We start from the raw sequence: 56625 nt of genomic DNA on the forward strand, positions 1-56625 counted from the left end.
ACCAACCCCGGCCCCTTGCCTGCACCTCCCGCGCGGGTGAGGGGCCGTTTCCACGTTCGGACGCCGCGAGCACGGCTGGGGCTGCGCGCCGCTTCTTCCCACTTCCCGCGGTTCCTGCTGCCGGTGCGCCCGGTTCCGCGCCCGGCTTCAGCCGCGCGTACCCGTTTTCCACGTGAGGTAGGACGTGAGGCCGGGCAGCAAGCGGCCGGACAGTTCGAACGCCTTGAGCTGCCACGGGAACAGGTGCTCGGCGCGTTCCTTCTCCACGGCGTTGACGATCGCCGTGGCGACCCGGTCGGGCGTGACCGTCGGGATCAGCCTGGCGATCGCCGGAATCCGCTCCTCCGCGCCGGGGTTGTTGGCGAAGTACTCGCTGGAGACCTTGCCCGGCACGACCTCGCTCACGCCGACGCCGGTTCCGCGCAGGTCGAGCCGCAGGGACGCGGTCAGGCCGCGCAGCGCCCAGCGCGCCGACTGGTAGCCGGCCGCGCCGGGGATCGGCAGCCGCGACACCGGCGAGTTCACGTTGACGATCCAGCCGGAGCCGCGCGACCGCATGGCGCCGAGGAACTCCCTGGTGAGCAGCATGGCGGCCATGAACGGCACGGCGGTCATCGTGGCCAGGTCGTCCTGCGAGCACTCGTCGAGGAACAACCAGCGCCCGACACCCGCGTTGTTGACCAGCACGTCCGGCGTCTCCACGGCCTCGGCGAGCGCGTGGATCTGCGCAGCGTCGGCGAGGTCGGCCGGATGGGCGGTCGCGGAACCGCCGAGCTCGGTGATCCGCTCGACCTGCCGATCGAGCAGCTCGGCGCTGCGGGCCACCAGGTGGACGTGCGCACCGCGTGCCGCGAACCGGAACGCGGTCTCCGCGCCGATGCCCTGGGACGCGCCCGTGACCAGTACCCGCTTGCCCGACAGTCGCATCAGTCCACCGATCGCACTCGACTCATCAACACTCCCGCCACCGCCGTCGCCAGCGCCGACGCCGCGAACAGACCGCGGTACCCGCCAAGGTTGGCCAAGATCACCGCGGTCAGCAAGGGCGCGATGACCTGCGGCAACGCGTTGGCCACGTTCAGCACGCCGAGGTCCTTGGCCCGGTCGGACGCCGCCGGCAGCACCTGGGTGAGCAGCGCGATGGCCACGGCCCAGTACGTGCCGAAGCCGACGCCCAGCAGCGGTGCGGCGACCAGCGCGGCGGTCCAGGTCGGCCAGGCGACGAGCAGCAGAGCGGCGAGCGCCATCACGACCGCGGCGAGGTAGACGTACGGCTTCCGGCGCCCGGAACGATCACTTCGTGCGCCGAACAGCACCGCTCCTGCGGCGAGCGCCACCCCGTAGAGCGCCATCAGCACGAGCAGTCCGTCCTCCGGCGACTCGTGGTGGACCACGTCGCCGAGGAAGTAGAGGAGGTAGAGCGTGCCGAACGCGTTGCCGAGGTTGATCAGGAGGTGCCCGGCCCACGCCCAGGCGAAGTCGGGGTGCTCCCGGGGTGAGATCCAGAACGTCGGCCGCACCGGCTTGGTGACGAGCTGCGTGTCGGGCGTGCGCAGGACGAAGAAGACGGCACCGACGAGCACGATGGCCGCGCACGCCAAATAACCGGCTTGCAGTCCGCTGACCAGCAACGTCACCACGACCGCGCCCAGCACCGTGCCGAGCATCTGGCTGATGCCGATCAACCCGCCGACCTGCGCCCGTTGGGCGATGGGCACCTGGTCGGGCACCACGGCGGTGAGCGCGGCGAGCATGCCGCCGATCCCGGCCTGCACCAGGCACCAGCCGGCGGTCATGACCGCGACGGACGGCGCGGTGGCGAGCACCGCCAGGCCGATCGCGCCGACGACCGCCCCGATCAGCGTCCACGGGTGGCGCCGGCCGAACCGCGAGGTCGTGCGGTCGGACAGGTACCCGATGAGCGGCACCACCAGCAGCGACACGGCGGCGCCGACGCCGGTGACGACGCCGAACACGAACTCCTTGTCCGCCACGTCGAGCAGCTCGGCCTGCTGCGGCAGCAGGACCTGGATCGGCGCGTAGACCGCCAGCCACAGCCCGAGGTTCGCGGCGAACAGCCAGGCCATCCAGCCCCGCCGGACCGGGACGACCGGTTCGGCCAGCGCCTCACTCACCGCTGATCACCCTGCGGTACCAGTGGAACGAGTCGCGCGGCGTGCGGCGCTGGGTCTCGAAGTCGACGTGCACCAGGCCGAACCGCTGCGAGTAGCCGGCCTCCCACTCGAAGTTGTCGAGCAGCGACCACACGAAGTACCCGTCGACACCGGCGTCGAGCGCTGCCTTGAGGTGTCCGTCGAGGTAGGCGATCCGGTCGGCGTCCTCGACCTCGTGCGGGAAGCTGCAGCCGCTCTCGGTGACGTGCACCGGCGGCAGGTCCGGGTGCCGTTCGCGCAGGGTGGCGATCATCTCGGTGAGCCCGGACGGCACGACCGGCCAGCCGAACCCGGTGCGCGGGTACTCGTCGACCTCGACCAGCTCGAACGGCAGCGGGTTGCCCTCCGACGGCAGCGTCAGCCAGGTCGGGTTGTAGTAGTTGACGCCGTAGAAGTCGAGCGGCTGGTGGATGGTCGCGAGGTCGCCGTCCCGGACGGGCATGAGCTCGGCGACCGAGTCCGGATAGCGGCCGGCCAGCACCGGATCGGCGTACAGCCAGTTGTGGACGTCGCTGTACGCGTCGGCCGCGGGCTGGTCGGCGGCGGTGGCCGGCCACGCGGGCGTGTGGTTGTTCGCGGTACCGACCGAGCGGGCGTTGTGGCCGCGCAGAACTTCCACCGCACGGCCGTGAGCGAGGTTCAGGTGGTGGGCGGTCGGCAACGCGTCGAAGAGCAGCGTCTTGCCCGGTGCGTGCTCACCGATCGCATAGCCCTGCAACGTGACCATGGCCGGTTCGTTGATCGGAATCCACATGTGGACCCGGTCGGCCAGCCGTTGCGCGACGAGTGCGGTGTAGTCGGCGAACCGGTCGGCGATGTCGCGGCCGAGCCAGCCGCCCTCGGCTTCGAGCTGCAGCGGCGTGTCCCAGTGGTAGAGCGTGGCCACGGGCGCGATGCCGGCCTCGACGAGCGCGTCGACGAGCCGGTCGTAGAAGTCGAGGCCCTCGGCGTTGGCCGGGCCCTTGCCGCTGGGCTGGATGCGCGGCCACGCGATGGAGAACCGGTAGGCGTTGACCCCCAGCTGGGTCATGAGTGCCACGTCCTCGCGCCACCGGTAGTAGTGATCGCACGCAACGCGGGCGCTGTCGTCGTCGTGCACCGGAGCGAAGTCGTCCCACACCGAGGGGCCTCGGCCGCCCGCGTCGAACGCGCCTTCGATCTGGAACGCGGACGTCGACACTCCCCAGAGGAAGTCGCTCATCGATCCTCCAAATGTGAAACTTGTTCGGATCGTAGGCGTGTTGACAGGTTCAGGGAAGTGAAGACGCCGCGCAGAAGGCAAGATGGAAGAACCCGAACTACTGGGAGTCGCCGTGACGAGCACCACCCCGCTCCGCCGTCAGCCCGTCCAGCAGCGCAGCGCCAAGAGGGTCGAGCGCATGCTCGAAGCCTGCGCGACCCTCATCGACGAGGTGGGCTACGACGGCGTCACCACCACGTTGATCGCGGAGAGAGCGGGCGTGGCGGTCGGCTCGCTGTACCAGTTCTTCCCGGACAAGCGGGCCGTCGTGCAGGCGCTGACCCTGCGCAACGTCGACCGGTTCTCCCAGGGCATCACCGACCGCCTCGAACAGGCCACCCTGGAGCACTGGTGGGACGCCGTGGACACGGTGTTCGACGTCTACGTGACGATGCACCGCGAGATCCCGGCGTTCGGCAAGCTGCACTTCGGCGACGTCGTGGACATGCGGCTGCTCGACGACCGGCGGGACAACAACGCCGTCATCTCCGACAAGATCTCCGAGCTGATCTCGGGCAACTTCGGCATCCCGATGAACGAGGTGCAGCTGCCGATCGCGATCGCCGTCGAGGCCGCGGACGCCGTGCTGAAGATGGCGTTCCGCAACAACCCGACCGGCGACCAGGCGATCCTCGTGGAGGCGAAGGCGCTGGTCAGGGGCTACCTGTCGTCGCGGCTGCCGGCCTAGCCGAAGTTGCGGCGCTCACCGCGGTAGGTGGGCACCGTGCGTTCGACGCGGTCGCCGCGCACCAGGTGCACCTCGTCGAACCGCTCGAACAGCTCGCCCGCCTTGGCGTGCCGCATCCAGACGCGGTCGCCGATGCGCAGCTGTTCGGCGGCCTTGCCGGTGACCGGGGTCTGCACCTCGCCCGCGCCTTCGAGGCCGAGCGTCTTCAGGCCCTCCGGCAGGTACGGCGAGGGCTGGCGGTCCGGGGTCGGGGTACCGGAGGCGATGTAGCCGCCGGCGAACAGGGTGGCGACGCGCTTGGTCGGCTTGCGGACCACGGACAGCGCGAAGAGCGCCGCCGGGTGGGGCTTGAAGGCCTGGTAGCCGTCGAAGAGGGTGGGGCCGAAGAGCCCGCTGCCCGCTGCCAGCTCCGTGACCGAGGGGTCGGTGCCGGTGAGCTCCAGGCTGCCGGTGCCGCCGCCGTTGACGAACTGCAGGTCGGTGACCTGGCGGACCGCGGTGATCACGGCGGTGCGCCGTTCGATCAGCTCCGGGCCGGACCTGGCCTGGATGAGCCGGATGCCGATCGCGCGCAGCGGCTGACCGGGCGGGTTGTCGCCCAGGCCCGCGATCTGGCCCTCGTAGGCCATGACGCCGACGAGGGTGAACCCGGTGCGGCGGACGATCTTGGCGGCGAGCGACGCGGCCTGCGCCGGGGTGTGCACCGGCGAGCGGCGTGGTCCGATGTGGACGCCGGGCAGCGGGCGCCAGGAGACGTCGAGCTCCAGGCAGACCCTGATGTCGGCGTGCGGGCCGATGGCGGCGTCGACGAAGTCGAGGTGCTCGACCGAGTCGACCATGATGGTGATGCGCTGGCGGGCGGTCTCGTTCGCAGCGAGCTTCTGCAGCGCGGCGCGGTCGGCCGTGGGGTAGGCGACCAGCAGGTCCTCGCTGACGTTCTGCTCGGAGAGCCAGAGCGCCTCGGCGAGCGAGTAGCACATGACCCCGGCGTAACCGGGTCGTTCGAGGGCCCGGCTCACCAGGTCGCGCACGCGGATCGACTTGCTCGCCACCCGGATGGGATGACCGGCAGCGCGGCGGGCGAGGTCCGCCGCGTTGTGGTCGAAGGCGTCCAGGTCGACGATCGCGAACGGAGGATCGAGGTCCTTCGTCGCGGTGTCGAGTCGAGTTCGGCGCATGCTCCGACGGTACGTCCTCAACCCTTGAAACGTGAAGAGCTTTCACTTACGTTACTCGCAGGTCACACTCCGTGGAGGTACCCGTGTGGACGAACTGGGCTCGCACCGCGACTTGTGCGCCGACGCGCGTCGTCCACCCGGCGAGCACTGACGAGATCGCCGCGACCGTCGTCTCCGGCGGCCGGGTGCGGGCGCGCGGCAGCGGTCACTCGTTCAACGACATCGCCGTCGCCCCCGAGGTGGCGCTCGACCTCGACCGGTGGACCGGCATCGTCCGCGCCGACGTGGAGACGGGCCTGGTCACCGTCCGCTCCGGCACGCCGCTGCACGTCCTGAACGCCGACCTGCACCGACTCGGCCTCGCCATGCCGAACCTCGGCGACATCGACGCGCAGACCGTGGCCGGTGCCGTGTCGACCTCCACCCACGGCACCGGCGCGAAGCTCGGCGTCCTGGCCACCGCCATCGCCGCGCTGGAGCTGGTGCTCGCCGACGGTTCGGTGGTCACCTGCTCGCGCTCCGAGCGACCGGACCTGTTCAACGCCGCCCGCGTCGGCCTCGGCGCGCTGGGCGTGATCAGCACCGTCACGCTGCAGTGCGTGCCGTCGTTCGTGCTGCAGGCCTCGGAGGCACCGGGCCGGCTCGACGCGGTGCTGGAGCAGTTCGACGACCTGTGCGCGGTCGAGGACCACGTCGAGTTCCACTGGTTCACGCACTCGGACCGGGTGATCCTCAAGCGCAACAACCGGGTTCCCGAGCCCGCGCAGCCGCTGTCGCGGTTCCGGCAGGCCTGGGAGTACGAGGTCATGGAGAACGCCGCGTTCGGCGCGGTGTGCAAGGTGGCCAAGACCTTCCCGCGCTACACCAGGAAGCTCAACGAGGTCTGCGGCTCGCTGATCAGCGAGCGGTCCTATTCGGACTACTCGCACAACGTCTTCGTGACCCCGCGCCGGGTCCGGTTCGTGGAGACCGAGTTCTCCATCCCTCGCGAGACGCTGATGGACGTCATCGGCGAGCTGCGCGCCGTCGCCAACCGCCTGGGCGACCGCGACGCGTTGATCGTGCCGTGCGAGGTGCGGGTGGCGCAGGCCGACGACATCTGGCTGTCGACCGCCTCCGGCCGTGACACCGCCTACATCTCCATGCACCAGGCGCTCGGCATGCCCTACAAGGCGTTCTTCGACGCGTACGCGTCCATCGCCGCGTCGGTCGGCGGTCGCCCGCACTGGGGCAAGATGCACGACCTCACCGCTGCCGAGCTGCGCCCGCTGTACCCGCACTTCGATGACTTCCTGCGCGTCCGCGACGAGGTGGACCCGACCCGCACCTTCACCAACGCCTACCTGACCCGCGTCCTCGGCTAGATGTCACGCGGGAGTCCCACGTTCCCCTGAGGGGCACGCGGGGCCCCCGCGTGCGCCAGGAGAGTACGAAAGCTCCCCGCGTGCACTCAGAGGAGGGCGCGGACGGCGTCGGGGATGGGCGTGGAGCCGTTCGTCAGTTCGAGCGTTTTGCGGACGGTCTGGGGTGCGGTCAAGAGCTCCGCGAGCACGGCGGCGACGTCGGCGCGGGTCACCGGGGAGCGCGGCAGCACCGGGGCGGCCAGGGTGACGAGACCGGTCGGGGCGTCGTTCGTCAGCGGGCCGGGACGCAGGATCGTCCAGTCGAGTGAACGCGATTTCAGGTCGTCCTCCGCCGCCTTCTTCGCTTTGAGGTACACCGCGAACTCGGAGTCCACCGACGGCGAGTCCGCTGACTCGATGCCGACCGTGGAGACCTGGAGGAACCGCCGCACGCCCGCCTCGGCCGCTGCCGTGGCGAACAGGGCGGCGGCCCCGAAGTCCACTGTGTCCTTGCGGGCGGCTCCCGAGCCTGCCCCTGCGCCGGCGGCGAAGACCGCGGCGTCCGCGCCGTTCATGTATTCGGCGACCGAGTCCACTGTGGCGGACTCCAGGTCGCACAGCACCGGAACGGCTCCGGCTTCCTGCACGTCAGCGAAGTGATCGGGGTTGCGGACCAGTGCTGTTGCCGCGTCTCCACGGGTGGCCAGCTGCTGCTGGAGAAGCAGCGCGATCTGCCCGTGTCCGCCGGCGATGACTACTCGCATGCCCCGACCGTAGATCAGGAAGCGGTGGCGAGCACCTGCTCGTAGACCAGCTCGTTGACCCAACGGGTGATGGCGGTGTCCTCGACGGGCACGCACTCGTTGCGGCCGGACACGTCCACGGACAGGTCCTTCTCCTCGTCGGCCAGCAGGACCGAGACGCCGTAGCGGCGCACGCGCGGCAGGCAGTTCGTCAGGTAGTCGTTGGTGAACGCGACCGAGTCCGGGAGGACGGCGGCGGCGTTGCCGTAGCGGGCGAAGGGAACCGCGGAGGCCAGCGCGGTGCGCCAGTGGCGTGCGACGGCCAAGACGCCGACGATGCGCACGGCGGCCGGCGGGACGCGGCCTTCCATCTCCGGCCACACCCAGGTGGAGACGGTGGTCTTGTCGACCTCGGGACCCGCACCCACGCACACGCGCTCGGCGTGGGCGTCGGCCAGGAGCTCGGCCACGACGACGACCTTGCGGCCCATGAGGACCATCTCCGGGAGGACCACGCCGTGCCAGCCGAGGCGGATCGCCGCTGCGGCTGCCAGCTCCTCGACGGACGCGGGCAGTTCCGGAACCGGGACCGCGGTCGTCGACAGTCCCTGCGCGCTGCCGGGCGCCGCGATCCTTGCTGGGGTGCTGCTCACGCCAGTGCCTCCTCGCCACCACGCGGCGGGCGATCCGCCACGTTTCGACTCGTGCTCTGGATAAGGCGTACCAGGAAGCGCGCGGCCCGCCCCCAGGTCACCGGACCCCCTGCGATCGACGGCGCCGACCGGTCGGTGACCGGTCGAGGAGCGGCGCGGGGAGTTCGGTCCTACGGTGCTGCCGTCTGGGTGACGTTAATCCGGTTGGACGCACCAAAAGACCTGCTCACAGTGGGTGCTCCAGGCGTGGTGGCGAAAAGGCGGCGAACGGTGCCGGCCACCGGCCGCCGACCGCTCACCGCGCCAGAACGACCACCTACATGATGATCACGGTTTTGCCAGGCCCGTGACCTGCGAAAACATCGGTGGCTTCGCGCAACGGCACACGGCGGGAAATCGGCACCGAGAGATCGCCGTCGAGCACCATGGACGCCAGGCGGACAAGCGTCTCCGGTGAGCCCTTCATGCCGAAGTTCTGCGCGCTGTCGCTCGACGCGTAGTTGGTGTTGAACGCCAACGGCGCATAGCGCGCGTTCGCCTCGAACGACGAGCGGTCGGCGCTCACGAGGTCGATGAGCGCGTCGGCCTCCACGAGCGAGTCGCCCCGGCCGATCGGGACCACGTGCTTGCCCGCCGCCCGCGCGATCTGGACGGCGAACGAGCCGACGCCGCCGTTCGGACCGACGACCAGCACGGATTTCGCGTCACCGAGCGCTTCCACCAACTGCAGCGCCGTCATGCCTGCGGTCGGCAATGCCGCGGCGACCGCGGGGTCGAGGCCGTCCGGCAACGGCGCCAACGCGTTCCCGGCCGGAACCACGGCGTACTCGGCGTAAGTCCCCCGTCCGACGGGGCGGTGGAAGAAGGTCCCGAAAATCCGCTCGCCGGAACCGACGACCTCACCGGCACCGTCGGTTCCGGGAACCATCGGAAACCGGTGCTCTGCGGAACTCCGAAGCATCCCGTCGACGACTTTGCGGTCGAAGGGGTTCACGCTCGCGGCGAGCATCCGCACCTTGAGCTCTTCCGGACCCGCCTGCGGCTCCGGCAGCTTCACCAGCTCGAGCTCCGCACCGAAGTCCGCCGCCGCTATCGCCCACATGTCGCCCTCCGAACGAGTGACAGACATCACCTGTTGGATCACGGAATCCGATACTGCCGGTCAACGAAAGAACCCCCCTCGCGATTCCGCGAGGGGGGTTCGATCTGTCTTTCTCTGTGGGCAAGGGGGGAGTTGAACCCCCACGTCCTTTCGGACACACGGACCTGAACCGTGCGCGTCTGCCATTCCGCCACTTGCCCCTGGAGACGTTGGAAACACTAGCACGCGTCCAAACCAGGTTCCTAATCGCCCCCTGTAGGCCTGGTCGCACCCGGATACGATCGGTGCAGAAGACCGTCCAGGCGGAAGGAGCTGACATGGGCCTGCAACGCTTCGAGCGCAAGCTCGAAGGTCTGGTCGGCAACACCTTCGCGCGCGTGTTCGGAGGCAACGTCGTGCCCCAAGAGGTGGCACAGGCGCTGCAACGGGAGGGTGACAGCAACATCCGCGAGCTCGCGGGTGGCAGACTGCTAGCCCCCAACCACTACACAGTGCTGCTCGGCCCTCAGGACCACGATCGACTTGCCGGGGACGAGCAGGATGAACTACGCATCACCCAGCTTCTCGCGGAGGGCCTGCGAGAGCACCTGGAAGAGTCCGGATGGGATACCTACGGTGACGTCGTAGTCTCCCTGGAGCGCTCCGAGGCGCTGCACACCGGACAGTTCCGAACCAGCTCGTCCGTCGACCCCGACGTGAAAGCGGCCAGCCGACGGTCAGCACCACCTCGCACCGCAGGAGACCGAGTCATGAGCCAGCCACCCGGCTACGGACAAGGACAGGGCCAGCCCGGCCACGACCCTTATGGTCAGCAGGGCGGCTACGACCAGGGTTACGGCCAGCAGCAGGGCTACGGCCAGCAGCAGGGCTACGACCAGGGCTACGGCCAACAGCAGCAGCAAGGCGGGTACGACCAGGGCTACGGCCAGCAGGGCGGCGGCTACGGCGGCGGCCAGCAGGGCTATGACCAGGGGTACGGCCAGCAGCAGGGCTACGACCAGGGTTATGGCGGCCAGCAGCAGGGCTACGGCCAGCAGGGTTACGACCAGGGCTACGGCGGCGGCCAGCAGGGCGGCGGCTACGACCAGGGTTACGGCCAGCAGCAGGGCTACGGCCAGCAGGGCTACGACCAGGGCTACGGCGGCGGCCAGCCGGCCGGCGGCTACGACCAGGGTTACGGCCAGCCCGCCGGTGGGTACGACCAGGGCTACAACCAGGGCGGATACGCCCCGCCGGCAGTGCAGGGCGGCAACCGCCAGCTCAACGCCACGCTGCACCTCGACGACGGGTCGAACCGGACGTACAACCTCAAGCAGGGTGGAAACGTCGTAGGACGTGGGCAGGAAGCCGACTTCCGCCTCCCCGACACGGGTGTGTCCAGGCGCCACCTGGAGATCACCTGGGACGGGCACAGTGCGATGCTCGCTGATCTCGGTTCGACCAACGGCACCACGGTGAACGGCACGCCAGTGCAGACTTGGCAGCTCGCGGAGGGCGACGTCGTCCGCATCGGCCACTCGTCACTGGTCTTCCGCACCGCGGGCTAGAGGTCGACACGGGCGTCGGTAAGCAACTCAAGGCAGGAGCGGTTACAACCGGTGCCAGAGCTGGTGATGCAGCTGACCAGAGCGGGCTTTCTCGTGCTCCTCTGGCTCTTTGTGCTGGCCGCCCTACGTGTGGTCCGCTCTGATCTCTACGCGGCCTCAGGGCTCCGGGCGTCAGGTCTGCCCGGTTTCCGGAGGTCCGACAAGTCGGCGAGGGGTAGCAAGGCGCCGAGGACGCTCGTGGTCACCCACGGCGCGCTCACCGGCACCCGCATCTCACTCGACGGCCGGCCGATCCTGATCGGCCGCGCGGACGACTCGACTCTCGTGCTGGACGACGACTTCGCGTCGACCAGGCACGCGAGGCTGTCGATGCGCGGCACCGACTGGTACGTGGAAGACCTCGGCTCCACGAACGGCACCTACCTAGACCGAGCCAAGGTCACCGCACCACTGCGCGTACCTCTCGGCACCCCGATCCGCATTGGCAAAACGGTGATCGAGCTGCGCTCATGACCTTGGTTCTTCGATACGCGGCCCGAAGCGACCGGGGCCTGGTCCGTTCCAACAACCAGGACTCCGTGTACGCGGGCCCCCGCCTGCTCGCAGTCGCCGACGGCATGGGTGGCCACGCCGCCGGCGAAGTCGCGAGCAAGGTGGTCATCGCCTCGCTGGCCCACGTCGACGACGACGAGCCCGGCGACGACCTCCTCGGCAAGCTCCGCGACGCGGTCGCGGCCGGCAACGGCGCCATCTCCGAGCTGGTCGCGAGCGACCCGGACCTGGAGGGCATGGGCACCACGCTGACCGCGGTGCTCTTCGCGGGCAACCGCCTCGGCCTGGTGCACATCGGCGACTCGCGCGCCTACCTGCTCAGAGAGGGCGGGTTCGCGCAGATCACGCACGACGACACGTTCGTCCAGTCGTTGATCGACGAGGGCCGGATCACGCCGGACGAGGCGGCCACGCACCCGCAGCGCTCGTTGCTGCTGCGCGCCCTCACCGGGCACGACTTCGAGCCCAGCCTCACGGTGCGCGAGGCACGGGCCGGTGACCGGTTCCTGCTGTGCTCGGACGGCCTGTCCGGTGTCGTCTCGATGGAGACGCTGGACGAGGCGATCCGCATCCCGGACCCGCAGGCCTGCGCGGACCGGATGATCGAGCTCGCGCTCAAGGGCGGCGGCCCCGACAACGTCACGGTGATCGTGGCGGACGTCGAGGACGTCGACTTCGGCGACGACTACCCGATCGTCGGCGGTGCGGCCGGTGACGGCAGCGAGGAGCACAACACCCCGCCGGACTCCGCGGCGTCACGGGCGAGCGCGCTCACGCAGCAGCGCCAGCCGATGCCGCAGCGGATGGAGGCACCGCCGCCACCGCCGCAGGACCCGAAGCGCAAGAAGCGCAACGCCCTCAAGGCGTTCGCGATCGTCTTCCTGCTGCTCGTCGTGGTCGGCGCGGCCGGGGTCGGCGGCAAGCTGTGGCTGAACACCCAGTTCTACGTGGGCGCGACCGAGGACGGCCAGGTCGCGATCTTCCGCGGGCTCAACGGCAGCGTGCTCGGGTTCAAGCTCTCGTCGAAGGTCGAGGACTCGTGCCCGCCCGGCTCGTCGGGCTGCACGCCGATCGCGGTGAAGGACCTGCAGGAGGCCGGGCGCAAGACGATCACCGAGGGCATCCGCAGCGACAACGGCATCGACGGCGCGCGCGCCGCGGTCCGCATGCTGCGCACGGCGCACATGCTGCCGTTGTGCAAGGACACCTCGGCCTCGTCCACCCCGACGTCGCCGACCACGACGACCCCGCCCACGACGACGACCCAGCCCGCGAACGGGACGCCCTCGTCGACCACGGCCCCCGCGGGTGGCGAGACCACCCAACCCTCGCTCACCTCGTCCGCGCAGAAGCCGGGCGTGGAATGCCGGGAGGGTCCGTAGTTGAAGGGCTCACCCGCCCCGTCCGGGGACGGCTCACCAGTCGCGTCGCTGGCGACCAGCACGTCGCCGGGGCTGCGGGCGCCGACGCGGCGCGGCACCGAACTGGTGATGCTCTCGTTCGCGGCCGGGCTCGTCACGCTGGCTCTGATCCTGGTGGAGCTCAACCAGGAGCGCTCGCTCAGCCTGCGCATCCTGTACCTGGGACTCGCCTACCTCGGCCTGTTCGCCTGCGCGCACCTCGCCGTGCGCCGCTGGGCGCCCTACGCCGACCCGGTGATCCTGCCGTGCGTCGCGCTGCTCAACGGGCTCGGCCTGGTGGTCATCCACCGGATCGACCTCGCCATGGAGGGCACCGTCTTCGCGGACGGCTCGACGTGGGACCCGATGGCGTTCAAGCAGGTCATCTGGACCGCGATCGGACTGCTGCTGTTCGCGGCCACGCTGAAGTTCCTCACCGACCACCGCACCCTGGCGCGCTTCGGCTACACGTTCGGCCTGGCCGGGCTGGTCGCCCTGCTGCTGCCCGGTGTGCTGCCGGGCTTCATCGCGCCGACGATCAACGGCGCGAAGATCTGGCTGCGGATCGGCCCGTTCTCCATCCAGCCGGGTGAGTTCGCCAAGATCCTGCTGATGGTCTTCTTCGCCGCGTTCCTGGTGTCGAAGCGGGACCTCTTCACCACCGCGGGCCGCCGGTTCCTCGGCATGGACCTGCCGCGCGCCCGCGACCTCGGCCCGCTGTTCGCGGCGTGGGGCGTGGCGGTCGCGGTCATGGTCCTGCAGAAGGACCTCGGCTCGTCGCTGCTGTTCTTCGGCATCGTGCTGGTGCTGCTCTACGTCGCCACCGAACGCGCGGCCTGGGTGGTGCTCGGCCTCGGTCTGTTCGCCGGCGGCGCGGTCATCGCGTGGAAGCTCTTCACGCACGTCCAGCAGCGCGTGGCGAACTGGTCGGACCCGATCGCCACCTACAACGACGACGGCGGCGGCTACCAGATCGCGCAGTCGCTCTTCGGTCTCGCGACCGGTGGCATCGGCGGTGCCGGGCTCGGTGCCGGGCGGCCGGAGATGATCCCGGAGTCCAACACCGACTTCATCACCGCGGTGATCGGCGAGGAGCTCGGGTTCGTCGGCTTCGCCGCGCTGCTGCTGGTCTACATGGTCGTCGCGATGCGCGGCCTGCGCGGTGCCATCTCGGTGCGCGACAGCTTCGGCAAGCTGCTCGGCGGCGGCCTGGCGTTCGCGATGTGCTTCCAGGTGTTCATCGTCGTCGGCGGTGTCACGAAGCTGATCCCGATGACGGGCATCACCGCCCCGTTCCTGTCCAAGGGCGGTTCGTCGCTGCTGGCGAACTACGTCCTGATCGCGTTGCTGCTGCGGATCTCCGCGGCCGCGCGGGCGCCGCAGCGTGCTCCGAAGCCGAAGCCGCAGCAGCCGGCCATCGCCGACCAGCACACAGTCATGGTGGAGCGTCCGAAATGAACACACCGCTCCGCCGGGTCGGCTTCGCCATGATGGTGATGATCCTGCTGCTGCTGGGCAACGCCACGTGGGTGCAGGTCATCAACGCCGACGAGTGGCGCAAGAACCCGAACAACCGCCGGGTGCTGCTCGACGAGTACGCCCGCAAGCGCGGTCTGATCATGGCCGCCGACGGCATGGTGATCGCGGACGTCAAGGAGACGACGGACCGGCTCCGGTACCTGCGCACCTACGCCGCGCCGCAGGCGTACGCCCCGGTGACCGGGTACCTCTCGGTCACCTACGGCACCGCCGGCATCGAGCGCGCCGAGAACGACCTGCTCAACGGCTCGGACGACCGGCTGTTCGCGCGCCGCGTCTCGGCGTTGATCACCGGTCGCGACCCGGTGGGCGGCAACGTGCAGCTCACGCTGGTGCCGCGGGTCCAGCAGATCGCCTACGACCAGCTGGCGGCGAAGGGCTTCCGCGGCTCGGTCGTCGCGATGAAGCCGGACACCGGCGAGATCCTCGCGATGGTCAGCACGCCGTCCTACGACCCGAACCTGCTGGCGAGCCACGACCCGACCGCGCAGCAGACCGCGTGGAAGCAGCTCACCACCGACGGCAACGGCGACCCGTTGATCAACCGCGCGATCCAGGGCATCTACCCGCCCGGCTCGACGTACAAGGTCGTCGTGGCCGCGGCCGCGCTCGCCAACGGTGACACCAAGGAGTCGCAGTACACGGCGGCGGGCTCGATCCCGTTGCCGGGCACGAACAACTTCCCGTTCCCGAACTACAACGGCCAGCCCTGCGGCAGCGGGCAGACCGCGTCGATGGAGCTCGCGCTCGCCAAGTCGTGCAACACGGCGTTCGGCGAGATGGCGGCGAAGGTCGGCAAGGCCAAGCTGCAGGCCCAGTCGGACAAGTTCGGCTTCAACGACGACGACCTCAGGGTGCCGATGGCGGTCGAGAACTCGACCATGGGCCCGGTCCCCGACGAGCCCGCGCTCTACCAGAGCGGCATCGGCCAGCGCGACGTCCGCGTGACCCCGCTGCAGAACGCGATGATCGCGGCGACGATCGCCAACGGCGGCAAGCGCATGCAGCCGTACCTGGTGTCGAAGATCCTCGGCCCCGACCTGAAGACGGTCGAGGACACCGAGCCCGACGAGATCAACACCGCGATGAGCTCGGCCAACGCGGCCGCGCTGCGCGACATGATGGTCCAGTCGGAGGCGAACACCGGCGGCGAGGGCAGGATCGCGAACGTCCAGGTGGCGTCGAAGACCGGTACCGCGGAGGTCGGCGGCAGCCGGGAGCAGACCGTGGCACCGCACGCCTGGTACATCGCGTTCGCGCCGGCGCAGAAGCCGGAGATCGCGATCGCGGTGATCGTGGAGAACGGTGGCGACCGCGGCCTCGGCGCGACCGGCGGCAAGGTGGCGGCGCCCATCGGCCGCGCCGTGATGAACGCGTATCTGGCGGGTCGCTGATGCTGACCACGGGCCAGCTCCTCGCCGACCGCTACCGCCTCACCAGGCGGATCGCGGTCGGTGGCATGGGCGAGGTCTGGGAGGCGGCCGACGACCGGCTCGACCGCCGAGTCGCCGTGAAGGTGCTGAAGGCGGAGCTGTCCGGCGACGCCGAGTTCCTGCACCGCTTCCGCGTCGAGGCGCGGATGACCGCGTCGCTCAACCACCCCGGCATCGCGTCGGTGCACGACTACGGCGAGACCGCGTCGGTCGCGGACGGGCCGGAGGACACGGCGTACCTGGTGATGGAGCTCGTCGAGGGCGAACCGCTCGCGACGATCATCTCGCGGGGCCGGCTCACCGCCGAGGTGACGCTGGACCTGCTGGAGCAGACCGGGAACGCGCTGCAGGCCGCGCACGAACGCGGGCTGGTGCACCGGGACGTCAAACCGGGCAACATCATGGTGACGCCGTCGGGCAAGGTGAAGATCACCGACTTCGGTATCGCGAAGGCCGTCGACGCCGCTCCCGTGACACGATCCGGCATGGTCATGGGCACCGCGCACTACATCGCTCCCGAGCAGGCGCTCGGCGGCGAGGCCGAACCGGCGAGCGACGTCTACTCGCTGGCCGTGTGCGGCTACGAATGCCTTGCGGGACATCGGCCGTTCCTGTCGGACAACGCGGTGACGGTGGCGATGATGCACATCCGCGACATCGCGCCGCCGTTGCCGCCGGACGTGCCGCCGGGTGCGCGGGCGTTGATCGAGGCGACACTGGTGAAGGACCCGCGGCAGCGCTACCGCACCGGTGGCGAGTTCGCCGCGGCGGTCAGCGCGGTGCGGGTGGGCCAGCCGCTGCCGACGCCGTCGGGTTTCACGATGCCGCCGATCCCGCAGCAGGTGCAGCAGCAGCACCAGGTCGCCCAGCAGATGGCACCGCAACAGCAGCTGGCGCCCCAGCAGCTGGCCCAACAGCAGCTGACGCCTCCGCAGGTGCCGCAGCAGGTCGCCCCGCAGCAGCCCCAGGTGTCCCAGCCGTTGCAGGTACCACCGCCGATGCCGCACCACTCCGGTGGTCAGCCTCGCGCCGGTACCCATCCGGGCATGCAACCGGTACAACAGCAACCGGTGCCGCACACCGGGACGTTCGCCCCGATGCCACCGCCACCCGGGAGGAACCGGGTGACCGTGTGGGTTATGGTCGCTCTTCTGGTGACTGCTCTGCTGGTGATCGGCGGAGTCGTCGCCTGGAAGCTGACCATCGGGAAGACCGCTGCCGGCGAGCAGGGCGGCTTGCCGCAGAACACGAGCACGAGCAGCCCGAACGCACCGGCGAACGGTCAGGCGAAGCCCGACTCCGCCGACCGGATACCGGGCACCTCGACGACACGGCTCGACGAGGACGACTACCTCGGCCGGACCGGCGACGAGGTCAGCACGCAGCTGAGCGACCACGGCCTGGAGCCGACCGTGCTGAGCCCGCAGGGCACGGCACCGGGAGACCTGAGGAAGTGCCGCGTCACCGCCATCGCGCCGACCGGCGACGTGTCGGCCGGGACGCGGGTGAAGGTGACGTGCCGGGCATGAGCAGAACCAGAACCGAGATGGGAACACCGTCGATGAGGAGCGGGACGAAGCACCGATGAGCACTCCGCGACTGCTCTCAAACCGCTACGAACTGGGTGAGACCCTCGGGTACGGCGGCATGTCCGAGGTCCACAAGGGGCGGGACGTCCGGCTCGGCAGAGACGTGGCGATCAAGGTGCTGCGCGCTGACCTCGCCCGCGACGCCCAGTTCCAGGAGCGGTTCCGGCGCGAGGCGCAGAACTCGGCTGCTCTGAACCACCCGGCGATCGTCGCGGTCTACGACACCGGCGAGACGCAGACCGAGTACGGCCCGCTGCCCTACATCGTGATGGAGTTCGTCGACGGGCGGACGCTGCGCGACATCGTGAAGACGCAGGGACCGCTGTCGGGCAAGCGCGCGATGGAGGTCATGGCCGACGTCTCGGCCGCGCTCGACTTCAGCCACCGCCACGGGATCGTCCACCGCGACGTGAAGCCGGCGAACGTGATGATCACGAAGTCCGGCGCCGTGAAGGTGATGGACTTCGGCATCGCCCGCGCGCTGCACGACGGCCAGGCCGCGGTCACGCAGACCGCCGCGGTGATCGGCACGGCCCAGTACCTGTCGCCGGAGCAGGCCCGCGGCGAGTCCGTGGACGCGCGGTCCGACGTCTACGCGGCCGGCTGCGTGCTGTTCGAGCTGCTGACCGGGGAGCCGCCGTTCACCGGTGACTCGCCCGTCGCGGTCGCGTACCAGCACGTGCGGGAGGACCCGAAGGCGCCGTCGTCGCTGAACCCGAAGGTGTCGCCGCAGCTCGACGCGATCGTGCTGAAGGCGATGGCGAAGGGCCCGGCCAACCGCTACCAGTCCGCCGCGGAGATGCGCGCGGACCTGGTGCGCGTGCTGTCCGGCCAGCGCCCGTCCGCGCCCGCCGTCATGACGGCCGAGGATCGCACGGCCGTGATGAACGAGCAGTCGGCCTCGCGTTCCGCGCGCACCCAGGTCGTGAACGGCGGCCGGCACCGTCCGGCGGCGTTGAAGTCGGAGCCGGACGACGACTACGACCCGATCGCCGACGAGGAAGAGGAGCGGCGCGCCAAGCGCAAGAAGACCATCATGATCGCTTTGGTGGTTTTCCTGTGCATCGCCGTGCTCGGCCTCGCCGCGTGGATCACCACGAGTCTGATGAAGCCGGGCGACAGCGACACCCCGGAGAAGGTGCCGGTGCCCGCCGTCGTCGGCATGGAGCCGTTGACGGCCAACGACAAGCTGACCCAGTCCGGGCTGAAGCCGAAGCAGGAGCTGGTGCCCTGCGAGCCGGGTGCGAACGGGGCCGCGGCGCCGTGCACGTCCGAGCAGATCGGCAAGGTCATCGGCACGAACCCGCCGGAGGGCACCTCGCTGCTGAAGGGTGCCGAGGTCGTCGTGCGCGTCGGTTCGCCGCCGGGCGAGGGTGCCGTGCCGGACCTGAAGGGCAAGACTCCGAACGAGGCCCAGCAGATCCTGGACAAGGACCCGAACGGCTTCAAGGTGCAGCAGAGCACCGACACGGTCGAGACCGACGACCCCAACAAGGTCGGCAAGATCGTGCAGCAGAATCCCGAGTTCGGCCTGAAGCTGAAGAAGGGCGGCACGATCACCATCAGCCTGGGCAGGGCGCCGGACAAGCAGAACGTGCCCGGTGTGGTGGGCCAGGACCTGGAGACCGCGCGCCAGACGCTGGAGGGTTCCGGCTTCAAGGTCAACGTGGCGCAGGCGGACAGCCAGAAGCCGCAGAACGAGGTCATCTCGCAGACCCCGCAGGCCAACAGCAAGGCCGTCAAGGACGCCACGGTCACGCTGACGGTCTCGAAGGGCAACCTGATGGAGATGCCCGACCTGACCGGCCTGTCGCAGAAGGACGCGGAGACCAAGCTGCGGGCGCTCGGCTGGAACGGCAACTTCAACGTCGACGAGCAGCAGGTCCAGCCCGGTTCGCCGCAGAAGGACAAGATCATCTCGCAGCAGCCGGCGAAGGGCTCGCCCATCGGCAAGGGCGCCGCGGTCACGGTGGTCATCGGCCGGACCGGGCTCCTCCCGACCAACTGATCGGCTCATACGAGAAGAGGCCCCCTCCCGGCGTCGGGAGGGGGCCTCTTCTCGTATGAGCTACTGGCGGGCCGCGGCGGCGAGCGTGCGCATGCCGTTCTCCAGCTGCGCGACCGTGGCCTCCGGCACCTCGTACCCGCAGACCTTCAACCAGTTGGCGAGCATCCGGTGGCCGCCGTCGGTGAGCACCGACTCGGGGTGGAACTGCACACCCTCGACCGGGAAGCTCCCTGTGCCGCATGGCCATGACGATGCCGGTCTCGGTCTTGCCGGTGACCTCGAACTCGGCGGGGATCGTCTCCGGCAGCACCGTCAGCGAGTGGTAGCGGGTGGCGATGAACGGCTTCGGCACCCCGTTCAGCACGCCGGCGCCCTCGTGGAAGACGATGCTCGTCTTGCCGTGGAGGAGCTCCGGCGCGCGGTCGACGGTGCCGCCCCACACCACGCCGATGGCCTGGTGGCCGAGGCAGACGCCGAAGACCGGCTTGCCGGTGTCGGCGCACTTCTTGATGACGTCGATGCTCGACCCGGCGCGCTCGGGTGTGCCCGGACCGGGGCTCACCAGCACGCCGTCGACGCGGTCGATCTCGGTGAGGTCCACCTCGTCGTTGCGCCGCACGACGCACTCGGCCCCGAGCTGGGCGAGGTACTGGACGAGGTTGTAGACGAAGCTGTCGTAGTTGTCGACCACGAGCACGCGCATGAAGAGAGCCTAGTCGGTCCCGTCGAGTGAGTTAGCTCTCGTCTTCATTGAGGTAAGGCTTCCCTAAAATAGGTGTCATGAGTCGTCCCTTGCGCGTCGCTGTGATCGGCGCGGGTCCGGCCGGTGTGTACGCGGCCGACATCCTCACCAAGTCCGACGTCGACGTGCAGATCGACCTCTTCGAGAAGCTCCCCGCGCCGTACGGCCTGGTCCGCTACGGCGTCGCGCCGGACCACCCGCGCATCAAGGGCATCGTGACCGCGCTGCAGAAGGTGCTGGACAAGCCGTCCGTGCGCTTCTTCGGCAACGTCGAGTACGGCGTCGACCTCAAGCTCGACGACCTGCGCCAGTTCTACGACGCCGTCATCTTCTCCACCGGCGCCTCCGCCGACCGCGAGCTCGACATCCCCGGCATCGACCTGCCCGGCAGCTTCGGCGCCGCCGACTTCGTGTCCTGGTACGACGGCCACCCGGACGTCCCCCGCACCTGGCCGCTGACCGCGACCGAGGTCGCCGTGCTGGGCGTCGGCAACGTGGCGCTGGACGTCGCCCGCATCCTCGCGAAGACCGCCGACGAGCTGCTCGTCACCGAGATCCCCGCCAACGTGCACGCGGGCCTCGCCGCCTCCCCCGTCACCGACGTGCACGTGTTCGGCCGCCGCGGCCCGGCCCAGGCGAAGTTCACGCCGCTGGAGCTGCGCGAGCTCGACCACTCGCCGAACGTCGAGGTGATCGTGCACGCGGAGGGCATCGAGTTCGACGAGGCCTCGATGCGCGCGATCCGCACCAACAAGCAGGTCGAGATGATCGTGAAGACCCTGCAGGAGTGGGCGATCCGCGACGTCGGCAACCGCCCCCGCCGGCTGCACCTGCACTTCCTCGAAGCACCGGTCGAGGTGCTGGGCACCGACGGCGTCACCGGCCTGCGCACCGAGACGCAGGAGCTGACCGGCGACGGCGGCGTCCGCGGCACCGGCCGGTTCACCGACTGGGACGTGCAGGCCGTGTACCGCGCGGTCGGCTACCTCTCCACGCACCTCGCCGACCTCCCGTTCGACCACGTCTCCGGCACGGTCCCGCACCTCGCGGGCCGCGTGCTCGACCTCGACGAGGTGCCGATGCCCGGCACGTACGTCACCGGCTGGGTCAAGCGCGGCCCGATCGGTTTGATCGGCCACACCAAGGGCGACGCGCTGGAGACCATCACGAGCCTGCTGGAGGACGCCGAGTCGCTCCCCCGCGCCACCTCCCCCTCGCCGGACGCCGTCGTGCAGTTCCTGGAGCAGCGCGCCGTCCCGTTCGTCACGAACGAGGGCTGGCGCAAGCTCGACGCGCACGAGATCGCATTGGGTGCCGAGCAGGGCCGCGAGCGCGTGAAGGTCGTGCCGCGCGAGGAGATGACCGCCATCTCGAACGGCTGAGCCCGTTCTCCGATGAAGCCGCCACCACGCTTGACGTGGTGGCGGTTTCAGCTTTTCCGGTCGCGCCGATGCGGACACCGGGTGCGTGAACACCGATCTCGGTCGCCCGCCGGATGATCGGGAGACCGACGGCGTTCGCGCCGAGATGCGCACGCCGGCGGCCGACGTCGCGCGTGCGGTGGACGAGATCCTGGGGACAAGACCGTGAACGACGACCTGCGCAAACGCTTGGCGTTCTTCAACGCCGAGCTGACCGACGGCCGGCTCGACAGCAGGGACACCGTGGGGTTCGCCTGCGACCTGCTGCTCGCGGGTCTGGACACCCCGGCGGTGCGGGAGCTGGCCGGTGAGTCACCGGTCCAGGAGCGCATGAGCGAGACCTACGACCTGGCCCGGCAGATGCTCGTCGAGCTGGGCGTCGAGCCGATGACCTCGGAGCAGGCCGAGTGGTTCCTCGGCCGGGACGCCGCGCGGAAGGTCCTCGCCGGCGAGCCCCGTGCGGAGTGGAAGGACCGCACGTTCCACATCACGTTCCAGTTCTCGCGCGAGGACGACGACGTCTACTGGGCGTTGGGGCAGTACGACACGGACCCGGAGCCGTTCCGCGCCTACGTCCGCGAGTACCTGCGCCTCGCGGAGGCGCACCTCACTGGGTGGTGACGTTGTTGAACGGCAGCAGCGGTTCGGCCCACGGGAACACGACGAACATCAGCAGCGCCACGATGCCGAGGACGAGCACGACCGCCTCGGCGACGCGCAGGAACAGCGGGCCCGGCAGGTGCCGCCAGATCCAGCCGTACATCAGGCCTCCGTCATCTCGGGCGGCACGAAGCCGTCGGCGACCGGGTAGCTCTTGGTCTCGATGGCGTGCACGATCAGCCGCTGCTTGTCGGAGAACCGCGGGTGGCAGGTGGTCAGGGTGAGCAGGCGGGCCTGCTGCTCCGGCGGCACCGCCGCGTTCGGCTGGTGCGGGACCGGGGCGATGACCTCGCCCTGGCTCGGCACCACGATCTCCTGGCCAACGGTCTTGGCGTAGGCCTCGCCCAGCGTCGTGGACAGCGGGGCGATGCCGGTGCAGGAGGCTTCCTTGGCCTTCGGGTTGGTCGCCCAGCCGGCGACCTCGTTCTTCATCGGCAGGACCCGGTAGACGAACCACTGGGTCTGGGTCTGCACGACGATCGCGTTGCAGGACTCCAGCAGGTCGAGGTCGTTGAACGGCGCACCCTTGCCGACGCGGTGCCCCGCGATGGAGAAGTTGCCGGGCTGGCCGGGCTGCGCGGTGTCCTTGTAGTGGCCGGGGCCGATCTCGAGGTGCTTGTCGGTGGTGCCCTCGACGACGGAGAACTTCCAGTCGTTGCCGAAGACGGGGATGTACATCTTCGCGAAGGCCTTGCCCTCGATGAGGTTCAGCTGCGACTGGCGGTTCGGGTCGGCCGGGGGCGGCGTGACGGTGTTCGAGTTCCACTCGGAGTCGAGCGCCGCGGTGACCTCGTCCTGCTTCTGCGCGGAGAACAGGTCGGTCACGTAGACCTCGTAGACGACGAACAGCAGCACGACGAGGCCCATCGTGATGAGCACCTCGCCGAAGCCGCGGACGGCCTTGCGGCGGAAGCTCTCCGGCGGGAGCGCGTCCTTCTCGTCCTCGTCGTAGTAATCGTCGTCGTCGTAGTACTCGTCGTCGTAGTCGTCCTCGACCGGCTCGATGATCTCCGTCGGCGGGTCGACCGGGCGTGGACGGGGGCGCTGCGGTGCTCCTCGGGGCGGACCCTGGGGTGCGCCGGGGGGCGGGCCGGGCCGCCAGCCGTTCTGCGGGCCGGGTGCCTGCGGGCCGAATGCCCGCGGGCCGGGCGCCGCGCCGCGGGGCACGCCTCCCGGTGGGGTCGGCTGCGGGCCCTGCGGCGGGCCGGGGTGGCGCGGCGGAACGGTGGGCGGGGGCAGGCTGCCGGAGAAGGCACTGGTGAACTGCGTGGCGTCCGCGGGCGGCAGCGGCTGCGGTGAAGGTGCCGAGCGCACGTGCCGCAGGTCGTCACGACGGGGTGCAGGACGCCGTGGAGGCGGCTGCTGCGGTCCCGAGTTCACCTGAGAACCTCCGCGCGGACTGTGAACGGATTACAACTGCGTCTGCCAGGTGGTTCGCTCACCACCTCGGCTACGTTAACGTGTCTGCTGAGTAGTGCACGTAAACTCGCGCACTCAGAGACATCCACGTCAGGCGAGGACAGCATGCCCAAGTCCAAGGTCCGGAAGAAGGCGGTCTACACCGCACCCACTGACCGCCGTACGCCGGTCAAGGTCAAGGCAGCGGGGCCGTCCCACCCGGTCTACGTCGTCATCATGCTCGGCTTCATGCTGCTGGGCCTCGCGTGGCTCGTCGTGAACTACATCGCGGCCGAGAAGATCCCGTTCATGCTCGAGCTGGGCGCGTGGAACTTCGCCATCGGCTTCGCGCTGATGATCATCGGTCTGCTGATGACGATGCGCTGGCGGTAAGTCCGCCCCTGTCACGACTGGTCATCGACGGCCCGGACGTTCACTCGTCCGGGCCGATGTTCGTCCATGCCACGTTCACCTGGTTCACGTGGGCGTCACCGAAGCACATGGTTGTAAGTCATCCCCATTGGGGACAACCCCTGTGGACAACTTTGCGCGAAATTGCACAAGCGCCTCTTCCGCACTTCAGTTGTCCACATTTCATGCGGGACACTCGACGCTGTGACTCGCTCCTGGTCCACTCCCGCGCCGCTCGTCGCCGCCGCCTGGGTGTCCGCCGCCCTGCTCGCGTTCGCCACGGTCATCACCACCGAGAACGCCGGCCGTCTCCTCGTCGGGCTGGCAACGCTGCTGGTCAGCTACCTCGCCGCATTCGCCTCCCTCGCCCGCCCGCGGCTGAGCGCGGACGCGAACGGCATCGCGGTGCGCGGGTTCGCGAGCACCACGCACCTGGCGTGGCACGAGGTGAAGGTCAAGCTGCAGCACACGCGCAGGCTCGGCCGGGAACAGCAGGCGTTGGAGCTCGACGCCGACGACCGTCTCGTGGTGCTCACGAAACTGGACCTCGGCGCCGACCCGGAAGAAGTGGCGAGCGTGCTGCACGCACTGCGCCCGTGACTCAGATCCCGATGAGAGTCCTGAGCTCGCTCGCCCGCAACGCGAACATGCCCACCAGCAACACGACCGCGGCCGTCACGGCCCCGAGCTGGTAGAGGTTCCGGTTCTCGCGCGGTGCCTTGACCATCGCAAGCGTCAGCAGGCCGCCGATCACGAACCCGCCGAGGTGGGCGAGCAGTGAGGCGTTGGTGAAGAGGTTCGACACGAGGTTGATCACCACGATCACCACGACCGTCGAGATGTCGCGCTTCTTGCGCCGCCACACGACGATCAGCGCGCCCATGATGCCGAACACCGCACCGGACGCACCGGCGAGCAGGCCACCGGCCGCACCGAAGTAGAACGCCGCCGCGTTGCCGCCCAGCAGCGCCAGGAAGTAGACGAGGGTGAACCGCAGCCGGCCCAGCTCGGGCTCGACGCTCGACCCGGCGATGTAGAGCACCGCCATGTTGAGCACCAGGTGCCAGACGCCGATGTGCATGAACCCCGAGGTCAGGATTCGCCACCACTCGCCGTTGGCGACGAGGACGGGCTGGAGCGCGGACTCCAGGAAGATCGCGGAACGCTGGTTCAGCAGCGGGTTGCCCGCCTGCACCGCGGTGACGACGAACGCGAGCGCGTTCAGCACGATCAGCACGGGCGTGACGACCAGGCGTCCGTCGGTCTGCTCGGCCCCCACCAGGGTCTGCGAGCGCCGGCCCGACCTGCGGCCCTCGTTGACGCAGTCGACGCACTGGCTGCCGACGGCGGCCTCGCGCAGGCAGTCCGGGCACGCCGGACGGTCGCACCTCGTGCAGCGCAGCCGGGTGGGCCGATCGGCATGACGTGCGCAGACCGGCATCTCCGGCTGCGCTCCGATCGGCCCGTCCGGTGGGACCAGAGCGTCGCTCACGCGCGTTCGATCGTGACCCGCTCGATCTTGATGTCGTTGACCGGGCGGTCGTTCACGCCGGTCGCCGTGCCACCGATGGCGTCGACGACGTTGCGCGACTCCTGGTCGGCGACCTCACCGAAGATCGTGTGCTTGAAGTTCAGCCACGTCGTGGGCGCCACCGTGATGAAGAACTGGGAGCCGTTGGTGTTGGGCCCCGCGTTCGCCATCGCCAGCAGGTACGGGCGGTTGAACTGCAGGTCGGAGGTGAACTCGTCGGCGAAGCGGTAGCCGGGGCCACCGCGGCCGGTGCCGGTCGGGTCACCGGTCTGGAGCATGAAGCCCGCGATGACGCGGTGGAACAGGGTGCCGTCGTAGAACGGACCCGACTTCGTGCCGCTCGCGTTCGCTTCGGTGTACTCCTTCGAGCCCTCGGCGAGCCCGACGAAGTTCGCCACCGTCTTGGGGGCGTGGTCGGGGAACAGGGTGAGCCGGATGTCGCCCTGCGTGGTGTGCAGGGTCGCCGTCACCTTGGTCCCGACGAAGGATTCATTGCTGTCAGCCACCACCCCATCGTGCCATCACGGGCGGAGATGTTCAGAAACGGGCACGATGGGTACCTCTATTGACATCACCGGACGACAACGTGTGGAGCAGAGGATGGACGAGGTGGACGTCATGACCCGCGCCGGCGAATCGGTTGGCAAGGCTGTCGGCACCGGTCTGAAGGCCGCGCGTGAGGGTGTCGTTCGCGCTGGTCACGTCGCAGAGGTCAAGCTCGCCGAGCGTGGCATCACGACCGACCAGGTCCGCGGCGCACTCGTCGACCGCGCCGACCAGCTCATGGGCAAGGCGGAGGACTGGGAGAAGCAGACCCGCAAGTCCCGCAAGCGCCTCGCCAAGAAGAGCGCTCAGACGCGTGCCGACCTCATGACCAAGGCCGAGGTCGTGCGCAAGGAGGTGCGGAAGGCGGCCAAGCACGCCAGGAAGGACGCCAAGGTCCGCGCCAAGGAGCTCCGCAAGGCCGCGGCGAACCTCGGTGCCGAGGCTCCGAAGCGCCGCCGGTGGCCGTGGGTGCTGGGCCTGCTCATCGCGGCCGCGGCAGCCGGCTACGTCGCACTGACGCGGCGCCCCGAGGAGGTCCACCTGCACGAGGAGGAGCAGGCCCCGCACGCGGAGCCCGTCCTCAACGGCCAGGTCCCGACCCAGAAGGAACCCGTCAAGTAGCTACAACCCGAGGTTCTTGATCGCTTCTTCCGCGATCCGACGAGCCTTGATCGACTGCTTCTGGTTGGTAGTGACCACGACAGCGGCGTCGCTCTTCGCCACGGCGTAGACGACGCCGCTGTTGCTGCTCACGTACCCCCCGGTCCACCCGGTGGGTGAGTTGGCGGGCTGTGAACCGTCCGGCGCCGCCTCGTTCACGATCTTCTTGGCGACCCCTTGGTCGCCCGCGTACACGCGCACGGTCAACTGGACCTCAGTCGCGTTGGCGTAGAAAAAACACGCCGGGTGCGGTTCGTCCGTTGACAGTTTCACTTTCGGCACCCGCTGCCCGTTCGCCTCGGCCACGAACGTCGTCGGCAGGTAGGGGCACGCGCCGTCCTTCACGGGCTGTGGCGCGGGGGGCACTGCCGGTGCTGCGCTGGTCGTGGTCACGACCGGCGGAACGGGCGTGGTGGGCACCGGCACGTTCTGGGCGACCTGGGACCCGCACGCGGCGAGGACGCCGAGCAGGGGCAGCAGCAGTGCTCGTTTCATAGGGGCAACAGTCAACCAGATACCGATGGCGCCTCTACCGGCACACTCTAAATTGGTCCATACCTTTTGTGCCCTGTTACCCGCCCCTCGCCTCGGAAGGACCCGAGACCATGGAGTTCCTGGAGCAACGACGAGAGCACGCCCTGGGGCTGTTCCGCATCGTGATCGGACTGTTCTTCGTCATGCACGGCGTGCAGAAGGTGATGAAGGGAACCGAGCTGCTGTCCTGGCCGGCCGGCCCCATGAGCCTGATCGAGCTGATCGGCGGCGGTCTCATCGTCATCGGCCTGTGGACCCGCTGGGCAGCGCTGCTCAGCTCGGGCGCCATGGCCTACGCCTACTTCATCGTGCACCAGCCGAAGGGCCTGCTCCCGATCCAGAACGGCGGCGAGCTCGCCGCGGTCTACTCGTGGGCGTTCCTCCTGCTGGCCTGCACCGGTGCCGGCGCCTGGTCGATCGACAAGCTCCGCCAGTCCTCGAAGCAGCGCACCCTGGCATCCGCCTGACACACCCTTCACCACCCTTTCGAAGCCCTGTTCGCAACGCCGCGAACAGGGCTTCCGCCTTGCACCCCCGCGAACGGGCCACCGAAGGCGAGCCTGGTGAGTCCTGGCGAAGGAACCGCGAAGGCGAGTCTGGCCGGGTTCTCGGCGAAGGGCTGAGGGCGGTGCGCGGCTGAGGGTCCGGCGCGAACAACGCGACGAGTCCGACGGAAGCCAAGGGCAAGTCCGGCCGGGAATCTGGCGACGCCCAACGCGGGTCTGGCCGGGAAATCCGGCCTGGGCTCGGCCTGGGGATCCGGCGAGGCCGAAGGCCAGCCGGGCCGGGGGTCCGGGGAGGCCAAAGGCCAGCCGGGCCGGGGGTCCGGGGGCGGAGCCGCCCGGCTGGGGTCTGGGGGCTCGGCCCCCAGAAAACACTCGGAACGTAAAAGGCTCGCGCTCTTTGCGAGCACGAGCCGGTGATACGTGGAGACGAGGGGAATCGAACCCCTAACCCCCGCCTTGCAAAGGCGGTGCTCTGCCAATTGAGCTACGTCCCCGAGACCTTGGGGGCGACGCGGCAGGCCGCCCGCGAGATCGAAGCTCAGTCGGTGGGGGCAGTCGCCTCGCGCCACAGGTCCGCGTCGGCCTTGGCGGAACGGCTGCGCTTCACGAAGAACAGGACCGCACCGGCGACCACGACGAGCGCGATGAGCTTCTTAGCCACTCTGAACCCCTCCAACAAGACTGTGATGGCCCCGACGTACCGCACAGCCTACAGGCTTCGCAGATGTCCAGCCGGGGCTCTGGAACTCGAAATCCAGACAGAAACGATGATGATTCGAGAGAAGTTCGAATCGAGTGGGCCTAGGAGGACTTGAACCTCCGACCTCTTCATTATCAGTGAAGCGCTCTAACCGCCTGAGCTATAGGCCCTCGATCAACTGTCACCCTCTCGGGGCGACGAGGAAGACCTTACAGGATCGTCCTCGCCGCTCCCAAATCGGGGGTCACTCTCGCTCGGAGAGCGTCAACTCCAAGCCACCGGCCAGATCCGCGGACACGTTGTAGACGAACGCGCCGACGGTCGCGAGGGCGGTGAACAGCACGATGTTGACCGCGCCGATGATCGCCGAGACGCCGAAGACGCGACCGGCGCTGATCAGCGGTTCCCCCGGCTCGTTGGCCTGGAGGAGGTCGTTCGCGGTGCTGTTGATCTTGTCCCAGACGCCCATGCCGTGCAGCACGCCGTAGAGCACGCCGACGGCCACGAGCCAGACGAAGAACAGCGCGACGCCGAGCACCAGGGCCAGCTTGAGCACCGACCACGGGTCGACGCGCTTGATCTGGAGCGAGGCGCGGCGCGGGCCGCGGCCGGGACGGCGGGCCGACGGGGTGGACGCGGCGGGGCGTGCGCCGCCCGTGCCGAGGTTCACCGACGTGCGGCTGCTGCCCAGGCCGACCGGGACGGCCGAGCCCCCGACCACGGGCTTCTGCACCTTCACGGTGTCCGGGTCGGTGTCGGGGAACGCCGGGGCGGGCTCCGACGCCGACGGCACGGGCGGTGCGGTCGGGGCCACGTAGGCGTCCTGCTGGGTGCCCTCCGTGTCGTTCGTCACGCGCTGCCAGGGCGGCGGCGTGGTGACGGCCGGCTCCTCCGCCGGTGCGGCGGGTTCGGCGGCCGGCGCCGCCACCGAGGCCGTCTTCTCCTCGGCCGGAACGGCCTTGGCCGTGTCGGCGGAGACCGGCTTCGTCTTGTCCTGGGCCGAGGTGTCCTGCCCGTTCCCACCCGAGGAACCGGAGGCCGCGGGCGCGGTCTTCCCGGCGTCGTCGGCCGACTTCGCCGCGGATTGCGGCGTCGGCTTGGTGATCACCGCGGTCTTGTCCGCGTCCCGGCCTTCGCGGTTCTCGGGTGGAGTCACGAGCTTGTCCTTGGCCTCTCGCTGATGCCCGACTACTCAGCCGAGTCGGTCGGGGTTTCTGCCTGGTCGGCGGCAGAGCCCTCCGCGGCAGACGTCTCATCGTTAACGACGTCGCTGGGCTCATCCGCGTTGCGTGCGACCGCGATCAAAGTGGTGCTTTCGCCGAGGTTCATCAGCCGCACGCCCTTCGTCTGCCGGCCTGCCTTGCGCACCTGCTCGGCGCGGGTGCGGATGACCCCGCCGCTCGAGGTGATGGCGTAGAGCTCGTCGTCGACGTCGACGATGAGCGCTCCGACCAGCCTGCCACGTCGGCGGTCGTGCTGAATGGTCAGCACACCCTTGCCGCCCCGACCCTGGACCGGGTAGTCCTCGATCGGAGTTCGCTTCGAGTACCCACCGTCCGTCGCGACCAAAACGAAGAGACCCTCCTGGACGACGCCGACGGAAAGCAGCTCGTCGTCGGCGTTGAACCGCATGCCCTGCACGCCCGAGGTGGCGCGGCCCATGGGGCGCAGCACGTCGTCGGTCGCGTGGAAGCGGATCGACTGGCCGTCCGCGGACACCATGAGCAGGTCGTCATCAGCCGAGCACAGCACGGCTCCGACCAACTCGTCGTCCTCGCGCAGGTTGATGCCGATTAGTCCACCCGATCGGTTGGAATCGAAGTCGGACAACTTGGACTTCTTGACCAAACCCTTGCGCGTCGCGAGCACGAGGTACGGCGACACGTCGTAGTTCTTGATCTGGATGACCTGCGCGATCTCCTCCTCCGGCTGGAACGCGAGGAGGTTCGCGACGTGCTGGCCGCGGGCGTTGCGGTTGGCCTCGGGCAGCTCGTACGCCTTCGCGCGGTACACCCGGCCCTTGTTCGTGAAGAACAGGATCCAGTCGTGCGTGGAGCACACGAAGAAGTGGGCGACGATGTCGTCCTGCTTGAGCTGCGCGCCCTGCACGCCCTTGCCGCCGCGCTTCTGCGCCCGGTAGAGGTCGGTCTTGGTGCGCTTCGCGTAGCCGGTGCGGGTGATCGTGACGACCACGTCCTCGACCGCGATCAGGTCCTCCATGGACACGTCGCCGTCGAACGGGATGATCTTCGTGCGGCGGTCGTCGCCGAACTTGTCCACGATCGCGATCAGCTCGTCGCGGACGATCTTGCGCTGCCGCTCGGGCTTCTCGAGGATGTCGGCGAGGTCCGCGATCTCCAGCTCGATCTCGGCCAGCTGGTCGATGATCTTCTGGCGTTCGAGGGCGGCCAGGCGGCGGAGCTGCATCTCCAGGATCGCGTTGGCCTGGATCTCGTCGACCTCGAGGAGGTCCATCAGGCCCGTGCGCGCGATGTCCGGGGTCTCGGACCGGCGGATCAACGCGATGACGGCGTCGAGCTGGTCGAGCGCCTTCACCAGTCCGCGCAGGATGTGGGCGCGCTCTTCGGCCTTGCGCAGGCGGAACCTGGTTCGCCGCTGGATGACCTCGATCTGGTGCTTCACGTAGTGGCGGATCATCTGGTCGATCCGCAGCGTGCGCGGCACGCCGTCGACCAGCGCCAGCATGTTGACGCCGAACGAGTACTGCAGCTGGGTGTGCTTGTAGAGGTTGTTCAGCACGACCTTGGCCACCGCGTCGCGCTTGAGCGTGATCACGATGCGCATGCCGATGCGGCGGTTCGACTCGTCGGCGATGTTCGCGATGCCGGTGAGCTTGCCGTCGCGCACCAGGGCGGCGATGTTCTCGACCAGGTTGTCCGGGTTGACCTGGTACGGCAGCTCGGTGACGACCAGGATCGTGCGGCCCTTGGCGTCCTCGTCCATCTCGACGACGGCGCGCATGCGGACCGAGCCGCGGCCGGTGCGGTAGGCGTCCTCGATGCCGGAGGTGCCGAGGATCTGGCCGTACGTCGGGAAGTCGGGGCCCTTGATCCGGGCGATCATCGCTTCGAGGGTCTCCTCGTCGGAGGCCTCGTGGTTGTCGAGCGCCCACACGACGCCCTCCGCGACCTCGCGGAGGTTGTGCGGCGGGATGTTGGTCGCCATGCCGACCGCGATGCCGGAGCTGCCGTTGATCAGCAGGTTCGGGATGCGCGACGGCAGGACCGTCGGCTCCTGGATGCGGCCGTCGTAGTTGTCGCGGAAGTCGACGGTCTCTTCCTCGATGTCGGCCAGCATGTGCATGGCCAACGGGGAGAGCCGGCACTCCGTGTACCGCATGGCGGCGGCGGGGTCGTTGCCCGGCGAGCCGAAGTTGCCCTGGCCCTGGATCAGCGGGTAGCGCAGCGCCCACGGCTGCGCGAGGCGCACCAGCGCGTCGTAGATCGCCGAGTCGCCGTGCGGGTGGTAGTTGCCCATCACGTCGCCGACGACGCGGGCGCACTTGTTGAAGCCGCGGTCGGGACGGAAGCCGGAGTCGAACATCGAGTACAGAACGCGGACGTGCACGGGCTTCAACCCGTCACGCACGTCCGGCAGCGCACGACCCACGATGACGGACATCGCGTAGTTGATGTACGAGTTCTGCATCTCCTGCTGGATCTCGACCGGCTCGATGCGGTCGTGGTCCGGCGGCAGAGTCGTCTCGGTCACTGTTCTCTTTCCTTCTCGCCAGAAACGCCAGGACGCCTAGGTGCGCAAGCCGGACTCAGATGTCCAGGAACTTGATGCTCTTGGCGTTGCGGGTGATGAACGAACGGCGTGCCTCGACGTCCTCGCCCATGAGCACGCTGAACAGCTCGTCGGCGGTGGCCGCGTCGTCCATGGTGACCTGCCGCAGGATCCGGTTCGCCGGGTCCATCGTGGTCTCCCACAGCTCCTCGGCGTTCATCTCGCCGAGACCCTTGTACCGCTGGATGTTGTCGTCCTTGCCCAGGCGCTTGCCGCCCTCGAGGCCCGCCTTGATCACGGCGTCGCGCTCGCGGTCGGAGTAGACGTACTCCGGCTCCGCGCGCTGCCACTTGATCTTGTAGAGCGGCGGCTGCGCGAGGTAGACGTGGTTGTGCTCGATGAGCGGCTGCATGAAGCGGAACAGCAGCGTGAGCAGCAGCGTGCGGATGTGCTGGCCGTCGACGTCGGCGTCGGCCATCAGCACGATCTTGTGGTAGCGCAGCTTCGACAGGTCGAACTCGTCGTGGATGCCGGTGCCCAGTGCCGTGATCAGCGACTGGACCTCGGTGTTCTTGAGGACGCGGTCGATGCGGGCCTTCTCGACGTTGATGATCTTGCCGCGGATCGGCAGGATCGCCTGGTACATCGAGTCGCGCCCCTCCTTGGCCGAGCCGCCTGCCGAGTCGCCCTCGACGATGTAGAGCTCGCAGCGCTCCGGCTCGGTCGAGCGGCAGTCCTTGAGCTTGCCGGGCAGGCCGCCGATGTCGAGCGCGCCCTTGCGGCGGACCAGCTCGCGGGCCTTGCGGGCGGCGATGCGGGCCTGCGCCGACGACACCGACTTGGTGACGATCGCCCTGGCCTCGTTGGGGTGGCGCTCGAACCAGTCGGCCAGGTGCTCGTTCGTCGACTTCTGCACGAACGACTTGGCCTCGCTGTTGCCCAGCTTGGTCTTCGTCTGGCCCTCGAACTGGGGCTCCTTCAACTTCACCGAGATGATCGCGGCGAGACCCTCGCGGATGTCGTCGCCGGTGAGGTTGGTGTCCTTCTCCTTGAGCAGCTTCTTCTCGCGCGCGTACTCGTTGACGACGCGCGTCAACGCGGCACGGAAGCCCTCCTCGTGCGTGCCGCCCTCGTGCGTGTTGATCGTGTTCGCGAAGGTGTAGACCGAGGCCGTGTAGCCGGTGTTCCACTGCATCGCGACCTCGACCTGCAGGTCCTCGCCCTGCGCCTCGAAGCCGATCACCTTCTGGTGCACGGCCTCGCGCGTGTGGTTGATGTGGCGGACGAAGTCCTCCAGACCACCCGGGTAGTGGTAGACGCGTTCCTTCACCGCGGCCTGGTGGCCCTCGGCGTCGGCCTCCTCGTCCTCCTCCGAGACCCGCTCGTCGCGCAGCACGATGGTGATCCCCTTGTTGAGGAACGCCATCTCCTGCAGCCGGCGTGCGATCGTCTCGACGTTGTACTCGGTGGTCTCGAAGATGTTCGGGTCCGCCCAGAACGTGACGGTCGTGCCCGTCTCGTCGGTCGGCTCGCCCTGGCGCAGGTCGTGCGCGGGCTTCGAGTTCTCGTAGCGCTGGCTCCAGACGTAGCCCTGGCGCTTGATCTCGACCTCGACGGCCGTGGACAGCGCGTTCACCACGGAGATGCCGACGCCGTGCAGACCGCCGGACACCGCGTAGGAGTCGCTGTCGAACTTGCCGCCCGCGTGCAGCACGGTGAGCACGACCTCGACGGTCGGCTTGCCCTCGACCGGGTGCACGTCGACGGGGATGCCGCGGCCGTCGTCGATGACCCGGACGCCGCCGTTGGCGAGCAGGGTGACGTCGACCGTCGTCGCGAAGCCGGCCATCGCCTCGTCGACCGAGTTGTCCACAACCTCTTGGACGAGGTGGTGCAGACCGCGCTCACCGGTCGAGCCGATGTACATGCCCGGCCTCTTGCGCACTGCCTCAAGACCCTCGAGGACGGTGATCGAGGACGCGTCGTACTCATTCTTCTTAGCTGACACGGGCCTGGAGTCTCCTCGCTGATGCGGGCGGGGCCCGCACTGTGTTCCCCGACTTCCCGGGTTGTGGTGACGCTCTCCCCTGATTCTACCGGGGCACACCGACAGAACGGGGTCAAGGACACCTTTGATTCGGTCACAGACGCCCTCAAGCGCGCGTGGATGGGTGCGGACGGCCGAAAAGGGGGTTCAAATCCCCAGGTGAACGCTCATTGAGCCACAGAACGGCCGCTGAGCCCTTGACAGCGGCTCACCCGTAGGTGTCACGCGGGCCGCGGCCGGGAACGTGCCTGGGCCCGTGACGCCAGTTGGGTGCGTCGGGGCCCTTGATCCTGAGCCGGGTCACGACACCGTTGCCGACCCCGGCCGCGATCCTCTTCAGCAGGTCGCGCTGGAGCAGGCGCAGCTGGGTGGCCCACGCCGTGGACGACGCCTGGACCGTCAGCTCACCGTCACTGAGAGTGATCGGCTGCGCGTGCTCGGCGAGCTCCTCCCCCACCAGCTTCGCCCACCGCCCGAACACCTGGCCGCCCTGCAGCTGCTCGACCCAGCCGCGGTCCGCGGCGATCCGCGACGCGATGCGGCCGATCGCCTGGGGGTCGCGGTCGTCCGGTCCCGGCCCCGACCAGCGCCGACGGCTGCGGTTGACCGGTCGGCCCTTCGCCTTGCTGCCGGGCGTGCGGCCGCGGGCCTTCGCACTGGCCTTCGCGGCCTCCAGCGCCGCCCGCGCGAGGTCCGAACCGCGCAGCTGCTCACCCTCAGGTGTGAATGAACCTGTGGACAAGTCCCGATTTGTGACGGAGTTATCCACACCATCCACAGACTTGTCCCCAGATGTGTGGGCGGACACACCCGATCGAGCTACATCTTGGGGGTCCGCACCCCCGGAGTCAGGCCTTCGCTCAGACACGCCGCACCTCCCCGCCGTGCACCTCGAACCGGGCGCCGCTGAGCTCGTCCGGCACGTCCTCCGCCACCGCGGCGGTGATCAGCACCTGCTCCGCGGCGGCCGCGACCTTCGCGAGCTGCCGGCGCCGGCCGCGGTCGAGCTCCGCGAACACATCGTCCAGCACGAGCACCGGTTCGATGCCGTCGACACGCATGAGCTCGTACCCGCCGAGCCGCAGCGCGAGCGCGAACGACCACGACTCTCCGTGACTGGCGTAGCCCTTCGCGGGGAGCTCGCCCAGCGTCAGCTCGAGGTCGTCGCGGTGCGGGCCGACCAGGCACACCCCCCGTTCGATCTCCTGCCTGCGCACCCGGTCCAGCTCGGCGAGCAGCAGGTCCTCGATGCTCTCCCGGTCCTCCGGCAGGTCGCCGACGCTCGACCGGTAGGAGATGAGCGCCGGTCGCGACTCCGGCGCCACCTCCGCGTAGGCCGTGGTCACGTGGTCCGCCATGTCGCGGACCAGCTTCAACCGCGCGGCCAGCAGCTCGGCGCCGTGCTTGGCCAGGTGCCCGTCCCAGACGTCGAGCGTCGACAGGTCGGCCGACCTGCTGTGCTTCACCGTCTTCAACAACGCGTTGCGCTGCTTCAGCACCCGGTCGTAGTCGCTGCGCACGCCCGCGAACCTCGGCGAGCGCAGCACCAGCACCTCGTCGAGGAACCGCCGCCGGTCCCCCGGATCGCCGCGCACGAGGGAGAGGTCCTCCGGCGCGAACAACACGGTCCGCAGGATGCCGAGCACGTCGCGCGGACGCGGGACCGGACCGCGGTTGATCCTGGCCCGGTTCGCCTTGCCCGCCGTGATCTCGATCTCGACGAGCAGCTCGCGGTCGTCGTTGACCACGGCCGTCCGCACGACGGCGCGCTGGGCGCCGTGCCGGATCAGGGGTGCGTCCGTGGCGACGCGGTGCGAGCCCAGCGTCGCCACGTACCCGAGCGCCTCGACCAGGTTCGTCTTGCCCTGGCCGTTGCGCCCGACGAGCACCGACACACCGGGCTCGAAGGCCAGGTCGGCCCGCTCCCACGAGCGGAAGTCGCTGACCTGGAGGTGTCTGACGTGCACCCGTTAGCCCTGGGTGCTGCCCGAACCGGACGACGGACCGGCGAGGTGCACCGAGTGACCGCCGAACTGGTTGCGCAGAGCGGCGACGGCGCGCATGGCCGGCGAGTCCTCCTGGCGGGAGGTGAACCGGGCGAAGAGCGCGGCGGAGATCACCGGCAGCGGCACCGCGTTGTTGATTCCCTCCTCGACGGTCCACCGGCCCTCGCCGGAGTCCTCGACGTACCCGCGCAGGTCGTCGAGCTCCGGGTCGGACTCGAGCGCGCGCACCAGCAGGTCGAGCAGCCACGAGCGCACGACCGTGCCGCGCTGCCACGCCGTGATGACGCCGGGCACGTTGTCGACGACATCGGTCTTGTCGAGCAGCTCGAAGCCCTCGGCGTACGCCTGCATCAGGCCGTACTCGATGCCGTTGTGCACCATCTTCGAGTAGTGGCCGGCACCGACCTTGCCCGCGTGCGCGAAGCCCTCCTCGCGCGGACCCTCGGGGCGGAGCGCGTCGAAGATCGGCTGCGCCTGCTCGACGTGCTCGGCGGCACCGCCGACCATGAGCGCGTAGCCGTTCTCCAGGCCCCACACGCCGCCGGACACACCGCAGTCGAGGTAGCCGATGCCCTTCTCCGCGAGCAGTTCGGCGTGGACCTGGTCGTCGGTGAACTTCGAGTTGCCGCCGTCGATGACCAGGTCACCCGGCTCCAGCAGCTCCTTGAGCTCCTTGACCGTGTTCCTGGTGATCTCGCCCGCCGGCACCATCACCCACACCGTGCGCGGTGCTTCGAGCTTGGACACCATGTCCGCCAGCGACTCCGAGTCGCTGACCTCCGGGTTGCGGTCGTAGCCGATCACCTCGTGACCGGCACGGCGCACCCGCTCGCGCATGTTGAAACCCATCTTGCCGAGGCCGACGAGTCCGAGCTGCACGGTGTTCTCCCCTAACGTTTCTGGTACCCGGTAAGGGTTTTCTCAGCCGGGAAGGCGGACGGGCATCAGCAGGTACAGGTAGCCCGGCGCCACGTTCCCATCCTCGTCCACCGGCTTCAGCAACGCCGGTCGGCTGGGTGTGGTGAAGGACAAGTGGACCTTCTGCGTGCGGACGGCACCGAGGCCGTCGAGCAGGTAGCCCGGGTTGAACGCGATCGTGACCGGCTCGCCGGTGTACTCGACCGGCAGCTCCTCCTCGGCCGACCCCTCGTCGTCGCCACCGGCGGACAGGCGCAGGCCGCCGTCCACGAACTCGAGGCGGACCTGGGTGCCGCGCTCGGCGACCAGCGACACGCGCTTGATCGCCTGCTGCAGGGCGTCGATGTCGATGATCGCCGCGGCCGAGTGCTCGGAGGGCAGCAGCTGGCGGTACTTCGGGAAGTCGGCGTCGAGCAGGCGGGTCGTCGTGCGCTTGCCGGAACCGGACAGGCCGAGCAGCCCGTCGTTGGCCGCGAGCGACATCTCGACCTTGCTGCCGCCGGAGCCGAGCGTCTTGGCAGCGTCGCCGAGGGTGCGGGCGGGGACCAGGACGGCGACCTCGCCGAGGGACGCGTCGGGCTCCCACGGGAACTCGCGCATCGCCAGGCGGAACCGGTCGGTCGCCACGAGGGTCAGCTTGCCCTCGCCGATCTCGACCCGGACGCCGGTGAGCATCGGGAGCGTGTCGTCCTTGCCGGCCGCGACGGCGACCTGGCTGACCGCCTCGCCGAAGACCTCGCCGGGGAAGCTCACCGATCAGCTGCGGCATGGACGGCAGCGCGGGGTAGTCCTCGACCGGCATCGTCGGGAGGCTGAACCGGGCACTGCCACAGCTGATCGTCATGCGAGCACCGTCGACCGCGATCTCGACGGGGTGGTTCGGGAGCGCCTTGGTGATGTCGGCGAGCAGACGGCCGGAGACGAGGGCGCGGCCACCGTCGGCGATCGTGGCGGGGACACCGACCTGGGCGGAGACCTCGTAGTCGAACCCGGAGACGGTCAGCGAGTCTTCCGATTCCGCGTCGAGCAGCACGCCGCCCAGCACGGGAACGGGCGGACGGGACGGGAGGCTGCGTGCGACCCAGGCGACGGCGTCGGCCAGGCCGTCGCGCTCGACGCGGATCTTCATGAGGCGTCCTTTCCTCGACAGTCGACAAGCCCGACCACGACAACGTGCCAGTGGGGGTGGGGGAGCCTCGTCCCGGCCTGAGTGTCCTCGATGGCCGAGGGCGGAGCACCACGGTAGAGCGTCCTGGCCCTCCGCGTCACTTCGGGGTTCGGGCACCGATCCCCGGGAGCCGTCCACGCTGTTTTGCTTTTGAAGAACTTCTCTTGAAGAGATCAACAGCAGTAACAGTAGGGGCTGTGGATTGTGTGGACATCCCTTGAACGCCCAGGTCAAGACACCTCACCCCATGTGGACTACAGGGGGATGGCACCCGGGGACAAACCGGCGCACCCGGGGACAGCCAGTTGTACACAGGTCTCGATCCACAGATCGTCCACAGTTGTCCCCGGGTGCGTCCCCGGGTGCGGGGCAGTTGTACCCGGGTGTTCAACAGGCTTTCGTGGCCGGATCGTGGCCTGGGTCTCACACTTTTCCAGTTGTCCCCACCCCTTCGAGTGCGCGGGCAGACGATGTTGCCCGCTCCGCACCCGATTGGACCTCCTCCACGCCTCCTCCACCCGGGCCCGGCCGCCCCTCTCCACCCGGGTCGCGCGGCGCTCCCCCGTCCCCTCCCCGGGTGTGCGGGGACCCCGCGGCCGCTCCCGCCTGGGTGAGAGCTCACCGCGTGGCGCGGACGCGGCGCGAAGAAAAAGGGGTCCCTCCGCGGTGGAGGAACCCCTTGGCGTCTTACCCAGGTGGGATCAGGGAGCGTGGCGGGCGCGCTGCTTGATCCGGGAGGTGAGCTCCTGGACCTGGTCGTAGATGCGCCGGCGCTCTGCCATCTCCTTGCGGATCTTCTTGTCCGCGTGCATGACGGTCGTGTGGTCGCGGCCGCCGAACGTCTGACCGATCTTGGGCAGCGACAGGTCGGTCAGCTCGCGGCACAGGTACATGGAGATCTGCCGCGCCTGCGCGAGCGCCTTCGTCTTGCCGGGACCGCACAGGTCGTCGATCGAGACGCCGAAGAACTCGGCGGTGACCGCCATGATCGTCGGGGCGGTGATCTCCGGCGCGTGCGAGTCCGGGATGAGGTCGCGCAGCACGATCTCGGCGAGCTGGATGTCGACCGGCTGGCGGTTGAGCGACGCGAACGCCGTGACGCGGATGAGCGCGCCCTCCAGCTCGCGGATGTTCCGCTCGACGCGGGAGGCGATGAACTCCAGCACGTCGGCCGGGGCCGCGAGCCGGTCCTGAGCCGCCTTCTTGCGCAGGATCGCGATCCGGGTCTCCAGCTCGGGCGGCTGGATGTCCGTGATCAGGCCCCACTCGAACCGCGTGCGCAGGCGGTCCTCCAGCGTCTCCAGCCGCTTGGGCGGCCGGTCGCTCGACACCACGATCTGCTTGTTCGTGTTGTGGAGCGTGTTGAACGTGTGGAAGAACTCCTCCTGCGTGCCTTCCTTGCCCTCCAGGAACTGGATGTCGTCCACGAGGAGGACGTCGATGTCCCGGTAGCGGCGCTGGAAGGCGACCTTGCGGTCGTCGCGCAGCGAGTTGATGAAGTCGTTGGTGAACTCCTCGGTCGACACGTACCGCACGCGCATGCCGGGGAACAGGCGCTGGGCGTAGTGCCCGACGGCGTGCAGCAGGTGCGTCTTGCCGAGGCCGCTCTCACCCCAGATGAAGAGCGGGTTGTAGGCGCGGGCCGGTGCTTCGGCCACCGCGACCGCGGCGGCGTGGGCGAACCGGTTCGAGGCGCCGATGACGAACGTGTCGAAGTTGTACTTCTCGTTCAGCCGGGTCTGCGACGGCGACGGGTTCGCGGGCCGGGTGTACGGCATGTTCCCGTTGGGCGGTGCGGCCGTGGTCGAGCTCGCGGAGTTGAACGTCGGCCAGATCTCGGTGACGGCGGCGAGCGCGTCGCCGGCTTCGTCGACCTCGTCCGAGTCGCTGCCCTCCGCGGGCTCCGCACCCTCGTCCACGGGGCCGGGCGTGTCGCCGGTGACGACGACCGCAGGGACCGGCGCGACCGGAACGGGCTGCACCACCTGCGCCGCCTGGACGGCGTGGACCGAGATCGGCGCGGTCGGCGGGCTGACCGGTTCCGGGGAGTCGACCTTCACCGCCAGCGAGACGGAACGGCCGAGCCTGCGGGACAGCGCGTCGGTGATCGGGTCGCGCAGCGCGCGTTCGATCGCCTCTTTCGCGAAGTCGCTCGGTGCGGCGAGCAGGGCGGTCCCGTCCAGCAGACCGATCGGACGGGTGACCCTCATCCACGCGCGCTGCTGAGGGGACAGGTGGCTCGCGGCCAGCTCCTGCACCACCTCGGCCCACACGTGACCAAGGTCGACCTGCTGGTTCGACACCCCGCGCTCCCCTCCCCTCCACCGGAGTCCGTGACTCCACATGTGGACACGGAGAATAGAGGTATCCACAGAGTTATCCACAACTGTGCACTAAAAGGTGCGTTGTGTAGCCGGTGCTGGCGGCTCCCACACCGGCCCGGCACGCGCGAGGGAAGAACGGTAACAAGGGTGCGGGCGCCCGACAAGACGTGGCTTGGCCCACCCCGATTTGGTCGCGGCACCCGGGGGTGCGTACCCTCAGATGAGTCTCCCGCTTGCGACGGGCGCCTTTCGCGCGCCTACGTCTACTGCCGTCGGGGACGACCACAGAGGCTTTGTCAGCAGTGAAGCACCGGGAGAACCGACCGTGAGCAAGGGTAAGCGCACCTTCCAGCCCAACAACCGCCGCCGCGCGAAGACGCACGGCTTCCGGCTGCGCATGCGGACCCGCGCCGGCCGCGCCATTCTGGCCGCGCGCCGCAGCAAGGGCCGTGCCACGCTGTCTGCCTGACAGCTGGTAAGCGCAGCGTCGTCGTGCTTCCAGCGGCCGCCCGGCTCACCCGCAGCCAGGACTTCGGCCTGGTGGTTCGCCGAGGCCGCCGCGCTGGACGGCCCCGGTTGGTCGTCCACGCCTTGACGCCAGACGTGCCCACCTTGGATTCGTCCAAGGTGGGCTTCGTCGTGAGCAAGGCCGTCGGCAACTCCGTCGTTCGCCACCGCGTCTACCGCCGCCTGCGGCACGTGGTGCGCGAACACCTCTCCGGCATGCCCGCCGGAACTCTCGTCGTGGTGCGTGCGTTGCCTTCTGCAGCGGTGGCGTCGAGCGCCGACCTGGCCGCCGACTTCTCCTCCGCTCTGCGGAAGGTGCTGCGATGACCACGTTGCCCGCGAAGGTCGCGCTGTTGCCGGTGCATTTCTACCGGCGTTTCATCTCGCCCCTGCTGCCGCCCACGTGCCGCTTCTACCCGAGCTGCAGTGCGTACGCGGTGGAGGCGTTGACCGTCCACGGGGCGTTCCGCGGAACCTGGCTGACCATCCGCCGGTTGCTGCGCTGCGGACCCTGGCACCCTGGAGGCCTGGACCCGGTACCGCCGAGGCGGCAGGTCCCCGATGTATCCACCGAGGAGTAGCTCGTGCTCAACTTCATCTACTACCCGGTGTCCTTCATCTTGTGGTGTTGGCACTGGGTGTTCGGCAAGGTGTTCGGTGAGTCGAGCGGCTTCGCCTGGGCGCTGTCCGTCATCTTCCTGGTCTTTACCCTGCGCGCCATCCTGTTCAAGCCGTTCGTCGGCCAGGTGCGCTCCATGCGGCGGATGCAGGAGTTCGCCCCGGAGATGCAGAAGATCAAGAAGAAGTACCCGAACGACCGCCAGCGCCAGGCGCAGGAGATGCAGAAGCTGCAGTCCGAGCACGGCGTGAACCCGCTCGGCGGCTGCCTGCCGATGCTGGTGCAGATCCCGGTGTTCATCGGTCTGTTCCACGTGCTGCGGTCGTTCAAGCCCGGCTGGGGCGAGGTCTACTTCTTCGACAAGCAGGGCGTCGACTCGTTCGTCAACGCCAAGCTCTTCGGCACCAACCTGTCGACGTTCATCACGATGCCGGCCGACCAGCTCGCGCAGTTCGGCACCGAGCGCCTGAACGTCATCCTCGTGTCCGTGCCGCTGATGATCGTGGCGTCCATCGCGACCCACTTCACGGCCCGCCACTCGGTCGCCCGCCAGAACCAGGCCGCGCTGGACAACCCGCAGACGGCCATCATGAACAAGCTGACCCTGTACTTGTTCCCGATCGGCGTCCTGGTCGGTGGCTTCTTCTTCCCCGTCGCGATCCTGCTGTACTGGCTCTCCAACAACGCGTGGACGCTCGGCCAGCAGTACGTCGTCTACCGCCGCATCGACGCGGAGGAAGAGGAGAAGAAGGCCACCGCGGTGACCACCCGCCAGGCCCTCGCTCCCAAGCCGGGCGTGAAGCCGGTCAACCCGAAGAAGCCCGCACCCGGCGTCAAGCCGGCCAACGGTGCGAAGCGCATGCCGACCGCGGGCCCCGGCGGCTCGCCGGCCGCGCAGAAGCCGGACTCCCCGGCCGACGTGAACGGCAACTCCAACACCGAGATTCCCGGCCTGACCCCAGGCCGATCCACCAGCAAGAAGCCGGGCAGCAAGAAGCGCCGCTGATTTCGGGCGTTCGCCCCGGAGAGGAGACATCGTGTCGGAGACCTTGCAGGCGACCGACGTGGAGGCGTCGTCGTCGGACGAGGCCGAGCCGCAGTCGGAGACGCAGTCAGAGTCGGAGTCGCAGTCGCCGGGCAAGACCGAGGACCTGCTCGTCCAGGAAGGCGACATCGCGGGTGACTACCTCGAGCGCCTGCTGGACCTGCTGGACTACGACGGTGACATCGACCTGGACGTGGAGGGCGGCCGCGCGGTCGTCAGCATCGACGGCGGCGAGGACCTCTCGAAGCTCGTCGGCCCCCGCGGCAACGTGCTCGAGTCGCTCCAGGAGCTCACCCGCCTCGCCGTCCAGCAGGAGACGGGCGTCCGCTCCCGCCTGATGCTGGACATCGCCCAGTGGCGCGCCGGCCGCCGCGCCGAGCTCGCCGAACTCGGCCGCACCACCGCGGAGAAGGTCGCCGCATCCGGCGAGCGCGCCCGCCTGCATCCCATGACCCCGTTCGAGCGCAAGGTCGTGCACGACGCCGTGGCCGCGGTCGCGGGTGTGCACAGCGAGAGCGAGGGCGAGGAGCCGCAGCGCCGGGTCATCGTCTTCCCGAAGCCGTGATGCTCTGAAGGTTCGGCCCTACGGCCCCTGGTTCCGGTTGGAGCCAGGGGCCGTTCGCTGTCTCCGGGGAGGGAGCTGCGGGGAGGGGACCCTCCCCGCGGACGCTGCGCTCCCCCGCTGTCTTCCCCGCTGTGCTCGTTGGCGCTTGGCGACCGCCGCGCCCGAAGACTCCGCCGCGGCCAGTCAACGCAGTGATCGCCGTTCCACGTGAAACTTCCTGACCCGCGCCGCCCGCCACGTCTCCTGCCAGTTCGACTACTCACCCGTGTCCGGCATCGAGAGCCCGCCTGCCTCTGAGATCAGCCGCCACGCTTCCGTCGGCTCCACGCCGTCCGGTCCTCGATCGGGATGCCGCCGGGTGGGTGCGCCATGGTCGAGATGGCGCCCGGACCGTCCCAGGAGACGGTGTGGATGGGTGGTCTCACGATTTGCCTCAAGTTTCACGTGAAACGGTGCTCAGGATTTGGCGGAGCACACGGTGCATCCGTCATGATGGTGCCCTGGCATTCGCCAGCTTTTCCACCGGCCGCCGGAACGCCGCCGCCGCGTGGTTTCACGTGAAACGTCGGACGGAGAACATGGCCGGGGAGTTGCCCGACAACGCGAAGCTCGTCTTCGGTGAGCACGTCGAGCGTGCCGCCGAGTTCGTCAGGCTCCTGGAGGAGCACGGCGTCGAGCGGGGGCTCATCGGGCCCCGTGAGGTCGACAAGATTTGGAATCGGCACGTGCTCAACTCGGCGGTCATCGAGCAGGTGATCCAGCCGAACGAGCGGGTTGTCGACGTGGGCTCCGGTGCCGGACTGCCGGGGGTGCCGCTGGCGATTGCTCGACCCGATCTCCGGGTCACGCTCCTGGAGCCGATGGCGCGCCGGATCGCGTGGCTCGAAGAGGTCGTCGAGAAGCTCGGCCTGAGCAACGTGGCGGTGGTCCGCGGGCGGGCCGAGGAGGGTCCGGTCAAGGACCGCCTCAAGAACTGTGACGTGGTGACCGCGCGAGCTGTTGCTCCGCTCGACAAGCTCGCGCGGTGGTGCCTCCCCCTGCTCAAGGGTGGCGGGCGGATGGTGGCGCTCAAGGGCGAGCGCGCGCAGGAGGAGTTGGACCGCGACGGAACAGCTGTGCGGCGTCTTGGGGGCGTCAACGGACATGTCGTCGTCGTGGGAGCGGACGTACTTGAGGTGCCGACGACGGTGCTCATCGTCGAGCGCCAGACGCGAAGGGATCGGTGAGCGTGTACCCGGAGTTCCAAACTGCCGACGTTTCACGTGAAACTGGATCCCAGCCGAAGCCGAAGCCGACCAAAAACGGAGATGACAGCGCCGTGGTGTGGACCCCGATTGCAGAAGAGGCGGCTCGTGCGGCAAACGTGCTGCACCCTGACGAGTCCCTGCTCCCCCGCCCGAGGCACCGGCGGGTCATCACCGTCGCCAACCAGAAGGGTGGCGTCGGCAAGACGACGAGCACGGTGAACCTCGCCGCCGCACTCGCCATCCACGGGCTCAAGACGCTCGTGATCGACCTCGACCCGCAGGGCAACGCGAGCACGGCGCTCTCGGTCGAGCACCGGTCCGGCACGCCGTCCGTCTACGAGGTGCTCATCGGCGAGATCTCCATCGCCGAGGCGGCTCAGGTCAGCCCGACGTCCCCGAACCTCTACTGCGTGCCCGCGACGATCGACCTCGCCGGCGCCGAGATCGAGCTCGTGTCCATGGTGTCCCGCGAGTCGCGCCTCAAGGAGGCGCTGAGCCCGGAGGCACTGGACGAGCTCCAGCCCGACTACGTCTTCATCGACTGCCCGCCGAGCCTCGGCCTGCTGACCGTCAACGCGATGGTGGCCGCCCAGGAGGCGCTCATCCCGATCCAGTGCGAGTACTACGCGCTGGAGGGGCTGAGCCAGCTGCTGCGCAACATCGAGCTCGTGCAGCACCACCTGAACCCGGACCTCGGCATCTCCACGATCCTGCTGACGATGTACGACGGCCGCACCAAGCTCGCCGACCAGGTGACGAGCGAGGTGCGCAGCCACTTCGGCGATACGGTCCTGCGGACGGTGATCCCGCGGAGCGTGAAGGTCAGCGAGGCGCCGGGCTTCGGGCAGACGGTGCTGACGTACGACCCCGGCTCGCGCGGGTCGATGAGCTACCTCGACGCCGCCAAGGAGATCGCGCAGCGCGGGGCCAAGGGAGAGGGCGCATGACGGAACAGCGCAAGGGGGGACTCGGGCGCGGCCTGGCCGCGTTGATCCCGCAGGGTCCGCCACCCGGCGCGCCCAGCGCCATCAAGCCCGTGCTGACGGGCAACGGTGCCAAGGCCCAGCAACAGCACCAGCAGTCCCCCGTCGGCGAAGTGGCGGGCGCTGTCTACCGGGAGATCGCGGTCACCGCGATCAGGACGAACCCGAAGCAGCCGCGCCAGGTGTTCGACCCGGACGCGATCAACGAGCTGTCGTTCTCCATCAAGGAGTTCGGGCTCATGCAGCCGATCGTCGTGCGCGAGCTCGGCGGTGACACCTACGAGCTCGTCATGGGCGAGCGCCGGTGGCGGGCCACCCAGCAGGCCGGGCTCAAGACCATCCCGGCGATCGTGCGGCAGACCGCCGACGACGTGATGCTGCGCGACGCGCTGTTGGAGAACATTCACCGCGTCCAGCTGAACCCGCTCGAAGAGGCGGCGGCCTACCAGCAGCTGCTGGAGGAGTTCGGCGTCACGCACGAGGAGCTCGCCGACCGCATCGGCCGCAGCCGCCCCGTCGTCACGAACACCATCCGCCTCCTCAAGCTCCCCCTCCCCGTTCAGCGCCGGGTCGCGGCGGGCGTGCTCAGCGCCGGCCACGCCCGCGCACTGCTCGGTCTCGACGACGCCGGCGCACAGGAGGAGCTCGCCGCCCGGATCGTCGCGGAGGGCATGTCGGTCCGCGCGACCGAGGAAGCGGTGACGATCGCCAAGAACGAGAAGCCGGCGAAGGCGAAGCAGGCCCCGCGCAAGCAGTTGCACGCGCCGGGTCTGCAGGAGCTCGCCGAGCGCCTCTCGGACAGCTTCGACACCCGCGTGAAGGTCGAACTGGGGCAGCGGAAGGGCCGGATCGTCGTCGAGTTCGGGTCAGTCGACGATCTTGAACGGATCGTCGGCCTGATGAACTCGAATCCGACAATTCGGACTTCGGAGTAGGCCCATAGGATCACCCACGGGCCTTGTGTCACGGTGACGATGACGCCCCGCATCCGAGAGGATACGGGGCGTCACTTGTTTTCGTTGTCGACAGAGGGCCTCAGCGAGCGACGGCGCGCTCCACCAAGCCCGCGTAGATCTCCCCCAGCGACTGCCCCGCCGCCTCGACGGCCATCGGCAGGAGCGAGGTCTCGGTCAGCCCGGGCGACACGTTCACTTCGAGGAAGTAGACGGTCCCGTCCTCCGCCACCACCGCGTCGGTCCGCGACACGTCCCGCAGCCCGAGCAACCGGTGGGCCGCGACCGCGAGCTCGCCGACCGCCTTCGCCGCCGCCGGGTCCAGCCGGGCCGGCGCGTGGAAGTCGGTCAGCCCGGCGGTGTAGCGGGCGGTGTAGTCGTACACGCCGGTCTCCGGCACGATCTCGACGGCGGGCAGTGCCGTGGGCCCGTCCGGACCGTCGACCACCGAGACCGCCACCTCGACGCCGGCGATGAACTGCTCGGCCAGGACGGTGTCGCCGTAGGCGAGGCAGCCGACCATCGCCGGCGGCAGCTCCGCGGCGTCCCGCACCACCTGGGCGCCCAGCGCCGAGCCGCCCTGGTCCGGCTTGAGCATCAACGGCAGCCCCAGCGTCGACACCATCGCGTCGAGCACCGGCTTGGCACCCAGCTCCCGGAACGTCGCGTGCGGCAGGACCACCCACTCCGGCGTCGCCAGGCCCGCACGGGCCAGCTCAGCCTTCGCAGTCGGCTTGTCCCACGCCCGGCGGCACGCACGCGAGTCCGTGCCGACGTAGGGCACGCCGAGCATCTCCAGGATCGCCTGCACCGAGCCGTTCTCGCCCTCACCGCCGTGCAGGGCGACGACGACGGCGTCCGGGCGGTGCTCGCGCAGCCGCGTCACCAACGAGGCGTCGGCGTCCCACTCCTCCACGGTGACGCCCACCGAGCGCAGCGCGGCGGAGAGCCGGCGGCCCGAGCGGAGCGAGACCTCGCGTTCGTGGGAAAGCCCACCGGACAGCACAGCGACCATGCGGTCAGCCACAGCACAACTCCAAGGATCAGGCGGTGTCGGGCGACGGGGTCTGCGGACCGGACAGCTGCCGGCCCGTCGTCGCCCCGAAGGTCGCGGCCAGCTGCATCTCGTCCTCGATGACGTTCGCCAGGCGGCGGACGCCCTCCCGGATGCGCTCCGGCGTCGGGTAGCAGTACGAGATGCGCAGCTGGCGGGAGCCGAAGCCGTCCGCGTAGAAACCGGTGCCGGACGCGTACGCCACGCGGGCGGTCACGGCACGCGGCAGCATCGCCTTCGTGTCGATGCCCTCCGGCACGGTCACCCAGACGTAGAAGCCGCCATCCGGGATGTTCCACGTGGAACCTTGCGGCATGTGCTGCTCAAGCGCCGAGATCGCCGCGTCCCGCCGTTCGCGGTAGGCCTCGCGGTAGGTCTTGATCTGACCCTTCCAGTCCTGCGTCGACAGGTACCGGGACACGATCATCTGGTTCAGCGTCGGCGGGCACAGGGTGGCCGACTCGGCCGCCAGCACCAGCTTCTCCCGCACCGCGTGCGGGGCCAGCACCCAGCCGACCCGCAGACCGGCGGCGAACGTCTTCGAGAACGACCCGAGGTACACGACGTTGTCAGGGTCCATCGACCGCAGCGCCGGGTACGTCTGCCCGTCGAACCCGAGCAGCCCGTACGGGTTGTCCTCCACGACCAGCACGCCGTAGCTGCGGCAGATCTCGAGGATCTCAGCCCGTCGCGACACCGCCAGCGTCACGCCGGCCGGGTTGTGGAAGTTCGGGATCGTGTAGAGGAACTTCACCCGCTGCCCGGCGCGCTTGCAGGCTTCCAGCGCCTCTCGCAGCAACGAGGGCACGAGCCCATCGGCGTCCATCGCCACGTGCACGACCTGCGCCTGATAGGCCGTGAACGACCCGAGGGCCCCCACGTACGACGGACCCTCCGCGATCACCACGTCACCGGGGTCGCAGAAGATCCGGGTGACCATGTCCAGGCCCATCTGCGAGCCGACCGTCACCACCACGTCGTCCGGGTGGCCGTTGATGCCCTCCATCGCCATCACGTCGCAGATCTGCTCGCGCAGCAGTGGAACACCGTGCGCCGAGCCGTACTGCAACGCCACGAGACCTTCGGTGGCGACGAGCTGGCCGATCTCCGCGGACAGCGAGTCCAGCGGCAACGCGGCCAGGTGCGGCATGCCGCCCGCCAGCGAGACCACCTCGGGACGTGACGCGACTGCGAAAAGTGCCCGGATCTCCGATGCCGTCATCCCTGCCGTGCGCGCTGCGTAGCGGCGGAGGTGGGGGTCAAGGCTTCTGGGGCCCTGCTTGGCGGGCTGTCCGGGCATCGTCATGAGGGACTCCTGAATGGGAATTGTCCCGAGCGAGTGTAACCGTCGTCCCGTTCAGGGCACGCGCCTTCCCGGTTCCGTCACATTCGCCTACGCTCGTGTGGGTTCACTGTGTGTGTTAACGGGTGGAGGTCGGGGTGTCCCGTCGCGTCGTGGGCGTCACGCTGGACAACCTGGAGCATCTCTCCAAGCACAGCAGAACGTGCGTCTTCTGGGAACTGGCCCCTCACCTGCGCGAACAGGCCGAGGAGTACGGGGACACGGAGTTCGAGAAGGAAGCCTGGGTCTCCAGCGTCCTGCTCGAGTGGGGTTCGTGCGGCCGTCTCATCTACTGCGACGGCATTCCGGCCGGTTCGGCGTTCTACGCACCGCCCGCTGCCGTGCCGCGCAGTGCTGCCTTCCCCACCTCGCCGGTCAGCCCGGACGCGGTCCTGCTGACGTCGCTCGACGTGCTCCCCGAGTTCCGCGGCGGAGGACTCGGCCGCGTGCTCGTGCAGGCCGTGGCGAAGGACCTGACCCGGCGCGGCGTGAAGGCGGTCGAGGCGTTCGGCGACATGCGGCCGGACGACGAGGCGAGCAGTTGCGTCACGCCCGCCGACTTCCTCACGAGCGTCGGCTTCAAGACCGTGCGGCCGCACCCGCGCTGGCCCCGGTTGCGCCTGGAGCTGCGCAGCGCCATCACCTGGAAGGAAGACGTCGAGGCCGCCCTCGAACGCCTCCTCAACAGCGTCACCGTCTCCACCGCGGAACCCAGCTTCCGCCCGGCCTGAGATGTCACGCGGGGGCCCCGCGTTCCCTCCAGGGGAACGCGGGGCCCCCGCGTGACGTGTGAAACGGCTAGCTTTTCGACATCTCGTAGCGCAGCAGGTCGTTGAACGTGAACGTGCCCGTCGGCTGGTCGTCCTTGCCGAGCAGGTAGAGGCGCTTCACGGCCACGAGGATGCCCTCGGCGACGATGTCGCGGAAGCCGGGCGTGGCCAGCCGGGCGCGGTCCTCGGCGTTCGTCAGGTAGCCCACCTCGACGCGGACGGCCGTGCAGCGGGTGAGCCGCAGCAGGTCCCACGTCTTCGGGTGCGAACCGCAGTTCACCATCGACGTGCGGGCGGTGACCTCGCGCTGGATGAACCCGGCGAGCGCCTCCCCCACCGTCGACGACGTGCCGTTGCCGGTGCCGTAGTGGAACGTCGACACGCCCTGCGCGTTCGGCGACGAGTTGCCGTCCGCGTGCAGCGACAGGATCAGGTCGGCGCCGGCCTCGTTCGCGAAGCGCGCGCGCTCGGCCTCGTCCGGGCAGTTGGCGGGCCCGCGGGTGAGCAGCGCCTCCATGCCGGTCGCCGCCATCTTGCCCTCGAGGCGACGGGCCAGGTCCAGCATCAGGTCCGACTCGGACACGCCGTCCACGACCACACCGCGGTCCTGGCCGCCGTGACCGGGGTCGATGACGATCCGCTTGCCCGACAGCCGCGAACCGGCCGTGCGGACCTGCTCCTGCTCGCGCAGCAGCACCGGACGCCCGCCGCGGACCTTCGGCTGGAGCTGGCGCAACGCGCGCACCGTGTCCGGACCGCACATGCCGTCCACGATCAGGCCGTAGTCGCGCTGGAAGTTCCTCAGCGCCTGCTCGGTCTGCTGACCGAACACGCCGTTCGCCCGGCCGGCGTCGTAGCCGAGCTCGAGCAGGCGTTCCTGCAACATCAGCACGTCGTCACCGGTCGTCGGCTGCGACATCAGGAACGCGAGCGGCCGGTCCCCCAACCGGAAGGTCGCGTCCCGCAGCGAGCGGTAGGTGGCCGGGCCGACGATGCCATCGATGATCAGCCCCCGCTGCTGCTGGAACGCGCGCACGGCGTGCTCGACCTGCTGGTCGAACTCCGGCGGCGCCTGTGGGTCGGCCGGCGGAAGCAGTCCGAGCCTGGTCAGGGTCGACCGGATCTCGGCAACATCACTTCCGACGTCCCCGCGGCGGAGCAGCTGCATGCACCCTCGCTCGACTAGGGCGCCGATCGCTGTCGGCGCGGTAGGTGGGAAGCCCTCATTGTGCCCTGCTGCTCTTAGTGATCGATGCAGGGCTACTCACAGTCGTACTTGGATCACCTTCGAGGCACGCCTTCACGAACATGGCCCGCCCGTCCTATCGATAGACGGGCGGGCCACGTTGCACGTTGCACGCGAGTGGTTGACTGCGTGATCAGCCAACCACGTCGGTCGTCAGCCGATCACGTCGGCCAGGTCGTTCAGCAGCGCGGCCTTGGGCTTCGCGCCGACGATCTGCTTCACCGGACGGCCGCCCTGGAACAGGATCAGCGTCGGCACGGACATGATCTGGTAGTCGCGGGCGATCGACGGGTTGGCGTCGATGTCGACCTTGGCGATGGTGAGCTTCTCGCCGTGCTCGGCGGCGATCTCCTCCAGCACCGGCGCAACCATCTTGCACGGGCCGCACCAGGTCGCCCAGAAGTCGACCAGCACGGGCTTCTCGCTGGTCAGCACGTCGTCCGCGAACGACTTGTCGGTCACCGTGACGGTGGCGCCTGCCATGGTTCTCTCCCTAGTTCCGAAGTCAGAAGGTCCGTGCAGAGGAACTTCAGCTGCTCTTGCCGTAGCCGCCGCCGACCGCCTCCGCGGCGATCTCGGCGTGCTCCTCGCCGTGCTCGGCCAGCCACCGCTCCGCGTCGATCGCGGCGCTGCAGCCGGAGCCGGCGGCGGTGATCGCCTGGCGGTACTCGTGGTCGACGAGGTCGCCGGCCGCGAACACGCCGTCCAGGTTCGTGTAGGAGGTCTTGCCCTTGGTCAGGACGTAGCCCTCCTCGTCCAGGTCGACCTGGCCCTTGACCAGCGCCGAGCGAGGGTCGTGGCCGATCGCCAGGAAGAAGCCGGTCACCGGCAGCTCGGACTCGGCGCCGGTCTGCGTGTCCCTGACCTTGATGGACGACACGGTGCCGTCACCCAGCACGTCGGTGACCTGGGTGTTCAGCTGCCACTTGATCTTCTCGTTGGCGCGGGCGCGCTCCAGCATGACCTTGGAGGCGCGGAACTCCTCGCGGCGGTGGATGACCGTCACCGACTTGGCGAAGCGGGTGAGGAAGGTGGCCTCCTCCATCGCCGTGTCACCGCCGCCGACGACCGCGATGTCGTGGTCGCGGAAGAAGAACCCGTCGCAGGTCGCACAGGCCGACACACCGCGGCCGAGCAGCTCCTGCTCGCCGGGGATGTTCAGGTAGCGGGCCGCGGCGCCCATCGCGAGGATGACGGCCTTGGCCTCGTAGGTGACGCCGTTCGCGACGACCTTCTTGACCTCGCCGGTCAGCTCGACCGACTCGACGTCCTCGGCCCGCAGCTCGGCGCCGAAGCGCGTCGCCTGCTCGCGCATCTGCTCCATGAGCTCGGGGCCCATGATGCCGTCGCGGAAGCCGGGGTAGTTCTCGACCTCGGTCGTCGTCATGAGGGCGCCGCCGTACTGCGAGCCCTCGAAGACCAGGGGCTCGAGCTGCGCGCGTGCGGCGTAGACCGCCGCGGTGTAGCCCGCAGGACCCGATCCGATGATGATCACGTTGCGCACGCTCACGGTCCCGGCAACTCCTCGATCTCGTCGTCTGACTGGCTCAACGGATCGTAGGTGCAGCTAATTCCGTGATCTGAGCGACCACCTCCGTGATCGATCCCGGCGCTACCTCTGGCCGATGGTGGTGTTCGCCAGAACGCCCTCCGGCTTGTCCGGTCCGCAGGTGTCGGGGTCCAGCACGACCAGCCGGTACTGGCCCAGCCCTGCGGGCAGGACGGCCATCACCGCGTTCCTGCCGTCGAGCGTGATCGGGCTGATCCCCAGCGGCTTCGCCGAGCTGGCGATGCCACCGCCCTGCAGGCAGCCGGCCAGGCGGTCCTGGGTCTCCAGCGGGCCGTAGTTCTGCGCCTTGAGCACGTCACCGACCGCGGCGCCCAGCTCGGACTCCTTCACGGCCAGCGGCGGTTCGGCCGCGGGGTTCGTGGTCGTCGTCGGCTTGGTCTGCTGCGCGGCGGGCGGGTTGTTCGCCTGGTCACCGCCGGGCGACATCGCGAAGACGATGCCGAACGCGGCAGCGGCCGCGACCAGCACCCCGCCGCCCAGGCCCATCCTGCGGTTGCGCCTCTTGCGGGCCTCGTCGAGCGACACGACGGGTGCGACCGGCCTGGCCTCCGCGGCGAGCGCCGCGTCGATCCGCGCCGCCACGTGGTCGGGCATCGGGATCGGGGGCAACGCCTCCAGGTCCGCCAGCGTCGCGTCCAGCGCGTCGAGGATCTCGCGGGCCTCCTGGTCCGCCTCGACGCGCGGGCGCAGCTGTGCGGCGACCTCAGGGGGCAGCACGCCCGCGTGCAGGTCCGCGATGAGGTCAACCGACCACGGCGGACCCATCGGCACGCGCTCCATGCCGGTCATCGGCCCTCCCACTGACGTTGCTCTTGCACATTCACACCGTCAGCTGGGACGTTCGCATCTGCGACTCGGTTCCTGAGGTGCCCGAGAACTTTGGCGAGCTTGGCGCGACCTCGCGCACACCGGCTCTTCACCGTGCCCTCCGCGATGCCGAGCAGCTTCGCCGTCTCCGCGACGGAGTAGCCCTCGACGTCGACCAGCACGATGGGGGCGCGCTGCTCCTCCGGCAGCTCCATCAGCGCTTTCTGCACGATCAGGCTGGTCTCGCGGTCGCTCATCGCGTCACGGGGTGCGACGGGCTCGCCGGGACCGGCCTCGGGCAGCGGCACCGTGGGTCTTGTTTGTCGCCGTCTCATCCGGTCGAGGCACGCGTTCACCACGATCCGGTGCAGCCAGGTGGTGACCTGTGACTCCGCGCGGAACGACGACGCCGCCCGGAAGGCCGAGATGAACGCCTCCTGGAGCGCGTCCGCGGCCTCCTCCGGGTCGCGCAGCGTGCGCAGCGCCACCGCCCACATCCGGTCGCGGTGCCGTTTCACCAACTCCGAGAACGCGTAGGGGTCACCTGCGGCGTGGGCCGAGATGAGGTCGGCGTCCGAGCTGGCTGCGGCGGTCACGGCCCGAGGATAGCGAGGCTGGTCACAGCCGATCTGCCCGGGATCACCGCTGATCGCACGCGGGGACCCTTCGTGCGCCAGGAGAGTACGAAAGCTCCCCGCGTGCGCTCACTGAGCGCGGGTGTAGAGGATCTCGCGGATCTCCGACTGGTTCTTGCCGGCGCCGGGGCTGGAGAGCTGCGTGATCCAGATCAGCACGTGCGCGGCAGGTTCGTGCTCGGCCAGCTGGATCTGGGTCTGCCCGTTGGACAGGTCGCCCTCGCCGATGATCTTCGTTTCCTCCAGCGGCGCGTCCTGCGACGACGCCACCCGGATCTGCACGTGGGTCTTCTCGCTCGGCGAGGTGATCGTGATCGACGCCAGCCGCACCGGCTCCGCGAACGACCCCATCAGCCCGATGCCCGGCTTCAGCGCGGGGAACTGCTGGAAGTAGTTGTCCGTCCGCCAGAACGTGCTCGCGTTGTTGTCGACCGCGCGGCTCGCCTGGTTCGCGCTGTCCGGCTGGTTCGTCACGTCGTAGACGCCGATCCGGCCCGGCTGCACCGGTCCCGCGGGTTTCGGCGCCTCGGCGGTCTGGCCGTTCGTGCCCGGCTGGTTGACCACCACCGTCGGGCCGCCGCCCTTGGTCGGCTCGTCGCTGAAGAACCCGACGATCTGCATGCTCAGCCACACGATGACGGCGACCGTCGCGGCCGCGAGCACACCGACGCTGATCCACAGCTTCTTCTTCTGCTGCTTGTCCTGCACCGGGCGCTGGGTCGTCCACACGACCTCGTCGTCCTTCGACGAGGAGGTCGTGCCCACGGCCGGGATCAGCGAGGTCTCGGCCTCCTCCGCCGCGATCTGGTCGAGCACCTGGAGGATCGCCGCGGACGTGCGGATGCCGCCCACCGACGTGTCCTCCAGCGAGCGCACCGCGACCGAGGACAGCTCGTGGGGCAGGTACGGGTGCAGCGCGTTGGGGGCGATCACGGTGCCGTCGGGACCGGTCGGGGCGAGCGGCACGTCGGCTGGCCCGCCCGGCAGCGCCCACCGGCCCGTGAGCAGCAGGTACAGGATCGCGCCGAGGCCCTTGACGTCGTCACGCGCGATGGCGTCCGGTCGCGGACCGGGGAACGCGAGGCGCAGGCGGCCGTCCGAGGTGACCCGGATGCGCTGCGGGTGGTCGGCGCCCAGCACGAGACCGGCGTGGTGCGCGCCCTCGATGGCGGCGCCCAGCGGTTCCAGCAGCCTGGTCGCGGCGCCCGCGGGCAGCGGGCCCTCCGCGATCAGGTCCATGAGGTCGGTGCCCTGGGTCCACTCGGCCACGACCATGCCGAGGATGCCCTCGTCCGGGCGGATGCCGGTGCCCGGCGTCAGCACGTCGATCACCCGCGACACGCCGGGGTGCGTGAACGACGCGGCGTGCATCGCGCGTTCGACCGTCCGGCGGGCACGGGCGGCGGCCTCGTTGTCCGCGAGGTCGCCGAGCAGGATGGTCAGCGCCACGTCCCGGTTGAGCTGACCGTCGCGGCCACGCCACAGCTCCGCGTTGGATCTGGCGTCGGAGCCGGATTGCGCGAGCAGCCGGTACCGGCCGTTGCCGATGACACCGCCGGGGACCAGGGCGGCGTGAACTCCGCTACTCACGGGCACCAGGCTACGGGAAGACGCTCACGGACTGGAGTCATCGGCGCCGCACCAAACGGTTGATCTTGTCGATCGCCGGCTTCATCTCCGGCACCCGGAACGCGGCCAGCAGACCGAACGCGAGCGGCAGGCCGATCACCGTCACCAGGATGGTCTCGACCCATCCGGCGGCAACCGGGTGGATCGACCCGAACGCGCCCAGGACCAGCGCGTTCACGCTCTTGGCCACCGCGAAGGCGATGGCCGATGCGACCACGGTCAGGCAGATCGTCCAGATCGTGAACCCGGTGCGCAGCCGGCCCAACCGGACCCGCAACCACACCTGACCGGCCACGGCGCCGAAGACGAAGCTGAGCGACATGGCGAGCGACACACCGACGGCGAGCTGCTGCGGCTCGGACACGGCGAGGAAGAAGTAGAGCAACCCGATCCGGACCGCCACGATCAACGCCTGGAGCAACGTCGGCGTGCGCGCGTCCTTCATCGCGTAGAAGACGCGCAGCTGCAGCAACGTCACCGCGTAGGGCACGAGTCCGAACGCCGACAGCGCCAGCGCCAGGCCGATCATCGTGCCGCCGTCGACGCCCGACCTGCCGTGGCCGAACGCGGCGAGGCCGATCGCGACACCGGAGACCGTCATCAGCACGCTGAACGGCATCAGCAGGATCGCCGACATGCGGTTGCCGAACAGCAGGTCCCGCACGATCTGCTCGTTGTCGCCGTGCGCGGCCGCCCGGCTCATCCTCGGCATCAACGCCGTGAGCAGCGAAACGCCGAGCACGCCGTACGGCACCTGCGCGATCAGCCACTGGTAGTTGTAGGCACCCAGCGCACCGTCGCTGTGCGTCGCCACCTTGGTCAGCACGGTCATGCTGGCGAGACCGAGGCCGACGTAGAGCATCACCCAGAACGCCAGGTTGCCGAACTCGGACAGCCGGGCGTCCCAGCCGAACCGCCACTTGAACCGGAAACCGGTCCTGCGCAGCGCCGGCACCAGCACCAGGGCCTGCACCGCGACGCCGAGGGCGGTGCCCAGGCCGAGCACGAGCAGGTGGACGTCGGTCATGCGCACCGGGTTGAGCGAGAGCTCGCCGGGCAGCATCCAGTAGACGCCCAGCACCCCGATCACGACGACGTTGTTCAGCACCGGCGCCCAGGTGGGCAGGCCGAACACGTGGCGG

At 69.3% G+C, this 56625-nt stretch carries 53 protein-coding genes, 3 tRNA genes and 4 pseudogenes (1 of these 60 cut by a window edge); 26 read left to right on the top strand and 34 right to left on the bottom strand.

Annotated elements, in window-relative coordinates:
- Positions 1-147: 147 nt before the first annotated feature.
- From ACVDFE_RS05895 to ACVDFE_RS05905, 3 genes are read right to left on the bottom strand one after another with little or no spacing between them, the layout of a single operon-like run.
- The gene (locus ACVDFE_RS05895; RefSeq protein WP_458429819.1) at positions 148-927 is read right to left on the bottom strand and encodes an SDR family NAD(P)-dependent oxidoreductase; all 780 of its coding nucleotides are present in this window, start codon (positions 925-927) and stop codon (positions 148-150) included.
- Positions 927-2087: an MFS transporter gene (locus ACVDFE_RS05900; RefSeq protein ID WP_458434276.1), complete on the bottom strand. Its 1161-nt coding sequence runs from the start codon at positions 2085-2087 to the stop codon at positions 927-929. The genes ACVDFE_RS05895 and ACVDFE_RS05900 overlap by 1 nt, the downstream gene beginning before the upstream one ends.
- Before the next feature lie 40 nt (positions 2088-2127).
- A complete protein-coding gene (locus tag ACVDFE_RS05905) occupies positions 2128-3375 on the bottom strand; it encodes a GH1 family beta-glucosidase (protein ID WP_458429820.1) in 1248 nt (415 codons plus the stop codon).
- Positions 3376-3457: 82 nt separating this feature from the next.
- Here ACVDFE_RS05905 and ACVDFE_RS05910 point away from each other — a divergent pair, with 82 nt between their 5' ends.
- Positions 3458-4102: a TetR family transcriptional regulator gene (locus tag ACVDFE_RS05910; RefSeq protein WP_458429821.1), complete on the top strand. Its 645-nt coding sequence runs from the start codon at positions 3458-3460 to the stop codon at positions 4100-4102.
- Here ACVDFE_RS05910 and ACVDFE_RS05915 read toward each other — a convergent pair.
- The gene (locus ACVDFE_RS05915) at positions 4099-5280 is read right to left on the bottom strand and encodes an amino acid deaminase/aldolase (protein ID WP_458429822.1); all 1182 of its coding nucleotides are present in this window, start codon (positions 5278-5280) and stop codon (positions 4099-4101) included. The genes ACVDFE_RS05910 and ACVDFE_RS05915 overlap by 4 nt on opposite strands.
- Positions 5281-5363: 83 nt before the next feature.
- Here ACVDFE_RS05915 and ACVDFE_RS05920 point away from each other — a divergent pair, with 83 nt between their 5' ends.
- Positions 5364-6644 (top strand): D-arabinono-1,4-lactone oxidase, encoded by a 1281-nt coding sequence (locus tag ACVDFE_RS05920; RefSeq protein ID WP_360397064.1) that lies wholly within the window; start codon positions 5364-5366, stop codon positions 6642-6644.
- Between the two features lie 86 nt (positions 6645-6730).
- Here the strand turns inward: ACVDFE_RS05920 and ACVDFE_RS05925 are convergent, their stop codons facing one another.
- From ACVDFE_RS05925 to ACVDFE_RS05940, 4 genes are all read right to left on the bottom strand, one after another.
- Positions 6731-7387: an NAD(P)H-binding protein gene (locus ACVDFE_RS05925; RefSeq protein ID WP_458429823.1), complete on the bottom strand. Its 657-nt coding sequence runs from the start codon at positions 7385-7387 to the stop codon at positions 6731-6733.
- Between the two features lie 14 nt (positions 7388-7401).
- A complete protein-coding gene (locus ACVDFE_RS05930) occupies positions 7402-8019 on the bottom strand; it encodes a hypothetical protein (protein ID WP_360397066.1) in 618 nt (205 codons plus the stop codon).
- 316 nt (positions 8020-8335) lie between these two features.
- On the bottom strand, positions 8336-9076 hold the full coding sequence (locus ACVDFE_RS05935) for an alcohol dehydrogenase catalytic domain-containing protein (protein ID WP_458429824.1): 741 nt from the start codon (positions 9074-9076) through the stop codon (positions 8336-8338).
- A gap of 162 nt (positions 9077-9238) precedes the next feature.
- Positions 9239-9321: transfer RNA gene (locus tag ACVDFE_RS05940), tRNA-Leu, on the bottom strand.
- Between the two features lie 117 nt (positions 9322-9438).
- Here ACVDFE_RS05940 and ACVDFE_RS05945 point away from each other — a divergent pair.
- The 8 genes and pseudogenes from ACVDFE_RS05945 to pknB all read left to right on the top strand — a co-directional run.
- A pseudogene (locus tag ACVDFE_RS05945) lies at positions 9439-9735 on the top strand (DUF3662 domain-containing protein); the annotation flags it as partial.
- Between the two features lie 135 nt (positions 9736-9870).
- Positions 9871-10668: an FHA domain-containing protein gene (locus tag ACVDFE_RS05950; RefSeq protein ID WP_458434277.1), complete on the top strand. Its 798-nt coding sequence runs from the start codon at positions 9871-9873 to the stop codon at positions 10666-10668.
- Between the two features lie 51 nt (positions 10669-10719).
- Complete coding sequence (locus ACVDFE_RS05955) at positions 10720-11181, top strand: FHA domain-containing protein FhaB/FipA (RefSeq protein ID WP_053732084.1); 462 nt, start codon at positions 10720-10722, stop codon at positions 11179-11181.
- The gene (locus tag ACVDFE_RS05960) at positions 11178-12602 is read left to right on the top strand and encodes a PP2C family protein-serine/threonine phosphatase (RefSeq protein WP_360397069.1); all 1425 of its coding nucleotides are present in this window, start codon (positions 11178-11180) and stop codon (positions 12600-12602) included. Before ACVDFE_RS05955 ends, ACVDFE_RS05960 begins: the two co-directional genes overlap by 4 nt.
- Positions 12603-14078, top strand: a complete 1476-nt coding sequence (locus tag ACVDFE_RS05965) for an FtsW/RodA/SpoVE family cell cycle protein (protein WP_458429825.1) — start codon at positions 12603-12605, stop codon at positions 14076-14078.
- A complete protein-coding gene (locus ACVDFE_RS05970) occupies positions 14075-15553 on the top strand; it encodes a peptidoglycan D,D-transpeptidase FtsI family protein (RefSeq protein WP_360397070.1) in 1479 nt (492 codons plus the stop codon). The genes ACVDFE_RS05965 and ACVDFE_RS05970 overlap by 4 nt, the downstream gene beginning before the upstream one ends.
- Entirely contained in the window at positions 15553-17121 is a 1569-nt protein-coding gene (locus ACVDFE_RS05975) for a protein kinase domain-containing protein (protein ID WP_458429826.1), read from the top strand. The genes ACVDFE_RS05970 and ACVDFE_RS05975 overlap by 1 nt, the downstream gene beginning before the upstream one ends.
- A gap of 55 nt (positions 17122-17176) precedes the next feature.
- Positions 17177-19189, top strand: coding sequence for a Stk1 family PASTA domain-containing Ser/Thr kinase (gene pknB, locus ACVDFE_RS05980; RefSeq protein ID WP_360397072.1), 2013 nt, complete (start codon positions 17177-17179; stop codon positions 19187-19189).
- 60 nt (positions 19190-19249) lie between these two features.
- On the opposite strand, the pseudogene ACVDFE_RS05985 reads toward pknB, so the two are convergent.
- Positions 19250-19892 (bottom strand): annotated as a pseudogene (locus tag ACVDFE_RS05985) (aminodeoxychorismate/anthranilate synthase component II).
- A 104-nt stretch (positions 19893-19996) separates the two neighbouring features.
- Here ACVDFE_RS05985 and ACVDFE_RS05990 point away from each other — a divergent pair.
- From ACVDFE_RS05990 to ACVDFE_RS06000, 3 genes are all read left to right on the top strand, one after another.
- Positions 19997-21313: a pyridine nucleotide-disulfide oxidoreductase gene (locus ACVDFE_RS05990; RefSeq protein WP_458434278.1), complete on the top strand. Its 1317-nt coding sequence runs from the start codon at positions 19997-19999 to the stop codon at positions 21311-21313.
- A gap of 85 nt (positions 21314-21398) precedes the next feature.
- Positions 21399-21521, top strand: coding sequence for a hypothetical protein (locus tag ACVDFE_RS05995; RefSeq protein WP_458429827.1), 123 nt, complete (start codon positions 21399-21401; stop codon positions 21519-21521).
- Positions 21518-21973, top strand: coding sequence for a hypothetical protein (locus tag ACVDFE_RS06000; RefSeq protein ID WP_458429828.1), 456 nt, complete (start codon positions 21518-21520; stop codon positions 21971-21973). The genes ACVDFE_RS05995 and ACVDFE_RS06000 overlap by 4 nt, the downstream gene beginning before the upstream one ends.
- Here the strand turns inward: ACVDFE_RS06000 and ACVDFE_RS06005 are convergent.
- Positions 21960-22115, bottom strand: coding sequence for a hypothetical protein (locus ACVDFE_RS06005; RefSeq protein ID WP_360397075.1), 156 nt, complete (start codon positions 22113-22115; stop codon positions 21960-21962). The two genes, ACVDFE_RS06000 and ACVDFE_RS06005, sit on opposite strands and share 14 nt — an antisense overlap.
- Positions 22115-23326, bottom strand: a complete 1212-nt coding sequence (locus ACVDFE_RS06010) for a class E sortase (RefSeq protein WP_458429829.1) — start codon at positions 23324-23326, stop codon at positions 22115-22117. The genes ACVDFE_RS06005 and ACVDFE_RS06010 overlap by 1 nt, the downstream gene beginning before the upstream one ends.
- Positions 23327-23536: 210 nt before the next feature.
- Between ACVDFE_RS06010 and crgA the strand changes: the two genes are divergently transcribed.
- Together crgA and ACVDFE_RS06020 are read left to right on the top strand one after the other, a co-directional pair.
- Positions 23537-23803: a cell division protein CrgA gene (gene crgA / locus ACVDFE_RS06015; RefSeq protein WP_065915483.1), complete on the top strand. Its 267-nt coding sequence runs from the start codon at positions 23537-23539 to the stop codon at positions 23801-23803.
- A 222-nt stretch (positions 23804-24025) separates the two neighbouring features.
- Complete coding sequence (locus tag ACVDFE_RS06020; RefSeq protein WP_458429830.1) at positions 24026-24421, top strand: PH domain-containing protein; 396 nt, start codon at positions 24026-24028, stop codon at positions 24419-24421.
- Position 24422: 1 nt separating this feature from the next.
- On the opposite strand, the gene ACVDFE_RS06025 is transcribed toward ACVDFE_RS06020, so the two are convergent.
- Positions 24423-25313: a rhomboid family intramembrane serine protease gene (locus ACVDFE_RS06025; RefSeq protein ID WP_458429831.1), complete on the bottom strand. Its 891-nt coding sequence runs from the start codon at positions 25311-25313 to the stop codon at positions 24423-24425.
- A complete protein-coding gene (locus ACVDFE_RS06030) occupies positions 25310-25858 on the bottom strand; it encodes a peptidylprolyl isomerase (RefSeq protein WP_360397079.1) in 549 nt (182 codons plus the stop codon). The genes ACVDFE_RS06025 and ACVDFE_RS06030 overlap by 4 nt, the downstream gene beginning before the upstream one ends.
- A gap of 94 nt (positions 25859-25952) precedes the next feature.
- Between ACVDFE_RS06030 and ACVDFE_RS06035 the strand changes: the two genes are divergently transcribed.
- Positions 25953-26519, top strand: coding sequence for a hypothetical protein (locus tag ACVDFE_RS06035; RefSeq protein ID WP_360397080.1), 567 nt, complete (start codon positions 25953-25955; stop codon positions 26517-26519).
- Here the strand turns inward: ACVDFE_RS06035 and ACVDFE_RS06040 are convergent, their stop codons facing one another.
- The gene (locus ACVDFE_RS06040) at positions 26520-27053 is read right to left on the bottom strand and encodes a DUF2020 domain-containing protein (protein WP_458429832.1); all 534 of its coding nucleotides are present in this window, start codon (positions 27051-27053) and stop codon (positions 26520-26522) included.
- A gap of 110 nt (positions 27054-27163) precedes the next feature.
- Here ACVDFE_RS06040 and ACVDFE_RS06045 point away from each other — a divergent pair, with 110 nt between their 5' ends.
- Positions 27164-27559: a DoxX family protein gene (locus tag ACVDFE_RS06045; protein ID WP_360397082.1), complete on the top strand. Its 396-nt coding sequence runs from the start codon at positions 27164-27166 to the stop codon at positions 27557-27559.
- A 460-nt stretch (positions 27560-28019) separates the two neighbouring features.
- Here the strand turns inward: ACVDFE_RS06045 and ACVDFE_RS06050 are convergent.
- The 11 genes and pseudogenes from ACVDFE_RS06050 to dnaA all read right to left on the bottom strand — a co-directional run bounded on the left by ACVDFE_RS06050 (position 28020) and on the right by dnaA (position 40490).
- Positions 28020-28092 (bottom strand) — tRNA-Ala (locus tag ACVDFE_RS06050).
- Positions 28093-28139: 47 nt separating this feature from the next.
- Positions 28140-28259: pseudogene (locus tag ACVDFE_RS06055) on the bottom strand (DLW-39 family protein); the annotation flags it as partial.
- Between the two features lie 135 nt (positions 28260-28394).
- A tRNA-Ile gene (locus ACVDFE_RS06060) sits at positions 28395-28468 on the bottom strand.
- Between the two features lie 74 nt (positions 28469-28542).
- Positions 28543-29226 carry a DUF3566 domain-containing protein gene (locus tag ACVDFE_RS06065; protein ID WP_360397112.1) on the bottom strand — a complete coding sequence of 228 codons (684 nt, stop codon included), beginning with the start codon at positions 29224-29226 and terminating at the stop codon, positions 28543-28545.
- Between the two features lie 260 nt (positions 29227-29486).
- Positions 29487-32030 (bottom strand): DNA gyrase subunit A, encoded by a 2544-nt coding sequence (gene gyrA, locus ACVDFE_RS06070; RefSeq protein WP_360397083.1) that lies wholly within the window; start codon positions 32028-32030, stop codon positions 29487-29489.
- A gap of 55 nt (positions 32031-32085) precedes the next feature.
- Positions 32086-34056 (bottom strand): DNA topoisomerase (ATP-hydrolyzing) subunit B, encoded by a 1971-nt coding sequence (gene gyrB / locus ACVDFE_RS06075; RefSeq protein ID WP_360397084.1) that lies wholly within the window; start codon positions 34054-34056, stop codon positions 32086-32088.
- Positions 34057-34303: 247 nt separating this feature from the next.
- A complete protein-coding gene (locus ACVDFE_RS06080) occupies positions 34304-34837 on the bottom strand; it encodes a DciA family protein (RefSeq protein ID WP_360397085.1) in 534 nt (177 codons plus the stop codon).
- 118 nt (positions 34838-34955) lie between these two features.
- Positions 34956-36062, bottom strand: a complete 1107-nt coding sequence (recF, locus tag ACVDFE_RS06085; RefSeq protein ID WP_458429834.1) for a DNA replication/repair protein RecF — start codon at positions 36060-36062, stop codon at positions 34956-34958.
- Positions 36063-36065: 3 nt separating this feature from the next.
- Positions 36066-36980, bottom strand: a complete 915-nt coding sequence (gene gnd / locus ACVDFE_RS06090; RefSeq protein WP_360397087.1) for a phosphogluconate dehydrogenase (NAD(+)-dependent, decarboxylating) — start codon at positions 36978-36980, stop codon at positions 36066-36068.
- A gap of 42 nt (positions 36981-37022) precedes the next feature.
- Positions 37023-38148 (bottom strand): annotated as a pseudogene (dnaN, locus tag ACVDFE_RS06095) (DNA polymerase III subunit beta).
- A gap of 740 nt (positions 38149-38888) precedes the next feature.
- A complete protein-coding gene (gene dnaA / locus ACVDFE_RS06100) occupies positions 38889-40490 on the bottom strand; it encodes a chromosomal replication initiator protein DnaA (RefSeq protein WP_458429835.1) in 1602 nt (533 codons plus the stop codon).
- Between the two features lie 346 nt (positions 40491-40836).
- On the opposite strand from dnaA, the gene rpmH reads away from it, so the two are divergent.
- From rpmH to ACVDFE_RS06140, 8 genes are all read left to right on the top strand, one after another.
- Positions 40837-40980 carry a 50S ribosomal protein L34 gene (gene rpmH / locus ACVDFE_RS06105; RefSeq protein WP_030465619.1) on the top strand — a complete coding sequence of 48 codons (144 nt, stop codon included), beginning with the start codon at positions 40837-40839 and terminating at the stop codon, positions 40978-40980.
- Positions 40981-41003: 23 nt separating this feature from the next.
- On the top strand, positions 41004-41345 hold the full coding sequence (gene rnpA / locus ACVDFE_RS06110; RefSeq protein ID WP_360397090.1) for a ribonuclease P protein component: 342 nt from the start codon (positions 41004-41006) through the stop codon (positions 41343-41345).
- Entirely contained in the window at positions 41342-41599 is a 258-nt protein-coding gene (yidD, locus tag ACVDFE_RS06115; RefSeq protein WP_360397091.1) for a membrane protein insertion efficiency factor YidD, read from the top strand. The genes rnpA and yidD overlap by 4 nt, the downstream gene beginning before the upstream one ends.
- 3 nt (positions 41600-41602) lie before the next feature.
- On the top strand, positions 41603-42643 hold the full coding sequence (yidC, locus tag ACVDFE_RS06120; RefSeq protein ID WP_360397092.1) for a membrane protein insertase YidC: 1041 nt from the start codon (positions 41603-41605) through the stop codon (positions 42641-42643).
- Positions 42644-42674: 31 nt separating this feature from the next.
- Positions 42675-43247 (top strand): Jag family protein, encoded by a 573-nt coding sequence (locus ACVDFE_RS06125; protein WP_360397093.1) that lies wholly within the window; start codon positions 42675-42677, stop codon positions 43245-43247.
- Between the two features lie 578 nt (positions 43248-43825).
- Positions 43826-44473, top strand: a complete 648-nt coding sequence (rsmG, locus tag ACVDFE_RS06130) for a 16S rRNA (guanine(527)-N(7))-methyltransferase RsmG (protein WP_360397113.1) — start codon at positions 43826-43828, stop codon at positions 44471-44473.
- Between the two features lie 92 nt (positions 44474-44565).
- Positions 44566-45441: a ParA family protein gene (locus tag ACVDFE_RS06135; protein WP_360397094.1), complete on the top strand. Its 876-nt coding sequence runs from the start codon at positions 44566-44568 to the stop codon at positions 45439-45441.
- Complete coding sequence (locus ACVDFE_RS06140; protein WP_360397095.1) at positions 45438-46412, top strand: ParB/RepB/Spo0J family partition protein; 975 nt, start codon at positions 45438-45440, stop codon at positions 46410-46412. The genes ACVDFE_RS06135 and ACVDFE_RS06140 overlap by 4 nt, the downstream gene beginning before the upstream one ends.
- A gap of 100 nt (positions 46413-46512) precedes the next feature.
- Here ACVDFE_RS06140 and ACVDFE_RS06145 read toward each other — a convergent pair whose 3' ends face one another.
- The gene (locus ACVDFE_RS06145; protein ID WP_360397096.1) at positions 46513-47457 is read right to left on the bottom strand and encodes a D-alanine--D-alanine ligase family protein; all 945 of its coding nucleotides are present in this window, start codon (positions 47455-47457) and stop codon (positions 46513-46515) included.
- Positions 47458-47473: 16 nt separating this feature from the next.
- Complete coding sequence (locus ACVDFE_RS06150) at positions 47474-48790, bottom strand: aminotransferase-like domain-containing protein (RefSeq protein WP_360397097.1); 1317 nt, start codon at positions 48788-48790, stop codon at positions 47474-47476.
- A gap of 134 nt (positions 48791-48924) precedes the next feature.
- On the opposite strand from ACVDFE_RS06150, the gene ACVDFE_RS06155 reads away from it, so the two are divergent.
- Positions 48925-49557, top strand: a complete 633-nt coding sequence (locus ACVDFE_RS06155) for a GNAT family N-acetyltransferase (RefSeq protein ID WP_458429837.1) — start codon at positions 48925-48927, stop codon at positions 49555-49557.
- A gap of 67 nt (positions 49558-49624) precedes the next feature.
- Here the strand turns inward: ACVDFE_RS06155 and ACVDFE_RS06160 are convergent, their stop codons facing one another.
- The 7 genes from ACVDFE_RS06160 to murJ all read right to left on the bottom strand — a co-directional run.
- A complete protein-coding gene (locus ACVDFE_RS06160) occupies positions 49625-50764 on the bottom strand; it encodes an N-acetylmuramoyl-L-alanine amidase (RefSeq protein WP_360393757.1) in 1140 nt (379 codons plus the stop codon).
- Positions 50765-50995: 231 nt separating this feature from the next.
- Positions 50996-51325 carry a thioredoxin gene (trxA, locus tag ACVDFE_RS06165; protein ID WP_053732153.1) on the bottom strand — a complete coding sequence of 110 codons (330 nt, stop codon included), beginning with the start codon at positions 51323-51325 and terminating at the stop codon, positions 50996-50998.
- A gap of 46 nt (positions 51326-51371) precedes the next feature.
- A complete protein-coding gene (gene trxB / locus ACVDFE_RS06170) occupies positions 51372-52352 on the bottom strand; it encodes a thioredoxin-disulfide reductase (RefSeq protein ID WP_360393760.1) in 981 nt (326 codons plus the stop codon).
- 102 nt (positions 52353-52454) lie between these two features.
- Positions 52455-53201 (bottom strand): hypothetical protein, encoded by a 747-nt coding sequence (locus ACVDFE_RS06175; protein WP_360393763.1) that lies wholly within the window; start codon positions 53199-53201, stop codon positions 52455-52457.
- The gene (gene sigM, locus ACVDFE_RS06180) at positions 53198-53815 is read right to left on the bottom strand and encodes an RNA polymerase sigma factor SigM (RefSeq protein ID WP_360393766.1); all 618 of its coding nucleotides are present in this window, start codon (positions 53813-53815) and stop codon (positions 53198-53200) included. Before sigM ends, ACVDFE_RS06175 begins: the two co-directional genes overlap by 4 nt.
- 108 nt (positions 53816-53923) lie before the next feature.
- Positions 53924-55444, bottom strand: coding sequence for a protein kinase family protein (locus ACVDFE_RS06185; protein WP_360393769.1), 1521 nt, complete (start codon positions 55442-55444; stop codon positions 53924-53926).
- 37 nt (positions 55445-55481) lie between these two features.
- A protein-coding gene (gene murJ / locus ACVDFE_RS06190) for a murein biosynthesis integral membrane protein MurJ (RefSeq protein ID WP_458429838.1) crosses the window boundary here: on the bottom strand, positions 55482-56625 show its 3' portion. 497 nt of this gene lie beyond the right edge of the window; the window shows 1144 of its 1641 coding nt (coding positions 498-1641); its start codon lies off the right edge, out of view — the gene reads right to left on this strand; the stop codon is at positions 55482-55484.

The sequence above is a fragment of the Lentzea chajnantorensis genome (assembly GCF_054300775.1).

What these genes read in the sequence shown, in the direction of transcription:
- pknB (WP_360397072.1), top strand. Translation starts at nt 17,177, where the DNA reads ATGAGCACTCCGCGACTGCTCTCAAACCGCTACGAACTGGGTGAGACC.
- yidD (WP_360397091.1), top strand. Translation starts at nt 41,342, where the DNA reads ATGACCACGTTGCCCGCGAAGGTCGCGCTGTTGCCGGTGCATTTCTAC.
- ACVDFE_RS05970 (WP_360397070.1), top strand. Translation starts at nt 14,075, where the DNA reads ATGAACACACCGCTCCGCCGGGTCGGCTTCGCCATGATGGTGATGATC.
- trxA (WP_053732153.1), bottom strand. Translation starts at nt 51,325, where the DNA reads ATGGCAGGCGCCACCGTCACGGTGACCGACAAGTCGTTCGCGGACGAC.
- ACVDFE_RS06150 (WP_360397097.1), bottom strand. Translation starts at nt 48,790, where the DNA reads ATGACGATGCCCGGACAGCCCGCCAAGCAGGGCCCCAGAAGCCTTGAC.
- ACVDFE_RS05925 (WP_458429823.1), bottom strand. Translation starts at nt 7,387, where the DNA reads ATGCGAGTAGTCATCGCCGGCGGACACGGGCAGATCGCGCTGCTTCTC.
- ACVDFE_RS05900 (WP_458434276.1), bottom strand. Translation starts at nt 2,087, where the DNA reads ATGGCCTGGCTGTTCGCCGCGAACCTCGGGCTGTGGCTGGCGGTCTAC.
- ACVDFE_RS05950 (WP_458434277.1), top strand. Translation starts at nt 9,871, where the DNA reads ATGAGCCAGCCACCCGGCTACGGACAAGGACAGGGCCAGCCCGGCCAC.
- ACVDFE_RS05910 (WP_458429821.1), top strand. Translation starts at nt 3,458, where the DNA reads ATGGAAGAACCCGAACTACTGGGAGTCGCCGTGACGAGCACCACCCCG.
- ACVDFE_RS05960 (WP_360397069.1), top strand. Translation starts at nt 11,178, where the DNA reads ATGACCTTGGTTCTTCGATACGCGGCCCGAAGCGACCGGGGCCTGGTC.
- ACVDFE_RS05915 (WP_458429822.1), bottom strand. Translation starts at nt 5,280, where the DNA reads ATGCGCCGAACTCGACTCGACACCGCGACGAAGGACCTCGATCCTCCG.
- ACVDFE_RS06040 (WP_458429832.1), bottom strand. Translation starts at nt 27,053, where the DNA reads ATGAAACGAGCACTGCTGCTGCCCCTGCTCGGCGTCCTCGCCGCGTGC.
- ACVDFE_RS06160 (WP_360393757.1), bottom strand. Translation starts at nt 50,764, where the DNA reads ATGCAGCTGCTCCGCCGCGGGGACGTCGGAAGTGATGTTGCCGAGATC.
- ACVDFE_RS06045 (WP_360397082.1), top strand. Translation starts at nt 27,164, where the DNA reads ATGGAGTTCCTGGAGCAACGACGAGAGCACGCCCTGGGGCTGTTCCGC.
- ACVDFE_RS06175 (WP_360393763.1), bottom strand. Translation starts at nt 53,201, where the DNA reads ATGACCGGCATGGAGCGCGTGCCGATGGGTCCGCCGTGGTCGGTTGAC.
- ACVDFE_RS05975 (WP_458429826.1), top strand. Translation starts at nt 15,553, where the DNA reads ATGCTGACCACGGGCCAGCTCCTCGCCGACCGCTACCGCCTCACCAGG.
- ACVDFE_RS06140 (WP_360397095.1), top strand. Translation starts at nt 45,438, where the DNA reads ATGACGGAACAGCGCAAGGGGGGACTCGGGCGCGGCCTGGCCGCGTTG.
- ACVDFE_RS05895 (WP_458429819.1), bottom strand. Translation starts at nt 927, where the DNA reads ATGCGACTGTCGGGCAAGCGGGTACTGGTCACGGGCGCGTCCCAGGGC.
- ACVDFE_RS06035 (WP_360397080.1), top strand. Translation starts at nt 25,953, where the DNA reads ATGGACGAGGTGGACGTCATGACCCGCGCCGGCGAATCGGTTGGCAAG.
- ACVDFE_RS05905 (WP_458429820.1), bottom strand. Translation starts at nt 3,375, where the DNA reads ATGAGCGACTTCCTCTGGGGAGTGTCGACGTCCGCGTTCCAGATCGAA.
- ACVDFE_RS06005 (WP_360397075.1), bottom strand. Translation starts at nt 22,115, where the DNA reads ATGTACGGCTGGATCTGGCGGCACCTGCCGGGCCCGCTGTTCCTGCGC.
- rsmG (WP_360397113.1), top strand. Translation starts at nt 43,826, where the DNA reads ATGGCCGGGGAGTTGCCCGACAACGCGAAGCTCGTCTTCGGTGAGCAC.
- crgA (WP_065915483.1), top strand. Translation starts at nt 23,537, where the DNA reads ATGCCCAAGTCCAAGGTCCGGAAGAAGGCGGTCTACACCGCACCCACT.